General features: G+C 55.8%; 33 protein-coding genes and 7 pseudogenes. 20 read left to right on the top strand and 20 right to left on the bottom strand.

Annotation, left to right across the window (positions count from 1 at the left end; all coding sequences use genetic code 11):
* Positions 1-867 (bottom strand): ATP-binding cassette domain-containing protein (locus P3C52_RS17795; RefSeq protein WP_275556259.1); only part of this gene is annotated, 867 nt, incomplete at its 3' end.
* Positions 867-1,757: a putrescine export ABC transporter permease SapC gene (sapC, locus tag P3C52_RS17790; RefSeq protein WP_275556258.1), complete on the bottom strand. Its 891-nt coding sequence runs from the start codon at positions 1,755-1,757 to the stop codon at positions 867-869. The genes sapC and P3C52_RS17795, both read right to left, overlap by 1 nt.
* A 524-nt stretch (positions 1,758-2,281) precedes the next feature.
* Here sapC and P3C52_RS17785 point away from each other — a divergent pair.
* On the top strand, positions 2,282-2,638 hold the full coding sequence (locus P3C52_RS17785) for an MmcQ/YjbR family DNA-binding protein (RefSeq protein WP_275556257.1): 357 nt from the start codon (positions 2,282-2,284) through the stop codon (positions 2,636-2,638).
* A gap of 205 nt (positions 2,639-2,843) precedes the next feature.
* On the opposite strand, the gene P3C52_RS17780 is transcribed toward P3C52_RS17785, so the two are convergent.
* The 4 genes from P3C52_RS17780 to sapA form a co-directional block, all read right to left on the bottom strand.
* Positions 2,844-3,494 carry an epoxyqueuosine reductase QueH gene (locus P3C52_RS17780; RefSeq protein ID WP_275556256.1) on the bottom strand — a complete coding sequence of 217 codons (651 nt, stop codon included), beginning with the start codon at positions 3,492-3,494 and terminating at the stop codon, positions 2,844-2,846.
* 136 nt (positions 3,495-3,630) lie between these two features.
* Positions 3,631-3,993, bottom strand: a complete 363-nt coding sequence (locus P3C52_RS17775; protein ID WP_275556261.1) for a hypothetical protein — start codon at positions 3,991-3,993, stop codon at positions 3,631-3,633.
* Positions 3,994-4,286: 293 nt separating this feature from the next.
* Entirely contained in the window at positions 4,287-5,252 is a 966-nt protein-coding gene (gene sapB, locus P3C52_RS17770; protein WP_275556255.1) for a putrescine export ABC transporter permease SapB, read from the bottom strand.
* Complete coding sequence (gene sapA, locus P3C52_RS17765; RefSeq protein WP_275556254.1) at positions 5,249-6,877, bottom strand: ABC transporter substrate-binding protein SapA; 1,629 nt, start codon at positions 6,875-6,877, stop codon at positions 5,249-5,251. Before sapA ends, sapB begins: the two co-directional genes overlap by 4 nt.
* 416 nt (positions 6,878-7,293) lie before the next feature.
* Between sapA and uraH the strand changes: the two are divergent.
* Both uraH and P3C52_RS17755 read left to right on the top strand, forming a co-directional pair.
* Positions 7,294-7,703 (top strand): annotated as a pseudogene (gene uraH / locus P3C52_RS17760) (hydroxyisourate hydrolase).
* A 328-nt stretch (positions 7,704-8,031) separates the two neighbouring features.
* The gene (locus P3C52_RS17755; protein WP_275556253.1) at positions 8,032-9,108 is read left to right on the top strand and encodes an acyltransferase; all 1,077 of its coding nucleotides are present in this window, start codon (positions 8,032-8,034) and stop codon (positions 9,106-9,108) included.
* Positions 9,109-9,123: 15 nt separating this feature from the next.
* Here P3C52_RS17755 and pspF read toward each other — a convergent pair whose 3' ends face one another.
* On the bottom strand, positions 9,124-10,209 hold the full coding sequence (pspF, locus tag P3C52_RS17750; RefSeq protein ID WP_275556252.1) for a phage shock protein operon transcriptional activator: 1,086 nt from the start codon (positions 10,207-10,209) through the stop codon (positions 9,124-9,126).
* A 163-nt stretch (positions 10,210-10,372) separates the two neighbouring features.
* On the opposite strand from pspF, the gene pspA reads away from it, so the two are divergent.
* The 7 genes and pseudogenes from pspA to tyrR all read left to right on the top strand — a co-directional run bounded on the left by pspA (position 10,373) and on the right by tyrR (position 16,410).
* Complete coding sequence (gene pspA / locus P3C52_RS17745; protein WP_275556251.1) at positions 10,373-11,038, top strand: phage shock protein PspA; 666 nt, start codon at positions 10,373-10,375, stop codon at positions 11,036-11,038.
* Positions 11,039-11,121: 83 nt separating this feature from the next.
* Positions 11,122-11,346, top strand: a complete 225-nt coding sequence (gene pspB, locus P3C52_RS17740; protein WP_275556250.1) for an envelope stress response membrane protein PspB — start codon at positions 11,122-11,124, stop codon at positions 11,344-11,346.
* Positions 11,343-11,705: an envelope stress response membrane protein PspC gene (gene pspC / locus P3C52_RS17735; protein WP_275556249.1), complete on the top strand. Its 363-nt coding sequence runs from the start codon at positions 11,343-11,345 to the stop codon at positions 11,703-11,705. The genes pspB and pspC overlap by 4 nt, the downstream gene beginning before the upstream one ends.
* A 58-nt stretch (positions 11,706-11,763) precedes the next feature.
* Positions 11,764-11,979, top strand: coding sequence for a phage shock protein PspD (pspD, locus tag P3C52_RS17730; protein WP_275556248.1), 216 nt, complete (start codon positions 11,764-11,766; stop codon positions 11,977-11,979).
* A 140-nt stretch (positions 11,980-12,119) separates the two neighbouring features.
* Positions 12,120-13,516: pseudogene (locus P3C52_RS17725) on the top strand (YcjX family protein).
* A pseudogene (locus P3C52_RS17720) lies at positions 13,513-14,567 on the top strand (TIGR01620 family protein). The pseudogenes P3C52_RS17725 and P3C52_RS17720 overlap by 4 nt, the downstream one beginning before the upstream one ends.
* 277 nt (positions 14,568-14,844) lie before the next feature.
* A complete protein-coding gene (tyrR, locus tag P3C52_RS17715; RefSeq protein WP_275556247.1) occupies positions 14,845-16,410 on the top strand; it encodes a transcriptional regulator TyrR in 1,566 nt (521 codons plus the stop codon).
* Positions 16,411-16,654: 244 nt separating this feature from the next.
* Here the strand turns inward: tyrR and tpx are convergent, their stop codons facing one another.
* Positions 16,655-17,158 (bottom strand): thiol peroxidase, encoded by a 504-nt coding sequence (tpx, locus tag P3C52_RS17710; RefSeq protein WP_275556246.1) that lies wholly within the window; start codon positions 17,156-17,158, stop codon positions 16,655-16,657.
* A gap of 175 nt (positions 17,159-17,333) precedes the next feature.
* On the opposite strand from tpx, the gene ycjG reads away from it, so the two are divergent.
* Complete coding sequence (gene ycjG, locus P3C52_RS17705; RefSeq protein ID WP_275556245.1) at positions 17,334-18,311, top strand: L-Ala-D/L-Glu epimerase; 978 nt, start codon at positions 17,334-17,336, stop codon at positions 18,309-18,311.
* A 22-nt stretch (positions 18,312-18,333) separates the two neighbouring features.
* Here ycjG and mpaA read toward each other — a convergent pair whose 3' ends face one another.
* Positions 18,334-19,044 carry a murein tripeptide amidase MpaA gene (gene mpaA / locus P3C52_RS17700; RefSeq protein WP_275556260.1) on the bottom strand — a complete coding sequence of 237 codons (711 nt, stop codon included), beginning with the start codon at positions 19,042-19,044 and terminating at the stop codon, positions 18,334-18,336.
* A gap of 160 nt (positions 19,045-19,204) precedes the next feature.
* On the opposite strand from mpaA, the gene P3C52_RS17695 reads away from it, so the two are divergent.
* From P3C52_RS17695 to P3C52_RS17685, 3 genes are all read left to right on the top strand, one after another.
* Positions 19,205-20,815 carry an ABC transporter substrate-binding protein gene (locus P3C52_RS17695; RefSeq protein WP_343252031.1) on the top strand — a complete coding sequence of 537 codons (1,611 nt, stop codon included), beginning with the start codon at positions 19,205-19,207 and terminating at the stop codon, positions 20,813-20,815.
* A 212-nt stretch (positions 20,816-21,027) separates the two neighbouring features.
* Positions 21,028-22,011 carry a zinc transporter ZntB gene (gene zntB, locus P3C52_RS17690; protein WP_275556243.1) on the top strand — a complete coding sequence of 328 codons (984 nt, stop codon included), beginning with the start codon at positions 21,028-21,030 and terminating at the stop codon, positions 22,009-22,011.
* Between the two features lie 271 nt (positions 22,012-22,282).
* Positions 22,283-22,438: a hypothetical protein gene (locus P3C52_RS17685; RefSeq protein WP_275556242.1), complete on the top strand. Its 156-nt coding sequence runs from the start codon at positions 22,283-22,285 to the stop codon at positions 22,436-22,438.
* 42 nt (positions 22,439-22,480) lie between these two features.
* Here the strand turns inward: P3C52_RS17685 and ttcA are convergent, their stop codons facing one another.
* From ttcA to P3C52_RS17670, 3 genes and pseudogenes are all read right to left on the bottom strand, one after another.
* Complete coding sequence (gene ttcA, locus P3C52_RS17680) at positions 22,481-23,413, bottom strand: tRNA 2-thiocytidine(32) synthetase TtcA (RefSeq protein WP_275556241.1); 933 nt, start codon at positions 23,411-23,413, stop codon at positions 22,481-22,483.
* A 168-nt stretch (positions 23,414-23,581) separates the two neighbouring features.
* Positions 23,582-23,683 (bottom strand): annotated as a pseudogene (locus P3C52_RS17675) (hypothetical protein); the annotation flags it as partial.
* A gap of 199 nt (positions 23,684-23,882) precedes the next feature.
* Positions 23,883-24,299, bottom strand: coding sequence for a DUF2000 domain-containing protein (locus P3C52_RS17670; RefSeq protein WP_275556240.1), 417 nt, complete (start codon positions 24,297-24,299; stop codon positions 23,883-23,885).
* Between the two features lie 287 nt (positions 24,300-24,586).
* On the opposite strand from P3C52_RS17670, the gene P3C52_RS17665 reads away from it, so the two are divergent.
* A complete protein-coding gene (locus P3C52_RS17665) occupies positions 24,587-24,859 on the top strand; it encodes a DUF333 domain-containing protein (RefSeq protein WP_275556239.1) in 273 nt (90 codons plus the stop codon).
* Positions 24,860-24,889: 30 nt separating this feature from the next.
* Here the strand turns inward: P3C52_RS17665 and P3C52_RS17660 are convergent, their stop codons facing one another.
* Positions 24,890-25,888: a 2-hydroxyacid dehydrogenase gene (locus P3C52_RS17660; RefSeq protein WP_275556238.1), complete on the bottom strand. Its 999-nt coding sequence runs from the start codon at positions 25,886-25,888 to the stop codon at positions 24,890-24,892.
* Between the two features lie 173 nt (positions 25,889-26,061).
* On the opposite strand from P3C52_RS17660, the pseudogene P3C52_RS17655 reads away from it, so the two are divergent.
* The 3 genes and pseudogenes from P3C52_RS17655 to P3C52_RS17645 all read left to right on the top strand — a co-directional run bounded on the left by P3C52_RS17655 (position 26,062) and on the right by P3C52_RS17645 (position 29,193).
* Positions 26,062-28,686, top strand: a pseudogene (locus tag P3C52_RS17655) (YdbH family protein).
* Positions 28,676-28,861, top strand: coding sequence for a YnbE family lipoprotein (locus P3C52_RS17650; RefSeq protein ID WP_275556237.1), 186 nt, complete (start codon positions 28,676-28,678; stop codon positions 28,859-28,861). Before P3C52_RS17655 ends, P3C52_RS17650 begins: the two are co-directional and overlap by 11 nt.
* An 11-nt stretch (positions 28,862-28,872) precedes the next feature.
* Entirely contained in the window at positions 28,873-29,193 is a 321-nt protein-coding gene (locus P3C52_RS17645; protein WP_275556236.1) for a YdbL family protein, read from the top strand.
* Between the two features lie 37 nt (positions 29,194-29,230).
* Here the strand turns inward: P3C52_RS17645 and azoR are convergent, their stop codons facing one another.
* Positions 29,231-29,830 carry an FMN-dependent NADH-azoreductase gene (azoR, locus tag P3C52_RS17640; protein WP_275556235.1) on the bottom strand — a complete coding sequence of 200 codons (600 nt, stop codon included), beginning with the start codon at positions 29,828-29,830 and terminating at the stop codon, positions 29,231-29,233.
* 253 nt (positions 29,831-30,083) lie between these two features.
* On the opposite strand from azoR, the pseudogene hrpA reads away from it, so the two are divergent.
* Positions 30,084-33,982: pseudogene (hrpA, locus tag P3C52_RS17635) on the top strand (ATP-dependent RNA helicase HrpA).
* Positions 33,983-33,997: 15 nt separating this feature from the next.
* Here hrpA and P3C52_RS17630 read toward each other — a convergent pair.
* The 5 genes and pseudogenes from P3C52_RS17630 to rstA all read right to left on the bottom strand — a co-directional run bounded on the left by P3C52_RS17630 (position 33,998) and on the right by rstA (position 39,049).
* Entirely contained in the window at positions 33,998-34,810 is an 813-nt protein-coding gene (locus P3C52_RS17630) for a serine protease (RefSeq protein ID WP_275556234.1), read from the bottom strand.
* Positions 34,811-35,088: 278 nt separating this feature from the next.
* Positions 35,089-35,364 (bottom strand): annotated as a pseudogene (asr, locus tag P3C52_RS17625) (acid resistance repetitive basic protein Asr); the annotation flags it as partial.
* A 155-nt stretch (positions 35,365-35,519) separates the two neighbouring features.
* The gene (locus P3C52_RS17620; protein WP_275556233.1) at positions 35,520-37,004 is read right to left on the bottom strand and encodes a carboxypeptidase M32; all 1,485 of its coding nucleotides are present in this window, start codon (positions 37,002-37,004) and stop codon (positions 35,520-35,522) included.
* Between the two features lie 18 nt (positions 37,005-37,022).
* Complete coding sequence (rstB, locus tag P3C52_RS17615) at positions 37,023-38,327, bottom strand: two-component system sensor histidine kinase RstB (protein ID WP_275556232.1); 1,305 nt, start codon at positions 38,325-38,327, stop codon at positions 37,023-37,025.
* Positions 38,324-39,049 carry a two-component system response regulator RstA gene (gene rstA, locus P3C52_RS17610; protein WP_275556231.1) on the bottom strand — a complete coding sequence of 242 codons (726 nt, stop codon included), beginning with the start codon at positions 39,047-39,049 and terminating at the stop codon, positions 38,324-38,326. Before rstA ends, rstB begins: the two co-directional genes overlap by 4 nt.
* Before the next feature lie 177 nt (positions 39,050-39,226).
* Between rstA and P3C52_RS17605 the strand changes: the two genes are divergently transcribed.
* Positions 39,227-39,640 (top strand): hypothetical protein, encoded by a 414-nt coding sequence (locus P3C52_RS17605; RefSeq protein ID WP_275556230.1) that lies wholly within the window; start codon positions 39,227-39,229, stop codon positions 39,638-39,640.
* Position 39,641: 1 nt separating this feature from the next.
* On the opposite strand, the gene P3C52_RS17600 is transcribed toward P3C52_RS17605, so the two are convergent.
* Positions 39,642-40,768 (bottom strand): basic amino acid/polyamine antiporter (locus P3C52_RS17600; RefSeq protein ID WP_275556229.1); only part of this gene is annotated, 1,127 nt, incomplete at its 5' end.

The raw sequence follows: 40,768 nt of genomic DNA, 5'->3' as shown, positions 1-40,768 counted from the left end.
AGGAAGATGTTCCAGCGACGGAATCGCGCCTGGTAAGGTATTCAGGCGGCTTTTATGCGGCAGCGCGCTGCCAAAGTCCGGCATGGCGCGGATCAGCGCCTGAGTATAAGGATGATGCGGCGTAGCAATCAGATCCTGGCTGGCGGCGGTTTCTACCGTCTGGCCGCAGTACAGCACGTTAATACGGTTAGCCCACTGGCTCATGGTGCGCAGGTCATGGCTGATCAGCAGAATCGTGGTGTTGTTATTCTGGTTAAGGCGGCTCAGTAGACGGAAGATTTGCGCCTGAGTGGTTGGCTCCATCGCGTTGGTCGGCTCGTCCGCGATCAGCAGGCGCGGTTGATTGGCCAGCGCAATGGCAATCATCACTTTCTGGCATTCCCCTTCGGTCAGCTCATAGGGATAGCTGCGCATAATATCTTTATGATCTTTAATGCCGACGCGGTGCAGCAGCTCAATGGCGCGTGCGTGCCGCCAGCGAAAACGCTGATACCAGCGGCCTTTCCAGGTCCAGCCGGGGATTGCCTGCATCAGCTGACGGCCAATCCTTTCCGACGGATCCAGACAGGATTGCGGCTCCTGAAAAATCATGGAAACGTTATGGCCGACAATGCGGCGGCGTTCACGCGGCGAGAGGCACAGCAGGTCAATATCATTAAAGCGCATGCGATCGGCGCTGACGCGCCAGTTATCTTTGGTTACGCCGCAGATGGCTTTAGCGATCGGGCTCTTACCTGAGCCTGATTCGCCGACCAGCCCGCGGATTTCGCCTTCGTTCAGCGTCAGGTTAACCCGATCCACCGCTTTCACCGGCCCGTCGGCGGTCATAAACTCAATGGTCAGGTTACGAATATCAAGTAACGGCATTATTCCACTCCCGCCACGATGGCGCGGCGAACCCCGTCGCCCAACAGATTAATAATTAATACGCTCAGCATAATCGCGGCGCCGGGCAGCATCACCGCCCATGGCGCAACATAGATCAGTTCCAGCGCGTCGCCCAGCATCGCGCCCCACTCAGGCGAGGGCAGCTGCGCGCCAAGATCGAGAAAGCCGAGCGCGGCAATATCAAGAATCGCCATGGAAAGCGCGCGGGTGAATTCACTCACCAGCAGCGGCAGAATGTTCGGCAGAACGGCATGCCAGAGGATCGCTTTATTGCTGGCGCCGTCGAGCCGCGCCGCCACAATATAATCTTTTTCCAGTTCATCGTGGACGGCGGTATAAATCGCCCTGACCAGGCGTGGCAACAACGCCAGCCACACCGCCAGCAGAGCATGTTCCAGCCGCGGGCCGAGAAAGGCCACCACTACAATCGCCAGCAGCAGCGACGGAATCGACAACAGCGTATCGAGAATATGGTTCATCACCGCCGAGCGCAGCCCGTGCGTAATGCCAGCTAACACGCCCAGCACCACCGCGCACAATGCCGCCGCCAGGGTTACCAGCAGCGCGGAGCCTACGGTTGGCGTGGCGCCGCTGAGCAAACGGCTCAGCACATCGCGGCCTAAATCATCGGTGCCGAGAAAAAAGGAGACGTCGCCGTAGCGAGACCAGGAGGGCGGCAGCAGCTGATAGCCGAGAAACTGCTGATCAAGACCGTAAGGCGCCAGCCAGCTGCCGAACAGGCAGAGAAACAGCAGGGCGATAAAACCGTAAAAGCCCACCATCGCGCTGGTATCATGGTAAAACAGCCGCCAGGTATGGCGGAACGGGCTGGGAAGACGCTTTTCGGCATAGATATTATCGGCGGGCATAGATCCCCACTTTGCATGGTTTTTGCATGCTCTGATTTTCTTTAATTTTTGACTTCATATCAATAACATAAGTCGATTTTGCAGTTTTAAATGCCTACGGCTGCCGGGCTGGCATAGCCCTGTTTTAGGGCTTTTGTGACCGTCGCACTGTAATGTGACCGGAAGTGTACACGTGCTGACAGATATAAGCTTAGAAAGACTCGCGAAAAACGCTGAGACAAAGTCGAAGTCATTTCTGATTCTCTCAGGTTGAACGTCAGGCTATCGGTTTCCGGGGCGTTCTGTTCTTTTATCGCTACACCGATGGCAGGGAAAACCTGTACAGCTTAGCATAGGTGGCTTCCCCCCTGTACCCTTGTCTCAGGCGAGAACGGCGGCGGGCTTAGCCACTGGCAATGGGTTTCGCGAAAGGGCTGGGTTAACTGAAAAGAGAATCGGCTGACCATACAGCCTGTGGCAATGACGCCCGTACTTATAAAAAAGGCCTGGAGATTAGCGATCATTTCATACCATCAGGGAAAATAATGAAAAGAGACACCTTATTTAAATATGTGCTTGAAAACTACAGCGCTGAGCCGGAGTACCTTTGGCGCAAATTTCCGAACTATGCTGTTCTTCGCCATCATAACGGCCGCAAATGGTTTGCGCTGGTTATGAATGTTGCTGGTTCAAAGCTGGGGCTCAGTAGTGAAAATGAGTTAGACGTACTGGTCATCAAGGTAAGACCGGAATATATCGGCTCCCTGCGCAAAAAAGAGGGCATTCTTCCCGCCTACCATATGAATAAAGAACACTGGATAAGCATACCGCTCTCAGGCCCGCTCCCGGACGCAGAGATTTATGAATTGCTTGCTGACAGTCATGTGCTTACCTCGCGCTGAGTAATCCCAAAGCTGACGCATCTGTTTACCGGTAGCGGCATAAAATACCTATTCGTGCCGGTATTAAACCCTGCCTGATAACAGGTTTTATCACTTTGACAGAAAAGATAAGCTGCCTGGTGACTGTATTGCATTGCATTGCAGTTCGTTCGGGTTATGAAACAGACGGCTTATTGTTGCTCTGATTGACAGGTATCCATTGTCTTTAATCTTGTAACGAATCAACCGGGAAGGGCTGAATAATTTCACGTCCCGTGGCTTTCCTGTGACGATTGGTGTCACGTAAAGAGTATGCGCAACCGCAATATTCCTGGCGGTAAAAGCCTTCCGCTTTGGTGATTTCAGCTGTCCTCGTCGAGCCGCCATTCTTTCTCCAGTTATGATCCCAGTAAGTAACACCCGCTATTTTTTCAACAGCGCGCAGGCCGCATTCATTAACCTGCTGGAGATTTTTCCATCTGGATATGCCAAGTGTGCTGGTTATAACCTGGTAGCCATGTGCAGCAGCATATCTGGCCGTTTGCGCCAGACGAATGTCAAAACATACGGTACAGCGCTTTCCCCGCTCGGGTTCAAATTCCAGCCCCCGGGTGCGCTGAAACCACATCTTTGGATCATAGTCATCGTCTATAAAGGTTATCCCCAGCTTCGTCGCATACTTTTGACTCTCATTTTTACGAGCCAGATATTCCGCTACTGGATGTATGTTCGGATTGTAGTAATAGATAGTGAAATCAATTTCAGACTGCATCAGCGCTTCTATTACGGCACTGGAGCAAGGTGCGCAACAGGTATGAAGCAGGAGTTTTTTCGAACCATTAGGTAGTTTTAGAGACGGTGTTACGGACTTATTCATCGGTATCTTTATAAACGTACAAAGGGGGATAATATCCCACTGGATAGTGACTAACAGGCGAGCCGATCAAAACATACGAAAAGGCATGCTTTAACGGCCAGGTTATTTCGCTTTCGATATAACTGAGCCGTAAGGCTTATTCGTGATAGTAAGGAATATCAACAGGAAAAAGATTTGTCATGCTCAGAAGCCTACATTGAACGAGGCGCCGCTGTTCTGCATACCAGTAGGAAAAAACGCCCGAAGCCTGGTTGTAAATCATCTGATCCAGATTGGCAAATTCAATCATTAGCAGTGGGCCTTTACGGGAATGACCACCGCCCGTTTCGAATTGATCCTTATCCCATGATTCTTGCGTATGTTCGTAGCGATGCAGGATCACTTCTATTTGTCCACGCTGTGGGCAAAACAGCTTAATATCACTGTTATCAAGTGAAAAAGCGAAGGACGGTTTGGCCAGGAATAACAGGAGAGCAAAAATTAAACCGTGTTTCATTATCTGGATGCCTAAATTTCCTCTTACTATTGATGACTTTATGACTACGCCGATGATATATCTTTGCGCATAATCATTCTGTCAGTTTGATTGTTGTCGATATATACAGCCAAAAAAAACGAACGTGGTGATATGAAATGCTTCGATGGTTACAGCGTTACAAAGATACGCCGGACATGGCCTGTTGACGTGTTACCGCTCCTCGCCAGCTAAATCGAAGCGGTTTAGGGTTCGCTATAAGCGGAAATCGGATTAAAGATGAGCAAAAGTTCGACATCGTCAAAGCGCCAGCCCTGCTACCGCAGGGCATACCATTCCTTATGTTTCAGCGGGGTGGTCATGGCGCCCAAAATATCGGATAGCACGTTGACAATAATCACCAGACTGCCCACCACCATAACGCCGGCGGAAATCGCCGCATAATCCTGCTGGCGAATAGCGTTAATCAGCCAGCGTCCGAGGCCAGGCCAGCTAAATACGATTTCGGTAATCATTGCCAGCGTCAGCATGGTGGCAAACTGCAGGCCGAGGCGCGGGATCACCGGCGGCAGCGCGTTATGCAGGACGTGGCGGCGGATTACGGTGAAACGCGACAGGCCGCGCGTGGCGGCCGCTTTGATATAGTTCGCATCGATCACTTCGCTGGTGCTGTTGCGCAGCAGGCGTATCACTTCAGTGGTAGGCGCGATCGCCAGCGTGGTGACCGGCAGCACCATATGCAGCGCCACATTGATCAGCATCTCTTTGCGCCACGGCGAATCGCTAATAAAGGCGTCAATCAGCGCGAAGCCGGTGACTGATTTCATCTGATACAGCAGATCGATACGCCCGCTTACCGGCAGCCAGCCGAGATTCAGCGAGAAAAAGAGCGTTAGCAGCAGCGCCAGCCAGAACACCGGCATCGAAAAGCCGAGCAGGGAAAAGGCGCTGATTGCGCGATCCTGCCACTTGTTGCGCATCACGCCAGCGATAATACCCAGCGGGATCCCCACCAGCAGCGCCAGACTAAAGGCGAGAATACACAGCTCCAGCGTGGCGGGAAAAACCTCGCGCAGCTGTAGATTGATCGACTGGCCGTTAATGCTGGAAACGCCGAAATCGAGCTGCAAAACGCCGGTAAACCAGAACCACCAGGCATCGAGCAGGGAAGCGCCCTGCAGCGGCGCGTGCGGCGTAAAATAGCTCAGGCTGAAGGCCACCAGCGTCAGCATAAACAGCGTGACCAGCAGCAATACCAGTCGGCGCAACGTATAGATAATCACGGTTTCGACTCCTCGCCGTTATCACGATGAACGCCTGCGAAAGAGGCATTGCCAAACGGACTTAACACCAGGCCTTGTATATTGTGTCGATAAGCCTGCAGGCGCAGCGAAGAGGCGAGCGGCAATACCGGTAGCTCCTGCGCCAGAATCTGCTGGGCCCGATCGTAGTGTTCAATACGCGCCGCCAGCTGTTGCGACAACAACGCCTGATGCAGCGCGTTATCAAAATCAGTATTGCACCAGTGCGCGTAGTTAGTCTGGGAATTAATCGCCGCGCAGCTCAGCAGCGGCCGGAAAAAACTGTCTGGATCGTTACTGTCAGTGGCCCAGCCGGTCAGCGTCAGATCATGATTCATCTGCATCAGACGCGCTTCCTGGAAACGGCCTTCCACCGCTTTAATCGACACGCGCACGCCGACCTGCGCCAGATCGGCCTGAAGCAGCTCGGCGGTCTTCAGCGGGCTGGGATTCCAGGACTGCGAGGCAGAAGGCACCCACAGCGTCAGTTCCAGATTCTCCAGCCCCAGCGCTTTCAGCATTGCCCGCGCCTTATCAGGATTATATTCGGTGACGCTCGCATCGCTATCGTAAGCCCAGGAGGCGCGCGGCAGCACTGACGCCGCCGTTTCCGCCGTACCGTAATAAATTGATTCCATCAGGCGCTCATTATTAATCGCCAACGCCAGCGCCTGACGCACCTCTACGCGATCGAGCGGCGGCTTGCGCGTATTAAACGCCAGGTACGCAATATTCATTCCCGGGCGCAGCGTCAGCCGCAAACGGGGATCGTCACGCAGAATCGTCAGCTGGCTGGCGGCCGGATAGGCGAGAACGTCGCATTCGCCGGTTAGCAATTTCGACAGTCGGCCGGTGCCGCCCACGCCCATATCAATCACCACCTGCGGCATGCGCGGCAAGCCTTTCCAGTAATGCGGGTGACGCTCCAGGCGGACATATTGTCCGGCGCGATATTCATTCAGCATAAACGGCCCGGTGCCGACCGGCTGGCGATCCAACTCTTCCTGACGATCGCGTGCTTCCAGCTGCTGTGCATACTCCGCGGAGAGAATCGGCGCGTAGTGCGTCGCCAGATGCCATAAAAAGGAGGCGTCCGGGTTTTTCAGGCGGATCTCTACCGTGTCGTCATTGATTTTTTTGACGCTTTTTACCGCGTCGGCATATTGCAGGCTGTCGAAATAGGGATAGTCACCGCCGTTGATGTTATGCCAGGGATGATGGCGATCGAAAATACGGGCAAAGCTGAACACCACATCGTCCGCATTCATGCTGCGTCCCGGCGTAAACCAGGCGGTTTTCTGGAAGGCAACGCGGTGGCGCAGATGAAAACGGTAAGTCGCGCCGTTATCCAGCGTTTCCCAGCGTTCGGCCAGCTCTGGGATCAGGCGATAGGTATAGGGATCGACATCAAGCAAGCGGTCATAAAGCTGCGCCGAAAGGGTATCAACCACCAGGCCGCTGCTGGCCAGCTGAGGATTAAAGGTATTCATAACGCCGCTAACGCAGTAGACGAAACCGCTGTTACGAATATCTTCAGGCGTCGCGGCGTGACCGGCTGCGCTGATCAACAGAAGTCCTGACAACAGCCTGGATAAGAGTTTCAACATAGGAAGTTAATATTCAATGGGTGACAGGGCAGAGTGTATCGCACTCTGCAGGTTGTCCCAAAGTTTGGCGGGACGGCCGCTGTTTTTTCCACCATTTAACCTGTGTTGCGCGCGAATAGGCTCAGCTTTTATATGGAAATGAGAAAAATTCTCAACAAAGAGCTTTACAAAGTATATTGAGAATGATTACTATTCTCCTGCGCTTCAACGGTGGCTCTACCGAAGAAGGCACGACATTGCTCACATTGCTTCCAGTATTACTTGCCCGCCGATGCGGGCTTTTTGCCTGCGATTCTGGCAGCCAGTTACCCTTCACTATTTAATCTTCTGGGAAATTTCAGATCTGAAGCGCTTTTCGCGATCTTTAATTCAGTCGCGCTTAGTCTGTACGGGATGACAACACTAAGGAGCGTCGTATGAAAATAAAAGCTGTTTTACTGCTGGCTGGGCTGGGCATGATGACAAACGCGCTGGCGGAAGCACCGCGCAACCCGATAAGCGTTCATGTGCTTAACACGCAACCGGTAAACCCTCGGCGGGCGTAAAAGTCGATCTGGAGCAGCAGCAGGGCGGTAAATGGGTACGGCTGGCGAGTAAAACCACCGATACCGATGGGCGTATCGGCGCCTTCTGGCCCGATGGCAAAGCGTTTACCGCTGGAGAATATCGTGTGACTTTCCATACCGGTGACTATTTTCACGGTCAGCAAAAGGAGACCTTTTTCCCGGACGTGCCGGTGAACTTCCAGGTCGCCAATACTCAGGAGCATTACCATATTCCGCTGCTGCTGAGCCAGTATGGATTTTCCACCTACCGCGGCAGCTGATTCGCACAGAGTAAAATGACTTCTGATAGCGGTATAAGAATACCGCTATTAAAACAGATTCTCTTTTTCTTCCATGTCCGCTTAATAATCCCACTAATACACTTTACCCGTCGATTAAGGTTATTCTGAAAATAGCCTTCTCTGCTTTATTCACCCGCTGTGAAACAATATGCGAAGAATTTTATTTGATGATGGTCAAAGACGCTCATCTTTTTTGGCGTATTTTTGTTGGCCGGGAAAGCCTCTCTGCACCCGTGCGGTGTAAGCAATAAAAATAATGTTAACAAGGACGCCAGATAAATTGGGTGTTACTAATCAGTAAAGGTGGATGGCTATTATTTTTGGTCATCTGTCAATTGAAAGGATAAATATGGTTATTTCAATACAATTATTACGCGCCATAGCAGCATTGATGGTGGTTTTACATCATATTGCGATTAAGGGTGCGCAGTATCATACCGGCGCGTTGAGCGATTATCATATTGGTTACTTTGGGGTAGATCTGTTTTTTATTATTTCTGGCTATATTATGTGCCACTCGGTAACCAACAGGCCTATGAACTTCCGCCAGTTTATGCAGCATCGCATTAAAAGAATTATTCCGTTGTACTGGGCGGTTACCGCCGCTGCAATGATTATTTATCTGCTGGCGCCCTCAATGGTCAATTCCTCCGGCGGCGAGACAAGCATCTTCTCGTCCTGGACGCTGATTCCGCTGGGTAATAAGCTACTGGTGAATAATGGCTGGACGCTAAGTTATGAGTTCCTTTTTTATATTATCTTTGCCGGCTGGTTAATTTCTGCATCAGTAAACCGGCAAATTATTCTTTCTTCCGTTACGCTGAAGTTACTGGTGGCTGTAGGCATTATTTTTCAACCACAACATCCTACGCTGAAATTTATAACCAACGAAATAGTTATCGAATTTATTTTAGGGATGTTAGCTTTTAAAATAATACAAACGAAAACATTATCCATAAAAATTTGCCTGTTGCTCCTTTCGCTCGGGTTAGTTCTTTTAATATTGCAAAATCAGTTGGGGATTATTGAGGACGTTACCGGCAGAACCATTAGTGCAGGCATTCCTGTGTTTTTGGTCTTTTTAGCCGTGGTCGGGATGGAGCCGGTAATAAATAAAACCGCTTTTCCTGGAAAAAAGGCCGCCCTTTTAGTAGGGGACGCATCCTATTCTATTTATCTGACGCATCCTTTTATCCTTTCGCCAGCCGCACTGGTATTGCATAAACTTCATCTGACGCATTACAACGCGCTATTTGTTCTGCTGATGTTTGCCGGAGCGGTTATTACCGGAATTGTATCATGGCGCCTGATCGAACAGCCGATCAATGCCTACTTCAAACGGGGAAAAATACCCCCGGCGATGTTGAAGCAGAGCCTTGGCTAACGCCACTGTAGCTGTTCACCCGGCCTGGCGCGGCGTTATGTCATGCTTTTTCACCATGGCGCGCCACTGGTGATAGGTTACGCCTAACAGCTCCGCCGCCCGGCGCTGATTATATTTTGCCTGATGCAGGCTCTTTTCCATCAGCGCTTTTTCCTGCAGCTGCTGCCACTGCCTGAGATCGAAAGGCAGGGAAGGGAGACCGTCGGCAAGCGGCTGGGGGGAAAGTGGCCCAGAAGAAAGCGCGTCCGCAGGCTCCTGGCCAGCAAGCGGGCTTGCGGAGGATGCGCTCGCAATCTGTGGTTCGGGCTGCGGCGTAGCGTCCGCCTGACGCGGCGCAAAAGGGTTAATAATAATTTCATCCAGCTCTTCATCGGTGGACGCGTGACGATAAACCGAGCGTTCCACCACATTCTTCAACTCACGAATATTTCCCGGCCAGCCGTAGCCGAGCAGCGTTTGCTGCGCGTCATGGGAAAAGCCGGGAAAGAGCGGTAGCCCCAACTCACGGCACATCTGAATGGCAAAATGATCGGCTAACAACAGAATGTCGCTGCGGCGTTCGCGTAGCGGCGGCAGCTGCACCACATCAAACGCCAGCCGATCCAGCAGGTCGGCGCGAAAGCGGCCCTGTTGCGCCAGCAGCGGCAGATCGGCATGCGTTGCGCAAACCAGCCGCACATTAACCTGCAATGACTGATTGCCGCCAACGCGCTCCAGCTGTCCATACTCAATAACGCGCAACAGTTTCTCCTGAACCAGCATCGGCGCTGTCGCCAGTTCATCCAGAAACAGCGTGCCGCCGTCGGCGCGTTCAAAACGTCCCAGGTGACGCTGACGCGCGCCGGTAAACGCGCCCGCCTCATGACCAAACAGCTCGGAGTCGAGCAGGTTTTCATTTAGCGCGGCGCAGTTTAAAGAAATAAATGGCCCCTGCCAGCGGTCGGAAAGATAGTGCAGGCGGCTGGCGATCAGCTCTTTACCGGTGCCGCGTTCGCCAATCACCAGTACAGGTTTATTTAACGGCGCCAGGCGCGATACCTGTTCCAGCACCTCCAGAAAATTGTTCGCTTCGCCCAGCAGGTTTTCGTTCGCTTCACTCATGGTTAAATTGACCATTATTTAGTTTATTTGGCTAATATAGAAGGGCTTCTTTAAAAGTCAAAATAAAAAATATAATAAAATCAATTAAATAAAAGTTGGCACGGAACTTGATATATATCCTGTGCAAAGCGTCATTAAGCGCTAAAAACTGGAGGAGTTAATTATGGGTATTTTTTCTCGTTTCGCCGACATCGTAAACGCCAACATCAACACGCTGCTGGATAAAGCTGAAGATCCACAAAAAATGGTGCGCCTGATGATTCAGGAGATGGAGGATACGCTGGTTGAAGTGCGTTCCACTTCGGCACGCGGCCTGGCAGAACGTAAACAGCTGCTGCGTCGTATCGAACAGGCGCAAACTCAGCAGAATGAGTGGCAGGAAAAAGCTGAACTGGCCCTGCGTAAAGATAAAGACGATCTGGCCCGTTCCGCGCTGATTGAAAAACAGAAACTGACCGATCTGATTGCTACGCTTCAGCAGGAAGTTACGCAGATCGATGAGACGCTGGCGCGGATGAAAGGCGAAATCGCCGAGCTGGAGAAAAAGCTGGGTGAAACGCGCGCGCGTCAGCAGGCGCTTACGCTGCGTCATCAGGCGGCGTCTTCATCACGCGATGTGCGTCGTCAGCTGGACAGCGGCAAAATTGACGATGCTATGGCGCGCTTTGAATCTTTCGAACGTCGTATCGACCATATGGAAGCAGAAGCAGAAAGCCATCGCTTCGGTAAAAGCAAAACGCTGGATCAGCAGTTTGCCGAACTGAAAGCAGATGATGAAATCGGCGAGCAGCTGGCGGCGTTGAAAGCAAAAATGAACCGCAGCGAATAACAGGATAGCCCGCCCTGTTACATGCAGGGCGCTGATCCTTTTAAGCCGTTTTGCCCGAAGGGCGATAACATCAAGGAGAGAGAATGAGCGCACTATTTCTTGCCATACCCCTGACCATTTTCGTGCTGTTTGTCGCGCCGGTCTGGCTATGGCTGCACTACAGCAACCGTCAGAATGGCGCCAGCCTGTCCTCAGGCGATATGCAGCGCCTGCAACAGCTGACGCAGGATGCGCGTCGGATGCGTGAACGTATTCAGACGCTGGAAGAGATCCTTGATGCGGAACACCCGGAATGGAGGCAGCCATGAGTAAAAGCCGTTTTAGCGGAAAGAAGCTGTGGCGTATTCCACAGCAGGGTAAGGTCAAAGGCGTCTGCGCCGGGATCGCCCACTATCTGGAGATCCCGGTGACGCTGGTTCGCGTCATCGTCGTCCTGTCGATGCTGTTTGGCCTGTTTATGTTTACGCTGGTGGCGTACATCATCCTCAGCTATGCGCTGGAGCCGATGCCGCTGCACGCCAGTGAAGAAGCGGCTCCGCTGCGGGCAGATGAGCTGCTCGACGCGCTAAGCGATGAAATGGCGCAAAATGAAAACAAGCTGCGTCAGCTTGAGCTTTACGTCACGTCGGAAACCTTTAGCGTACGCAGCCGTTTTCGTCAGCTTTAATGCCGGGCTGCGTCGGCGCTCAGCCCGACCAGCCGGTAATCCATCACTAAGGGGACGTATGTCGAATTTTCGTCAGCGCGCCACGCGCGCCACGCCGGTGCTGAAACGCGCAGGCAAACAGTTACTGATTCATGGTCTGATGCTGGCGCCCGTCGGCATCAGCGGCTGGGCGGTAAAAGCGGTCGCCCGCCGTCCGTTACGCCTGCTCATCGCTTTTGCGCTGGAGCCGCTGCTGAAAAAGGCTGCTAACCGTCTCGCTTCCCGTCTGCGCTAAGCAGCGCCAGCGCGCCGTCGTTATTTACGCGGGCGCGCCTCCCGTTATCCGTTCTTTTCCTTAATGCAGTACACTGGATCACTCTGCCGGGAGCCCTGATAATCTCCCGGCTTATTCTTGATGCCGCAGGGACGAGCCTGATGAAACGAATTCAAAGCGAACTGACAGCACTGATGAACCGCAGCGTGGATCGTCATTTACGGCTGGCGGTGACCGGCCTGAGCCGCAGCGGAAAAACCGCTTTTATTACCTCATTAGTTAATCAACTGCTTAATATTCACGGTGGAGCGCGGCTGCCGCTCTTCTCGGTGGCGCGCGAAGATCGTCTGCTGGGCGTGAAACGCGTACCGCAGCGCGATATGGGCATTCAGCGCTTTACCTACGATGAAGGGCTGGCGCAGCTGTACGGCGATCCGCCCGCCTGGCCGACGCCGACGCGCGGCGTCAGCGAAATGCAGCTGGCGCTGCGCTTTCGCTCGCAGGATTCCCTGCTGCGCCATTTCAAACAGACGGCGACGCTCTATCTGGAGATTGTCGATTATCCGGGCGAATGGCTGCTCGATTTGCCGATGCTGGCACAGGATTATCTCAGCTGGTCACGCCAGATGAACGGCCTGCTACAGGGCGATCGGGCGGAGTGGGCGGCTGAATGGCGGCAGCTCTGCGCGACGCTCGATCCGTTGGCGCCAGCTGATGAAAACCGGCTGGCCGCGATAGCCGATGCCTGGACGCGCTATCTGCTGCGCTGCAAACAGGAAGGATTGCATTTCATTCAGCCGGGGCGCTTTGTGCTGCCGGGCGATATGGCTGGCGCGCCGGCGCTGCAGTTTTTCCCGTGGCCGCAGCTGAAAGAGGGCGATGAAGCCCGGCTGGCGCAGGCCGATAAGGGCAGCAATATCGCCATGCTGCGCGCCCGCTACGATTACTACTGTCAGCACGTCGTCAAAGGTTTTTATAAAAATCACTTCCTGCGCTTCGATCGCCAGATCGTGCTGGTGGATTGCCTGCAACCGCTGAACAGCGGGCCGCAGGCGTTTAACGATATGCGCCTGGCGCTGACGCAGCTGATGCAAAGTTTCCATTACGGGCAGCGCACGCTGTTCCGCCGCCTGTTTTCCCCGGTGATTGATAAGCTACTGTTCGCTGCCACCAAAGCAGACCATATTACTGCCGATCAGCATGCCAACCTGGTGTCGCTGCTGCAGCAACTGGTACAGGATGCGTGGCAAAACGCCGCCTTTGAGGGCATTAATATGGATTGCCCGGGCTGGCTTCGGTGCAGGCGACGCAAAGCGGCCCGGTGGATCATCAGGGCCAACAGATCCCGGCGCTGCGCGGTCATCGTCTCAGCGACAGCGCGCCGTTAACCGTCTTTCCGGGCGAGGTGCCGTCGCGCCTGCCGGGCAGCGCTTTCTGGCAACAGCAGGGATTTCATTTTGAACAGTTCCGGCCGCAGCGGCTGGACGTGGATCGACCGCTGCCGCATATCCGCATGGATGCCGCGCTGGAATTTTTACTGGGAGATAAACTGCGATGAACCAACCGCCATTAAAACCGCGCATCGATTTTGCGCAACCGCTATCCAGCGAAAAGCCGGATGCGCTGAAACCGGCGCAGCATTTCACCGAGGCGGAGCTGCATTTTACTGCACAGCAGGAGGACGATGCGCTGATCATCGAGCCTGCCGATGAACGCCTGTTGAGGCCGCGCTCGCTAAGCGCAGCATCTGGCGTCGCATGGTAATGGCCGGGATCGGTCTGTTTGCCGCCAGCGCGGTGGCGCAGGGCGTGCAGTGGATGGTCGATGCCTGGCAGCATCAGGCCTGGTTTTCCCTCGGCGCCGGCGCCGCTGGATTGCTTATCGTTCTGGCGGGCGCCGGTGCGCTGGTAACGGAGTGGCGTCATCTTTATCAGCTGCGTCAGCGGGCGGAAGAACGCGAAACAGGTCGCGAGCTGTTAAACAGTCACGGTATGGGACGCGGACGGGAATTTTGTGAAAAACTGGCGCAGCAGGCCGGACTCGATCAGGGGCATCCGGCACTACAGCGCTGGCAGGCGTCGCTGCATGAAACCCATAACGATCGGGAAGTGGTGGCGCTCTATGCACAGCTGGTGCAGCCGGTACTCGATCGGCAGGCGCGCGCCGAGATTGGCCGTAACGCCGCCGAAGCGACGCTAATGATCGCCGTCAGCCCGCTGGCGCTGGTTGATATGGCCTTTATCGCCTGGCGCAACCTGCGCATGATTAACCGCATCGCAGCGGTATATGGCATTCAGCTCGGCTATTTCAGCCGGCTGCGTCTGTTTCGCCTGGTATTACTGAATATCGCCTTTGCCGGTGCTTCTGAACTGGTGCGTGAAGTCGGCATGGACTGGTTGTCGCAGGATTTGGCCGCCCGGCTTTCCGCGCGTGCAGCGCAGGGCATCGGCGCAGGACTGCTGACGGCGCGGCTGGGCATCAAGGCGATGGAGCTGTGCCGTCCGCTGCCCTGGCTTGACGATCGTCCGCAGCTGGGCGATTTTCGGCGTGAGCTGATTAATCAGTTAAAAACCACGCTGCAGTCACGCACAGCAAAAACCGACAAATAGAAAGCCTGTTAATAAATCTGACCGCCGCTGAACGCTCAGCGGCATAAAAGCGGAAAAATAAGCGGCTTTTCCCACCACCATTCTGGCAGACGTCACTAATTTGTTATAAACCTCTAAAAAATGGCGGAAGCGCATGATTATCGCTAACACTTTCGCTACACTCCGTGACGTTGTAGCCGGTCTCTGTCAACTTATCCTGACAGAGCGCTTCTGGCTTACTGCAAGTTGACGTATTATTTCATCACTCGCTGTTACCAAACTCCATAAGGCCTACCCAATGCGTTTGGAAGTCTTTTGTCAGGACCGAATTGGTCTCGCCCGTGAACTGCTCGATCTGTTAGTGGAACGCAGCATCGATTTACGGGGCATCGAAATTGCGCCGATTGGCCGCATTTACCTCAGTTTTTCCGCTATCGCTTTTGAGCAGTTCAGCCAGCTGATGGCGGAAATTCGCCGCATTCCGGGTGTTACCGATGTGCGCACCATTTCCTATATGCCGTCGGAGCGTGAACATCGCGCACTGAGCGCGTTGCTGACCGCTATGCCGGAACCGGTATTTTCCATTGATATGAAAGGCAAGGTCGAGCTGGCTAACCCGGCGGCGCAGAGCCTGTTCGGTCTGGATGAGCATAAAATTCGCAATAGCACCGTGGCGACGCTGGTCACAGGCTTTAACTTCAGCCGCTGGCTGGAGAGCGAGCGTATCGAAGCGCAGACGCAACGCGTCGTCATCCAGGGGCGAGACTTCCTGCTGGAGGCGCGCCCGGTTTATACCGCTGAAGAAGAGGGTGCCACGCTGCCGGTGGGCGCCATGGTAATGCTGAAATCAACCGCGCGCATGGGGCGGCAGCTGCAAAATCTGGCGGTCAATGATGACAGCGAGTTTCAGCACATTGTGGCGGTCAGCCCCAAAATGCGTCAGGTCATCGAACAGGCGCGCAAGCTGGCGATGCTCGACGCGCCGCTGCTGATTGTGGGCGATACCGGCACCGGCAAAGATATGCTGGCGCGCGCCTGCCATTTACGCAGTGCGCGCGGGAAAAAGCCATTCCTGGCGCTGAACTGCGCCTCGCTGCCGGATGATGTGGCGGAAAGCGAGTTGTTCGGCCATGCGCCGGGTGCCTATCCCAACGCGCTGGAAGGGAAAAAAGGCTTTTTTGAGCAGGCTAATGGCGGCTCGGTGTTGCTGGATGAGATTGGCGAGATGTCGCCGCGCATGCAGACCAAACTGCTACGTTTTCTTAACGACGGCACCTTCCGGCGCGTCGGCGAAGAGCATGAGGTTCACGTTGATGTGCGGGTGATCTGCGCCACGCAGCGCAATCTGACCGAGCTGGTGCAGCGCGGTGAATTCCGCGAAGATCTCTTTTATCGACTCAATGTCCTGACATTAAACCTGCCGCCGTTGCGCGATCGCCCGCAGGATATTCTGCCGCTGACCGAACTGTTTGTGGCGCGCTTTGCCGATGAGCAGGGCGTGCCGCAACCGCGACTGTCGCCGCAGCTGAACGCATTTCTGACACGCTATAACTGGCCGGGCAACGTGCGTCAGCTGAAAAACGCACTTTATCGCGCGCTGGCGCAGCTGGAAGGTTATGAACTGCGTCCGCAGGACATTATGTTGCCGGAGTTTACCGAACAGCTGGCGCTGGATGAGCAGGCGATGGAAGGCTCGCTGGATGAGATTACCAGCCGCTTTGAGCGTTCGGTGCTGACGCGTCTCTATCTCTCCTATCCCAGCACGCGCAAGCTGGCGAAAAGGCTGGGCGTTTCCCACACCGCTATTGCCAATAAGCTGCGTGAGTATGGGCTGAGCCAGAAAAAGGGCGAGCCGGAAAGCTAAACGCGGCATGCTCATGCCGATCACGGGCGCCTTTTGGCGCCCGTTGATTATGTCGGTTTTTATTCGACCTCATCGACAGCCACATTTCCCCTTGTTTACTTTGAAAAACGCCGGATGCGAGCGTGCAGAACAAGAATGGAAAATAATCAAAGCGACGTGCAGCGCTAATTGAAATAAAGCGGGAACATATAACCGAAGGGATAAGTAAATTTCGCCCCCGGGCGGGGGCGAAAAACGCGCGTTATTATTTCAACGCCGCCAGCGCCGCATCGTAATCCGGCTCAGTGGTAATTTCATTAACCAGCTGGCTGTAAACAACCGTATCGTTCTCATCCAGCACCACGACCGCGCGCGCCGTCAGGCCCTGCAGCGGACCGTCAGCAATCGCTACGCCGTAATCATCTTTAAAGTTGCCGCCGCGCAGCGTGGAAAGGGTCACCACGTTGGTCAGCCCGTCGGAGCCGCAGAAGCGCGACTGGGCAAACGGCAGATCGGCAGAAATACACAGCACGACGGCATTTTCCATTTCGCCTGCCAGCTGATTAAATTTACGCACGGATGCAGCGCAAACGCCAGTATCAATGCTGGGGAAAATGTTCAGCACTTTACGTTTGCCAGCGTATTCAGAAAGGGAGACGTCAGCCAGGTTTTTTGCTACCAGCGTAAAGGCCTTCGCTTTTTCTCCAGCCTGCGGCAGCTGACCTGCTACGCTAACCGGATTGCCCTGAAAATGTACGGTCTGAGACATAATCTATCCTTTTACTTTTGTTTAACAAGGTTAACAGTGTAAAGGAACCCGCAAAGGTGAGACAGTGAAATTATAGCGTAGACAACGCACCCCTGGGCACGCCACTGCGCCGTCGGTTTATCACCGCTGCGGCAATCAAGCCCACTGACAATCTTCCTGAGAATGAGAGAAAAAGATGAGGACGGTTAAAGTTTATCCCGAAGCATGGCCGCTTAATAAGCCCTTTGTGATTTCGCACGGCAGCCGAGAGCAGGCTGGCGTGGTGGTGGTTGAACTGGAAGAAAACGGCGTTAAGGGCGTGGGCGAATGCACCCCTTATCCGCGCTATGGCGAGAGCGAGGCGTCGGTGCTGGCACAAATCAGCCTGCTGCTGCCGCAGCTGGAACTGGGCATGACGCGCGAAGCGCTACAGGATGCGCTGCCCGCGGGCGCAGCGCGCAATGCGATTGACTCAGCGCTGTGGGATCTCGCCTGCCGTCAGCAACAGCGCACGCTCTGCCAGCAGTTAAATGTCACACTGCCCGACAAAGTGAAAATGGCGCAAACCGTGACGATTGATACGCCGGAATCAATGGCCAGTAGCGCGCTGGCGCTGTGGGAGAATGGCGCCGGGCTGTTAAAAATTAAGCTGGACGATCATCTGATTACCGAACGCCTGATGACAATCCGCAGCGCGGTGCCGGAAGCCCGCCTGATCGTTGACGCCAATGAATCCTGGCGTAGCGAAGGGCTGGCGGCGCGCTGTCAGCTACTGGCCGACCTCGGTGTGGAAATGCTGGAACAGCCGTTACCGGCCAGCGATGATGAAGCGCTGGCAAACTTTATCCATCCGCTACCGATTTGTGCGGATGAAAGCTGCCATACTCGCGGCAACCTGACGGCGCTGCGTCAGCGTTATGAAATGATCAATATCAAGCTGGATAAAACCGGCGGTCTGACCGAAGCGCTGGCGCTGGCCAGCGCGGCGGAAGAGGCGGGATTCACTCTGATGCTGGGATGCATGCTCTGCACATCGCGCGCGATCAGCGCCGCGCTGCCGCTGGTGCCGCGCGCGCGCCTGATCGATCTTGACGGCCCCACCTGGCTGGCGGTGGATGTGGAGCCCGCTCTGCGCTTCGGCAGCGGAGAAATTGACCTGACGGCGGTCAATTAAAGCAACGCGCCGACAGAAATATTCATTGCGCCTGCCAGCTCAGCAGCCCGGTTAAGGCGGGCAGATAGCGCTCTTTCGCCTCATCGGCAGAAATGGGCGGCAGCTCGACGGTAATGCAGGGCAGCGCGAGGTCGGCGCACCAGCTACCGAACGAACCGGGCGTACTGTAGCCGACGCTGGAGACCAGCGGCAGGCCCATTTGCGCCGCCAGCCAGCTACCGAGTGGGCTGGACTGTGGATCTTCAATACAGGCCAGCGGTTCATGCAGCGAAACCACCCAGGCGGGCCGCAGCGTATGGATCAGCTGGCACAGCGCGGCGGTTTCGGGCTCCGAAGCGGCCTTTGTGCCGGTTGAGAGCCGCACGTCCCGCTGTCCGGCGGCGCTGTTCCAGCGATAAACCGTTTCCCCTTTCTGCCAGTTGGCGGCGGGAAAGTTGCGATTCAGATCCACGCCGTTGGCATTAGCGCGCAAACCAAGCTGGCAGCCGTCGGGATTGACCGCCAGCACCACATGATGCCGCTGATGTTGCGGCAACAGCGTGCGCAGCGCGCAGGAGAGCGTAACGATCGCTGCCGTTTCATCGCCATGCGTCCCCGCCAGAATCAATCCACTGTCGCCATCGCCCTGCGCCGCCGGAAACCAGAGCAGCGGCGCGCCCAGCGCCGATCGGCCATAGCGCCGCATTTCCGCCGTGAGCGCCCCGCGCCGTGGCCGTGGCTGTTGCATTGTCATCATTCGCTCCTGTGAAAAAGGTCGCAGAACCGGCGGTGCGGCAACCGGCAATAAGCAAAATAGCTGGTTCGGGATCAATTATTTGCGCTAGAGTGCCGGTTAGCATACGCCACCAATACGCATTGCCGGACCGGCAGCTTTAAGGGTAGGACAAGATGAAATCATTTCGCATGACGCTGGGCGCGTTTTTAATCGCAACGCTTTTTCCTCCGCACAGGCGGCGCAGGTGCCGCCCGGCACGGCGCTGGCGGAGCAGCAGGAAATTGTGCGTCATATTAAAGATGAGCCGGCCTCGCTCGATCCGGTTAAAGCGGTCGGGCTGCCGGAAATTCAGGTGATTCGCGATCTGTTCGAAGGGCTGACCAACCAGGATGCGCAGGGCAACATCGTGCCGGGCGTGGCGCAAAGCTGGCAGAGCAGCGATAACCAAAGCTGGATATTTACGCTGCGTCAGGATGCGCGCTGGTCAAATGGTGAGCCGGTGACGGCGCAGGATTTTGTCTATAGCTGGCAGCGGCTGGTCGATCCTAAAAACGGTTCAACCTTTGCCTGGTTCGCCGGGCTGGCGGCGATTCAGAACGCCGGGGCGATTACCCAGGGCAAAATGGCACCGGAAAAGCTGGGCGTGACCGCGCTGGACAAGTGGCATCTGAAAGTCACGCTCGATCGGCCTGTGGCCTTCTTCCCCAGCCTGACGGCCAACTTCAGCCTCTTCCCGGTGCCACAACAGGTTATTGAGAAGTGGGGCAATGAGTGGACGAAGCCCGGCAATCTGGTGGGCAACGGCGCTTACCAGCTCCAGTCGCGCGTGGTTAACGAAAAAATTGTGCTGGTACGCAATCGCCACTACTGGGATGACGCCCATTCGGTGCTGAGTCAGGTCACTTTCGTGCCGATTAATGAGGAATCCAGCGCCACCAAACGCTATCGTGCCGGTGATATTGATATTACCGAGTCCTTCCCGAAAAACCTGTACGGCATGCTGAAGAAGAGCATTCCGAATGAGGTTTATACGCCCGATCAGTTAGGCACTTACTATTACGCTTTTAATACGCAGCGCGGGCCGACCGCCGATGCGCGCGTGCGTCGGGCGCTCTCCTGGAGCATCGATCGACGGATTATCGCAGAGAAAGTGCTGGGCACCGGCGAAAAGCCCGCCTGGCATTTTACACCGGATGTAGTGGCTGGCTTTACGGCGAAGCCCTCTATTCTGCAACAGCATTCGCAGGCGGAACTGAATACCCAGGCGAAAGCATTACTGGCGGCGGCAGGCTATGGCCCGACCCGACCGCTAAAGCTGTCGCTGCTGTATAACACCTCTGAAAATCATCAAAAAATCGCCATCGCTATCGCCTCAATGTGGAAGAAAAACCTGGGCGCCGAAGTGAAACTGCAAAATCAGGAGTGGAAAACCTATATCGACAGCCGCAACAGCGGCAATTTTGATGTGATTCGCGCTTCATGGATTGGCGATTATAACGAGCCCTCTACCTTCTTAAGCCTGTTGACCTCCAGCCACAGCGGTAATATCGCTAAGTTTACATCGGCGGATTATGATGCGGTGCTGGCCAAGGCGAGCCGTGAAAACAGCGCGCAGGCACGTAACGATGACTATAACCGCGCCGAGCAGATTATTGACGAGCAGGCGCCCATCGCGCCGATTTATCAATATACCAACGGGCGGTTAATCAAGCCCTGGGTAAAAGGCTATCCGATTAACAACCCAGAAGATGTTGCCTACAGCCGTCAGCTCTATATCCTGAAGCACTGATCCTTTCGCCAGCGCTGCTGGCACCTGCAACCCTGGGCTTTCGCTCGGGGGGCATTCACGCCTTCTTCAAAATGTCCTGTCGCTGTGAGCGTGCGGCAGGGCGATCCGTTGGCTGTTCGCCCTGGCCATAAATCCGCTGGCCTGAGAGATTGATTCTGCCTGGCGGCAGGCTAGACTGTAGCGTTTGCATTCCGTTGATTATGAGGCATGACGTGAACGTCATTGAAGGAAAAGCGCTACAGGTTTCGGACGCGATTATCGCCTGTCAGCTTGACGGGCAGGGCGGTCTGATTCCCATTGAGGATAAAGATGTCATTCACTGTGAGCGCCCCTGCTGGCTTCACCTGAACTATACCCATCGGGGCAGCGCCGAATGGCTGGCCTCGACGCCGCTAATTCCGGATGCGGTACGCGATGCGCTGGCTGGCGACAGTATGCGCCCACGCGTCAGCCGTCTGGGCGACGGTTTTATGATTACGCTGCGCAGCGTGAACCCCAACAGTGACTCGCGCCCGGAACAGCTGGTGGCGATTCGGGTTTTTATCAACGATAAGCTGATCGTGTCTACCCGTCGCCGTAAGGTGAACGCCATTGATGAAGTGCTGACCGAACTGCAAAACGGCAATGGTCCGGTAGACGGCGGCAGCTGGCTGGTGGAGCTGTGTGATGTGCTGACCGATCACACCAGTGAATTTATTGAAGACCTGCAGGATAAAATTATCGAGCTGGAAGATGCGCTGATGGATCAGCGTATTCCGGCGCGCGGCGAGCTGGCACTGCTGCGCAAACAGCTGATTGTGATGAAGCGCTATATGACGCCGCAGCGCGATGTCTATGCGCGGCTGGCAAGTGAAAAGCTGGGCTGGATGGACGATGACGAACGTCGACGTATGCAGGAGATTGCCGATCGCCTTGGACGCGGCCTTGACGATCTCTCCGCCAGCATCGCCCGCACCGCAGTGTTGGCCGATGAAATTGCCTCGATCATGCAGGAGGCGATGAACCGACGCACCTATACCATGTCGCTGCTGGCGATGATTTTCCTGCCGACCACCTTCCTTACCGGGCTGTTCGGCGTTAACCTGGGCGGCATTCCCGGTGCTGAAAGTCACTATGGCTTTGCGATTTTTTGCCTGATGTTAGTGCTGTTGGTCGTGGGCGTTGCGCTCTGGTTGCACAAGCGTAAGTGGCTCTAGGGATTGCGCGGGCAATAGTAGAAATGCGGAAAAAAGCTGATCGACGTCAATAAACGTCGGGCAGGGCTGGGGCAAACTTTCTCTCGCAGGTGAATGCAACGTCAAGCGATGGGCGTTGCGCTCCATATTGTCTTACTTCCTTTTTTGAATTACTGCATAGCACAATTGATTCGTACGACGCCGGTTTAACAACCGGCTTTTTTTTTGCCGCTTCGCCATCAACCAATTATTTCTCCTAAGCTTAGCTAACAAGCTAACTGAGGAGGAAAATATGTTGACTACGTCGATATCCAACCAGATTTCTGCTTCCGACCCGATTCCTACCGATCCGGTTCCCGTCCCGGAACCTATTCCACAGCCGCAGCCTGTTCCCGATCCGATGCCGGATCCTGAGCCTATCCTCGATCCGCCGCCGCATATGAAATAGCCCACTGGCTTCCATACCGGCCAGGTATGGAAGCCCGGAAACTTACCTGAGTTCGACAATATCGAGACGCTGGCTCGCGGTCTCCTCATCTTCTTCCGGCTGCCAGCCCACCGGCTGGAGCGGCAGGGATTCACGATCGAAGGCGAGATCGCCGCCATCCACCACTTCGCTGCCGTGCTTAATCGCTTTAAAATCAAACAGAGAGGTATCAGCCAGATGCGACGGCACTACGTTTTGCATCGCGCTGAACATGGTTTCAATTCTGCCCGGGTAACGCTTATCCCAGTCGCGCAGCATCTCCGCAATCACCTGACGTTGCAGATTAGGCTGCGAGCCGCACAGGTTGCACGGAATAATCGGATACTGGCGCGCAATCGCAAAGCGCTCAATATCCTTTTCACGGCAGTAGGCCAGTGGACGAATAACGATATGTTTACCATCGTCGCTCATCAGCTTCGGCGGCATGCCCTTCATTTTTCCGCCGTAGAACATATTCAAAAACAGCGTTTGCAGGATGTCGTCGCGGTGATGGCCCAGCGCAATTTTGGTGCAGCCGAGTTCGCTGGCGGTACGATAGAGAATGCCACGACGCAGACGCGAACAGAGCGAGCAGGTGGTTTTCCCTTCCGGGATTTTATCTTTAACGATACCGTAGGTGTTTTCTTCTACGATTTTATATTCGACGCCGATCGAGTCGAGATATTGCGGCAGTACATGCTCCGGGAAGCCGGGCTGTTTTTGATCGAGATTGACTGCCACCAGCGAGAAGTTAATCGGCGCGCTCTGCTGAAGGTTACGCAGGATCTCCAGCAGGGTATAACTGTCTTTGCCGCCGGACAGGCAAACCATGATCCGATCGCCTTCTTCGATCATATTAAAATCGGCGATAGCCTCGCCCACATTGCGGCGCAAGCGCTTTTGCAGCTTGTTGATATTGTATTGCTCTTTTTTATTAACTGTTTGATTATCTTGCATTTTCTAGTGTCTCAGGAACCAAAAGGGCATTTAAAGGCAACGCTTTACCGCGCCGGTTTGACGTTCAGCGTATCCTTCTGTGCGCCGGCAGATCTTCCATTTAAATAAATCGATGCTGTACAGCCTTTACGCGTTCTTCTGTCCCATCCGGTTGACGATGAAGTATCAATTGGCGCCGACAGATAACCGCCAATATGCGAAAGTATGGCGCGTATGGTACGGATTACGCCGCCGAATTCCAGCAGGTTTTACCGCAGCCTTCTCTCTGCTCTGCCGACCGGGAATGAATAACGGGTTTTATGAGCATCTTTTGGCTGGCGGGCAATAAAAGCAATATGCCGTTTTCGCCCTGGCAACGTTAATGGTCTTGATGCACAGGGCGTGTTCAGGGCGCGCATCGGCAGGTTTTTATCATGTATACATCAATCAGCCCGTTAAAGGGATACGGGCTGCGGTAGTGGATGGCAATTTATTTGAAGACAGAAAATTTCTTCGTAACAGGCGCCATTTTCTCCGTATCGCCATAAATAGCGATGGCAATAAACTCCAGCGCTTCAAATGCAGCCTCTTTGGTTGCCTGAATTTGTTGCTCTGTCGATTGCCCCAGCATAGTGGTCGTAAAAAAGTTGTAGAGCAGCCCGGTTTCACGACATTTCAGAACAGCATTGCTTAACTGATTACTGTTTTTGGCCTGCAGGATCACTACCGGATAATGACTCAGATAAGCACTTAATCCGCTCGTTTCATTTGGATAGTCGTGGAAGACCTTTTCCTCAGCTTTTTGCATGATTCCTGCGGCTAAATGGCCCGTGGCATTCATCAGCAATGCGGGATCCATTGTCCGGTTAACGATGATGTAGAGCTTTTTCTGATTATCTTCAAACATCCAAAATCTTCCTCACTATCTGGCTACTTTTCCGGGAAAAGCATAAAGGATTGCTGCCCGGATTATGTTGTGCAGGATCAGGGCAGAAAAGATGTGGCTTTACCGCTGCGTATTGATCACCGGTTAACAGAGGGTTTTCAGTAAATTCTTTAAGCGAAACGAGAGGATTCCTGGTGACTTTTGCTGAATAAAATTACGTAAAAAGATGTTTCACAGCTCGACGCATGGTTAAACGTCGCTTATGCTGGCGAAGCCTTCATTTAAACTATTCCCGGAGCCCGACACACATGAAAGCAGCCACCTTTCTGCTTGCCGGCGCTGCGCTGCTGCTTAGCGCGTGCAGCAACAGCGACAACGAACCGCCGCAACAGGCGACCGCCGCCCACGTTCCACCTAAAGTATCTATGTCCTCGCTGGCGGAGAGTAACTGTGCCAGCGCGGGCGGCACCCTGGCATTTTCACGTCAGCTGGACGGTAGCAGTACGGGAATGTGTCAGTTAGCGAACGGTCGTCGCTGTAGCGAAAGCGCGCTGGAAAGCGGTAGCTGCGCGCGCTTTTAACATGTCGGCGCGCATAGCGCGCGCCGGACGTTATGACTGGCTGCTGACCTCATTTGGGCAGGCTTCGCCTTTAGCCAGCTGCTGCAGGTTGGAAAGGGTGGTTTCAGAAATCGCGGTGAGCGCTTCCGCAGTCAGAAATGCCTGATGGCCAGTAAACAGCACGTTGTGACAGGCAGAGAGGCGGCGGAAAACATCATCCTGAATCACGTCGTTGGATTTATCTTCAAAGAACAGATCGCGCTCATTTTCATAAACGTCCATCCCCAACGAACCAATTTTCTGCTGTTTCAGCGCGTCAATCGCTGCCTGCGAATCCACCAGGCCGCCACGGCTGGTGTTGATAATCATCACGCCATCTTTCATCTGGCTGAAGGCGGCGGCATCCAGTAAATGGTGGTTCTCCGGCGTCAGCGGACAGTGCAGCGTAATGACATCGGACTCGCGGAACAGGGTTTTGATATCGACATATTCCGCGCCCAGATCCAGCGCCTGCGGGTTTGGATAAGGATCAAAAGCCAGCAGACGCATGCCAAATCCTTTCAGAATCCGTAGCGTGGCGATACCGATTTTACCGGTCCCGATCACGCCGGCAGTACGGCCATGCATATTAAAGCCGATCAGACCTTCCAGCGAGAAGTTAGCATCGCGGGTTCGTTGATAGGCGCGGTGGATGCGACGGTTAAGCGTCATCATGATGCCTACCGCATGCTCCGCCACCGCTTCCGGCGAATAGGCGGGAACGCGTACCACCTTTATGCCCAGCTCTTTCGCCGCTGCTAAATCGACGTTATTAAAACCAGCGCAGCGTAGCGCGATAATTTTGACACCCTGGGTGCTAAGGATTTCCAGCACCGGGCGGCTGGCATCATCATTCACGAAAATACAGACGGCTTCGCAGTTGACGGCGTTAATGGCGGTACGTTCGGTGAGCAGAAAATCAAAGTACTCAATCTCGAATCCAAAACGCTGATTCACGTTATCGAGATATTTTTTGTCGTACTGTTTGGTGCTGTAGACCGCAAGTTTCATTGTCGTCTCCTTAATATTGTCTCCTTCTTATTCTAGACTGGCTGCCATCGGGCGTAACCATTAATCTGCCGCCTGCGTGCGTTGGCAGAAAAGCGCAGCGAAACCTTCACCCACCATGATGAACATGACATCATAGCCGCCGGGATTTTTTACAGAACAGGACCGTTATGGCAATGCGTCGGCGCTTATCTTTTGCTCTGGCCACGCTGCTGGCGCTGGTTCTGCTGGTGCTGGCGCTGCTGCTTAGCGTAACGCACTGGCTGCCGCGTCTGGCAGGGATCTGGCTGCCTGTCGGGACACGAATTGCGCTGGATGCGCCGCCGCGCTGGCGGCAGGGCGCGCTGCATTTTCCGACGCTGCGCTATCTGGCCGACGAATGTCAGCTGGCGGCGGTTCAGGATCGCTGTAGGCTATCAGCATCAGCGCTGGCAGGCCGAAGCCCAGCGACTCACGCTGGATACCGCCTGTCTGAGCCATCTGCCTGACGACGACGGCGCCGACCGCGCGCCGCGTTCACTGGCGCAGTGGCAGGCGCTGCTGCCAGTCGCTGACGTCAACATAAAACAGCTGCTCGTCAATCCTTATCAAAGCTGGGCCGGCGCGTTAAGTCTGCGTCTTGATGCGCGCAGCCAGCAGCTTAACTATCAGGGTGATAACCTGCGGCTTCAGGCTGAATTGCAGGGACAGCGCCTTACGCTGCGTCAGCTCCAGCTGCAGGCGCCCACTTTAGCGAGCCCGTTAGCCTGCACGGCACGCTGATGCTGGCAGAATTTGCTAACGGCGTGCCGGAGACGGGGCAGCTTGACGGCAATTTTACCCTGGCACAGGCGCCGCATCCGTTGCGCGTTGCGCTCAGCTGGCAACAGCAGCAGGGCAAGCTGCTGCTGCAAACAACAGAGAACACGGAACCGCTGCTGGAGCTGCCCTGGCAGGTCACGCCGCAGCAGATTCGTATTGAAGCAGGTCGCTGGCGCTGGCCCTGGGCGGCGCAGCCGCTGGCGGGCGGCGTCTCGCTGACGTTTGCTGACTGGCAGCAGGGGCTGGAGGCGACGGAAATCAGCGGGCGGTTGAATATGTTGACGCAGGGACGGGGCGGTAAAGGCAACGTGGTGCTGTCGCTGGGGCCGGGACGCCTGTCGCTGACTAACAGCCAGCTACCGCTGCGCCTTACCGGTGAAAGCAAACTCGCCGCGCTGCAGTTTTACGCTTCCTTACCCGCCATGCTGCAAGGTTCGTTGCTGAATCCGCAGCTGCATATGGCGCCGGGCGCGCTGCTGCGTATGCGTGGTCGCCTGCTCTCCACGCTGGAAGTGGATGAGGCGCGCTGGCCGCTGGCTGGCGTCACCCTTTCCTCATCCGGCATCAATGGGCGTCTGCAGGCGATCCTGAGCGCGCATGAGGCGACGAAAGGGCGTTTCACGCTGCATCTTGACGGCCGCGCACAAAATTTCTGGCCTGATAGCGGGCACTGGGCGTGGCGCTACTGGGGCAACGGCTATCTGGCGCCGCTGGCTGCCAAATGGGACGTGCGCGGCACCGGCAACTGGCAGGAGAGCGCCATCACGCTGGATACCCTTTCTACCGGCTTTGATCGGCTGCATTACGGTATTACCACCGTTAATCAGCCACGGCTGCGGCTGGAGCAGCCGCTGGTTTGGCAGCGTGCCGTCAATCAAAGCGCAATAAGCGGCACGTTAAGGCTGGATGCGGCACAAACGCAGTTCAGCAGCGGCGGCTATTTACCTGCTTCAGTCTTGCTGCTGGCGATAAAAGGCCGCGATCCGGCGAATTTCCTGTTTAACGGCAGCCTACAGGCGCAGGAGATTGGCCCGGTGCGTGTCAATGGCCGCTGGGATGGCGAACGGCTGCGCGGGCAGGCCTGGTGGCCGCAGCAGTCGCTGCGCGTGTTCCAGCCGCTGCTCAATCCCGATCTGAAGATGAAAATCACCGACGGCACATTGCGGGCACAAGTAGCGTTTTCCGCAGATGATAAACAGGGCTTTATCGCTGGCGGACATTGGGTAGTGCAAAACGGCGCGCTGTGGATGCCGGACAACAGCGTCGAAGGCATCGATTTTTCACTGCCGTTCCGCCTGCAGCAGAGCCGCTGGTATTTGGGGCCGCACCAGCCGGTTTCGCTACGCATTAAGACCTTGCGCAACCAGTTTGTGATTAACGACGTCACGGCGGATTTGCAGGGCAGCTGGCCCTGGCAGGAGAGTGCGCCGCTGACCCTCAGCAATGTCAGTCTGGCGCTGCTGGGCGGCAGCCTGAGTATGCCGCAGCTGCGCATGCCGCAGCATCAGCCGGCGATCATTCGCCTGCACGATATCAGCCTGAGCGAGCTGATTACCGCCCTGAAGCCGAAACAGATCGCCATGTCCGGGCGCATTAACGGCGAGCTGCCGCTGTGGCTGGATAATTCGCCCTGGCTGGTGAAAGATGGCTGGATAGCCAACAGTGGCAGCCTGACGCTGCGGCTGGATAAAGAGATGGCGGACGCCATTACCCGTAATAATGTTGCCGCCGGTGCCGCGCTTGACTGGCTGCGCTATATGGAAATCTCTCGTAGCTGGGCCACGCTTAACCTTAATGCTATCGGCGATCTGACGATGCAGGCCGAGGTAAATGGCACCAGCCGTTTCAGCAACCGCGATCAGCACGTCAATCTTAACTACAGCCATCAGGAGAACCTGTTCCAGCTGTGGCGTAGCCTGCGTTTTGGCGATAATTTGCAATCCTGGGTAGAGCAGAAAGCGGCTCTGCCGTCACAGAAGGACCCGAAAAATGATAATTAACCGGATGCTGCCGCTGGCCTGCGTTATTGGGCTGGCAGGTTGCGTACCGCGGATTGAGATCGCAGCGCCAAAAGAGCCGATCACCATCAATATGAATGTGAAGATCGAGCATGAAATCCATATTAAGGCGGATAAAGATGTAGAAGCGCTGCTGAAAAATCAGGATCTGTTCTGAGTGGAGGCACAATGAAAGGCTGGGCCAGACTCTGCTTACTGGTTGCGCTGTTCTCGCCGCTGGCGCAGGCGCTTACGCTTGATGAGGCGCGTCAGCAGGGGCGCGTCGGCGAAACCCTGAGCGGCTACGTGGCGGTGCGTCAGCAGGATGCCGAAACGCAGGCGTTGGCAACGCGCATTAATCAGGGACGGGAAGCGCATTATCGCCAGATTGCGCAGCGCAATAACCTCACCACCGATGAGGTAGCGCGTATTGCCGGGGAAAAACTGGTGACGCGGGCCTCTGCGGGAGAGTATGTGCAGGGCATTAACGGCAAGTGGATCAGGAAATAACCACGCTGGCCGCCAGAGCGGCAGCCAGCGCGATAAATCAGGCGGTCGCCAGTTGCTGAAGCGCTTCTTTCGCTTCGGTGGTCGCTTTGGTCGCCACTTCAGGACCGTAGGCGATCCCTTCAGCAAAGACGAATTTCACGTCGGTAATGCCGATGAAACCCAGGAACAGCTGAACATACGGCGCCAGCAGATCGGTTGGCGTATCTTTATGAATGCCGCCACGGCTGGAGATCACCACTGCATGTTTGCCTTTAACCAGACCTTCCGGGCCCGCTTCGGTATAGCGGAACGTCACGCCAGCACGGGCGATCAGGTCAAAGTAGTTTTTCAGCTGGGTAGGGATGTTGAAATTGTACATCGGCGCCGCAATAACAATCACGTCGTGAGCGTTCAGCTCCGCGATTAACTCATCGGAAAGGGCCAGCGCTTCCTGCTGACGCGGCGTCAGAGCGGCATCGGAAGGACGCAGTGCGCCAACCAGTTCGCCGTCCAGTACCGGAATCGGGTTTGCCGCCAGGTCGCGTACCGTTACCTGGTCGTCATTCGCCTGCGCCTGTTCAGCATAAAAATCAGCCAGCTGCCCTGACTGAGAATAACCGGCAAGAATACTGGATTTTAAAACTAATACTTTGCTCATGTTTTTTTCCTGTCTGTGAATGCGGAAGTCTGTTCGCTCAATGGCTTACACTGTAGGGAGTTTGCTGCGGCAGTGAAAGCGCAATATTTCGAGACCAATGTTCGAAATTCTTGAACAAGCGTAGAGGCAGTCATCAACGTCGGGCGCCCTGTGCTAACATACGCCGCAAGAAATGAATGCGACGTCGGCCTGAACCGACCACGCGGCGGCCATAACAGCAAACAGAAGCGGCCGCGTTAATAAGGTAATTACTATGTCTGTTGAATCAAACACATCGCCGTTGGCTGCCCTCTGGGCGCGCCTCGATAACCTGACGCTGCGCGATCGTCAGCGGCTTCAGCGTCGCCTGCACGGTGCGAAGAAAGTTAAAAACCCAGCGGCGCTGCAGGGCATCGCCGCAGAACTGGCGCAGGATTTTGCCGTGGCGGAACAGCGCCTGCAGCAGCGCCAGGCGGCGACACCTGTCGTGCGTTTCCCGGAAAACCTGCCGGTGAGCCAGAAACAGCAGGAAATCGCCGACGCCATTCGTGATAACCAGGTGGTGATCGTCGCGGGCGAAACCGGCTCCGGGAAAACCACCCAGCTGCCGAAAATTTGCCTGACGCTGGGACGCGGCGTAAAAGGGCTGATCGGTCATACCCAGCCGCGTCGTCTGGCGGCGCGCACTGTCGCCAACCGCATTGCCGACGAGCTGGAGACCTCGCTCGGCGGCTGTGTGGGCTATAAGGTTCGCTTTAACGATCAGGTCAGCGACAACACGCAAATCAAGCTGATGACCGACGGGATTCTGCTGGCGGAAATTCAGCAGGATCGGCTGCTGATGCAGTACGACACCATCATTATCGATGAGGCGCACGAGCGCAGCCTGAACATCGATTTCCTGCTTGGCTATCTGCGCGAGTTGCTGCCGCGCCGTCCCGATTTAAAAGTGATCATCACCTCGGCGACCATCGATCCGCAGCGTTTCTCGCGCCACTTTAATAACGCGCCGGTGGTAGAAGTCTCTGGCCGCACCTATCCGGTGGAAGTGCGCTATCGCCCGGTGGTGAACGATGTCGATGACAGCGATCGCGATCAGCTGCAGGCGATTTTTGATGCGGTGGACGAGCTGGGCCAGGAGAGCAGCGGCGATATTCTGATCTTTATGAGCGGTGAGCGGGAAATCCGCGATACCGCCGACGCGCTGAGCAAGCGCGATTTGCCGCATACGGAGATTCTGCCGCTCTATGCGCGCCTGTCGAACGCCGAACAGAATCGGGTTTTCCAGGCGCACAGCGGACGGCGCATTGTGCTGGCGACCAACGTTGCGGAAACCTCGCTGACGGTGCCTGGCATCAAATATGTTATCGATCCCGGTACGGCGCGCATCAGCCGCTACAGTTATCGCACCAAAGTGCAGCGTCTGCCGATTGAGCCCGTTTCGCAGGCGTCGGCCAACCAGCGTAAAGGCGCTGCGGCCGCGTCTCTGAAGGCATCTGTATTCGTCTCTATTCCGAGGAGGATTTTTTAAGCCGCCCGGAATTTACCGATCCGGAAATTCTGCGGACCAACCTGGCGTCGGTTATTTTGCAGATGACCGCGCTGGGGCTGGGCGATATCAGCGCATTTCCCTTCGTGGAGGCGCCGGACAAACGCAATATTCAGGATGGCGTGCGCCTGCTGGAAGAGCTGGGTGCGATTACCGAAGAAGAGGGGCGCTACCGCCTGACGCCGTCGGGCCGTCAGCTGGCGCAGCTGCCGGTGGATCCGCGTCTGGCGCGCATGGTGCTGGAAGCGCAAAAATATGGCTGCGTGCGCGAAGTGATGATTATCGTCGCCGCGCTCTCTATTCAGGATCCGCGCGAGCGGCCGGTGGAGAAACAGCAGGCCGCCGATGAGAAACATCGCCGTTTCGCCGACAAAGAGTCCGATTTTATCGCCTTCGTTAATCTGTGGAACTATCTGCAGGAGCAGCAGAAGGCGCTCTCCGGCAACGCTTTCCGTCGCCAGTGCAAGACCGATTATCTGAACTACCTGCGAGTGCGCGAATGGCAGGATATTTATACCCAACTGCGTCAGGTAGTGCGTGAACTGGGCATGCCGGTGAACAGCGAACCGGCGCCGTATCGCGAAATCCATACCGCGCTGCTAACCGGCTTACTGTCGCATATCGGCCTGAAGGATGCAGAAAAACAGGAATACAGCGGCGCCCGCAACGCCCGTTTCTCTATCTTCCCCGGTTCGGCGCTGTTTAAAAAGCCGCCGAAGTGGACCATGGTGGCGGAGCTGGTGGAAACCAGCCGGCTCTGGGGCCGCATCGCTGCGCGCATCGATCCTGAATGGATCGAGCCGATTGCGCAACACCTGCTGAAACGCAGCTACAGCGAGCCGCACTGGGAAAAAGCGCAGGGCGCGGTGATGGCGATGGAGAAGGTGACGCTTTATGGCCTGCCGATTGTTGCCGCGCGCAAGGTGAACTACAGCAAAATCGATCCGCAATTGTCGCGCGAACTGTTTATACGTCATGCGCTGGTAGAAGGCGACTGGCAAACGCGTCACGCCTTCTTTAAGGCCAACCAGAAATTGCGTAGCGAAGTGGAAGACCTGGAACATAAATCGCGCCGCCGCGACATTCTGGTGGATGATGAAACGCTGTTTGCCTTCTACAACAGTCGCGTCGGACACGAGGTAGTTTCTGCACGCCATTTCGATAGCTGGTGGAAAAAGGTCAGCCAGCAGACACCCGATCTGCTCAGCTTCGATAAAGAGATGCTGATTAAAGAGGGCGCGGATAAGGTCAGCAAGCTCGACTATCCGAACTTCTGGCACCAGGGCAATCTGAAGCTGCGTCTGAGCTATCAGTTCGAGCCGGGCGCGGATGCCGACGGCGTGACGGTACATATCCCGCTGCCGCTGTTAAATCAGGTGGAGGAAGCTGGCTTTGAGTGGCAAATTCCCGGCCTGCGGCGCGAGCTGATCGTGGCGCTGATTAAGTCGCTGCCGAAACCGGTGCGCCGCAACTTTGTGCCAGCGCCCAACTACGCCGAGGCATTCCTGGGACGCGTTACCAGCACTGACGTGCCGTTGCTGGATGCGCTGGAGCGGGAGTTCCGCCGGATGACCGGCGTCACTATCGACCGTGAAGCCTGGCAGTGGGATCAGGTGCCCGATCACCTGAAAATCACCTTTCGCGTGCTGGATGAACATAACCGCAAGCTGCAGGAGGGCAAGGATTTGGCGGCCCTGAAAGCGGCGCTGAAAGGCAAGGTGCAGGAAACGCTGTCGAAGGTGGCCGATGACGGGCTGGAGCAGAGCGGCCTGCATATCTGGAGTTTCGGCGATCTGCCGACCCAGTTCGAGCAGAAACGCGGCAACTACAGCGTGAAAGCCTGGCCCGCGCTGGTGGACGAGAAAGAGAGCGTGGCGATCCGTCTGTTCGACAGCGAGCATGAGCAGCAGAAAATGATGTGGCGCGGCCAGCGCCGCCTGCTGCTGCTTAACATTCCGTCGCCGATAAAATATCTGCATGAAAAGCTGCCGAACAAAGCCAAGCTGGGCCTTTACTTCAATCCCTACGGCAAGGTGCTGGAGCTGATCGATGACTGCATTACCTGCGGCATCGATAAGCTGATGGCAGAAAACGGCGGGCCCGCCTGGAAAGAGGACGATTATCAACAGCTGCATGAGAAAGTGCGCGCCGGGCTGAACGATACGGTGGTGGAGATTGCGAAGCTGGTCGAGCAGATTCTGACGACGGTCTTTAATATCAACAAACGGCTAAAAGGGCGCGTGGATATGACCATGGCGCTGGGGCTGTCCGATATTAAAGCGCAGATGAGCGGGCTGGTTTATCGCGGTTTCGTTACGCAAAACGGCTGGAAACGGCTGCCCGATACGCTGCGTTATTTACAGGCGATTGAGCGGCGGCTGGAGAAGCTGCCGGTCGATCCGCACAGCGACCGGGCGCGTATGCTGAAAGTGGAGCAGGTACAGCAGGCCTGGCAGAGCTGGCTCAATAAACTGCCGCCTGCGCGGCGCGATGATGAGGACGTGCAGGAGATCCGCTGGATGATTGAGGAGCTGCGCGTCAGCTACTTCGCTCAGCAGCTTGGCACGCCATATCCTGTTTCCGACAAGCGTATTTTGCAGGCGATGGAGCAAATTGCCGCCTGATCAGGACTGGCCGCCTTATTCGGCGGCCAGTTCTTCCAGATCGTCACGAAAAGCGGTCACCGCAATCGCCCGGTTATCGGCGCGCCAGCGATCTGCGGCGGCGGGCGCCGCGCTTTGTACCGCAATCAGCTGCCAGCCGTTGTCGGTTTGCAACAGTAACGGCGAGCCGCTGTCGCCGGGCAGCGTATCGCACTGATGCGACAGCACGGAACGCTGCGCCCAGCCGGTCACCAGGCAATCGCGATGAGACCAAAGCCCGTCCAGATGATCTTCCGGGTAACCCGCCTGTGTCACTTTGCGTCCAGCCGCTTTCAGCGCGGCGGTTAAGTCGCTGCGCGAGCCGCTAAACAGCGGTATCGGCGCAATGCCTGACGGCGGATTACGCAGCACAATCAGACCGTAATCGTAAGGTGCCGCCGCCGCCGGAACGATCCAGCCATCACCGTCCGCCTTAAGCTTTTTACCCAGGCTAGCATCGACGCGTCCTTCAATATCATGAATTTCGTAGCGCCAGTGGCCGTTATTGTCCGCGATAAAACGCAGCGCAACCGGCTTATCCAGACGGCCCGGCGGCGTCACCAGACAGTGTCCGGCCGTGAGAGCCAGATGCGTTGAGATCAGCGTTGCGCTGCATAAATTGCCGCTTTCGGTTTCCAGCTGGCCGATCGCTTCCCAGGGCACGCTGGCGGCGCGATCGACAGGTTTCCGATCGTCATGGCCAAAGAACAGCGTTTTTAACTCTTCAGGTCCGGGGCCGTCATCATCATCTGCATGTGAAAAAAAGGGAAAACAGAGTAAACCCACTACTAACACAGCCGTTATGCGCATATCTCTCTCAGAAAAGGGGAGAATTATAAGAATTTAAGGGTGAACACGCGTCATGCGTAACTATAGTCGGTGAGCAGCAAAAAAGGGAGTTTAATCCAGAATATCAGTACGCTACGGACATCAAACGTAAAAACAGGCCGCAATGGCGCCGCAGAGGATCATGATGACGAGAATAATTTCGAAACGATAGCGACGTACCATTTCTGCTACTCCAGGAAAAAACACCCGGCGAACCGGGTGTTTGTTAGCGATGAGTGAGGAGCGCGCTCCTGCGATTATTTTGCTACCGGCTTAGCGGCTTTTTTGTGATGTTTTTTCGCAGCCTGCGCTTTCTGGGCTACTGGCTTAACCGCTTTTTTGTGGTGCTTTTTCGCGGCCTGCGCTTTCTGCGCTGCGGCTTTTTTATGTTTGTGATGAACTACTTTGTGACCGGTTTTCGCCGGAGCAGCAGTGGTCGCGGTTGCAGCAGCTGGCGCGGCGGCGTTATCCGCTGCGAAAGCCACGGAAGAGAGACCCATAGCAGCGGCTACAACCAGAGCAAATAATTTTTTCATTGCAAAACCCTCTATTTCTTCATCTATTAGCCCACTGCGGGGCCGGTGAAGAGACTATAGGGAAATGCGCGCGGGCTTTCCGTGAGTGATTGGTATCGGCGTGTAACCGAATGTACATAACAAGGGCCCGCCGGAAAGCGAGCCCTCATTGGCGGTTAGCCCAGATAACGCTGTTCGAGGTGGCGACGGAAATGTTGCGGGTTGAGATCTTCGCCGCTCGCCTGTGCGATCAGTTGCGCCGTCGGGAAACGGCTGCCGTGCTGCCAGATATTCTGTGACAGCCAGTCGAAGATCGGCTGGAGTTGCCCCTCCGCAATCTGACTCTCCAGTTGCGGCAGCGCGCGCTTTAGCGCCTGGAAAAGCTGTGCGGCATACATAGCCCCCAGCGTGTAGGTCGGGAAGTAGCCGAACGCGCCATCGGTCCAGTGAATATCCTGCATACAACCGTCACGATAGTTGCCCTGCGTATCCAGACCGAGGTAACGCTGCATTTTCTCATGCCACAGCGCCGGAATATCCTCGACTTCAATTTCGCCCGCGATCAGCGCTTGTTCAATTTCATAGCGCAGGATCACGTGCAGTGGATAGCTGACTTCATCGGCATCCACGCGAATAAAGCCGCGTTTCACGCGCTGGTTCAGGCGCACAAAATTGGTCGGCGTCAGCGCAGGTTGATCGCCCATCTGGGCGACGACCAGCGGCAAAATATGCTGCAGGAACGGCGCGCTGCGCGCCAGCTGCATTTCAAAGAACAGGCTTTGCGACTCATGGATGGCAGTAGAACGCGCCAGCGCTACCGGCTGCCCCGGCCAGCTTTTCGGCAGGTTCTGCTCATAGCGCGCATGGCCGGTCTCATGGATCACGCCCATCATCGCGCTGACAAACTCGTTTTCGTTATAGCGCGTGGTAATGCGCACATCTTCCGGCACGCCGCCGCAGAACGGGTGCGCGCTGACGTCGAGGCGTCCGGCATTAAAATCGAAGCCGAGCAGTTTCATCAGCTGTAATCCCAGCTGGCGCTGCGCCTCCACCGGGAAAGGGCCGACCGGCGCATCAACCGGCTCGGCGGCCTGTTTTTCCACCACGCGCGCCAGCAAATCTGGCAGCCACTGCTTCAGATCGCCGAAGGTGGTATCGAGCTGTGCGCTGGTCATGCCCGGCTCATAGAGATCGAGCAGCGCGTCATAGCGCGAACAGCCCGCGGCCTGCGCACGGATCTCCGCCTCTTCGCGGCTGAGGCGCACCACTTCTTTTAAATTAACGGCAAAACCCTGCCAGTCATTGGCCGGACGCTGCTGGCGCCAGGCGTGTTCACAACGCGAACCGGCGATCGATTTAGCTTCCACCAGCGAGGCGGGCAGCAGCGCTGCTTGCTGCCAGGCGCGTCGCATTTCCAGCAGGTTAGCCTGTTCCACATCATTCAGGGATTCCTGCTGCGCGGCGTCCAGCCAGCTTTTCATTCGGCTGTCGGTCAGGATTTGATGCTGCAATACGCTCAGTTCCGCCAGCGCTTCGCCGCGCGCCTGGCTGCCAGCGGGCGGCATCATGGTTTGCATATCCCAGCCCGCTATGGCGGAAAGGTGCCCAAAGCGCGACAGGCGCTGAAAGGTTTGCGTCAGTTGTTGATAAGCAGATGTCACGCAGATCTCCTTGCTACGTTAGGGGCGGATTGCCGTCTCCCGCAAGGGTAAATCAACCGGCCAGCAAAAGCGAACGCTGGCGCCGCCCAGCGGGCTGCTGTCGATGACCACATGGCCGCCCAGCGCCAGCGCCACCGACTGAACAATCGCCAGGCCGAGGCCGCAGCCGCCGGTAGCGCGATCGCGACTGGGATCGAGACGCACAAAAGGTTCCAGAACGCGCAGCCGCTCCTCTGCCGGAATGCCGGGGCCATCATCTTCCACCTGCAGGCAGGCGAGGCCGCCATCAAACCACAGGCCAACGCGCAGCCGACGTTGCGCATAGCGCAGCGCATTGTTAACCAGGTTGTCCAGCACACGTTCCATCAGTCGCGTATCGGAGACGCCGAAATTATCGCGCTGCGGCAGATCCAGCGCGATGTCATATTCGGGATGCACCGAGCTAATATCGGCAATGCGTTCGCTAAGCCAGTGAGCGAGATCGACCGGCTGCAAAAACAGTTCGACCTGCGGACGATCGAGGCGGGCGTAGGTGAGCAGTTCCTCAATCAGCGATTCCAGCTGGCCGATGTCGCGATTCAGCGCCGCCGATTCCGCCGCGCTGAGGTTATCGCTCATCTCCAGCCGGTAGCGCAGCCGCACCAGCGGCGTGCGCAGCTCATGAGCAATATTGTCAATCAGCTGTTTTTTGCTGGCGACCAGCGTATTGATGTTGTCCGCCATCTGGTTAAAGGCAACGCCCAGCCGCACCAGACTGGAGGCATTATCAAAATGGATGCGCTCGTCCAGATGCCCTTTGCCGAAGCGCTGCGCCGCCGACTCCAGCTTCAACATATCTTTCCAGTAGGGACGCATCCAGATAAACACCGGCAGCGCCAGCGACATGCCGATAAAGGCCAGCAGCGCGATATCCAGCAGCCGCATTTCATGCAGGAAAAAGAGGTAGGGGATTGGGCCAACCGCCAGCACATAATGGCTGCGCGGAATGTGCTGTAAAAAGGTGTATTCATCATCCAGCGCCACAATCTCGCCGGCACGCAGACGGCGCATGCTGATCGGATCGAGTTGATATTTGCTCATCGGCTCGATATGCAGCTTAAAAGAGAGATTGAGGTCGAGGTTATTGATGGTTTTATTCCAGTCGCGCGGCGGAATTTCCCGTAGCTCGCTGCGCATCAGATAGAGCGAGCTTTTCATCAGATCGTCCATCGACTGCCGTCCGGCGCGCTCGGCGGTAAATTTGTAGACCAGACCGACCAGCATGGTCATTACCAGAAAGCAGACAAACAGCAGCAGATAGAACTGAATGAAAAGTTTTCTCATGGCGCATGGGTATCCCAGGCGTGCGGCGCAAACAGATAGCCTTTGTTACGGATGGTTTTAATCCGGTAAGGCTCGGTGGCGCTGTCGTGCAGCTTTTTCCGCAGGCGGGAGATCGCCACGTCGATACTGCGATCCATGCCGTCATAACTCACGCCGCGCAGGGTTTTCAACAACGCGTCGCGGTTCAGGATCTGGCCGGCATGCGTTGCCAGCTCCCAGAGCAAATCGTAATCGGCGGTGGAAAGCGCAATGATTTCGTTGCCCAGCGTAACCTGTCGATTAAGCGGATCGATGGTCAGCGCGCCAAAGCGCAGCGCTTTTTGACTGCTGACCACCGGCGCAATTTCATCGTGCGTCGCCACGCTGGCCTGGCGTAAATGCAGCCGCAGACGTGCCAGCAAAACCGCTGGCGGCGTGGTTTTCAGAATATAGTCATTGGCGCCCATCTCCAGCGCCAGAATATGGTTCATATCGCTGTCCAGCGAGGTCAGCAATACGATGGGACCGGGCCAACCCGCGCGCAGATCGCGGCAGAGCGTCATGCCATCCTTGCCCGGCAGCATAATATCAAGCATTACCAGATCGGGCTGTTCACGGGCAATAACCTCTTCCGCCCGATCCCCCCGGGGTTCAACAATCACCTCCAGTCCGTGGCGGCTAAGCCAGGCGGCGATCAGCCCGCCGACCTCTGGATCGTCTTCGACAAAAACTATTTTATTCATGATGCGGAATTCAGGCTGCACATTACCGCAGCATAACCTTTTCAGATAATAACGACCATCAACGACGGTTAAATGCTGCAAGATGTATAGTACAAGAGTGTCAAACTATGCCATTATATCTGCAGGGTTGTTAACGCAGGTTGTAACCCTTTTTTTCTGGCCAGGAGGAGAGTGAGGGTGTCAGATAAACAGCTGGCGTCAGCGGTCATAAATGATCGTATCTGCTTCAATTATACCGATTTTCTTGCTGCATCCTGTAAAAAGCGCTGGAGCTTTGTCGATGCGATTTATGGCGTAATGCCTATCTTTGGTATGGTGACGCGCAATCCGGCGGATTCGCAGCGGCCCCCTTCAGAGCGGCTGAAAGAATTAGCGCTACAAATCATTTCTACCCAGGTAAGCGATGAAATTAATATTGCCCGACTGATTACGTTAGCCGAGCAGCAGCACATCGCGCAGTTTGATATTTTATTGCCGTATCCGCTTTCCAGCGAACAGCTTGATGCGATTCATCGTGAATATCGCAAGCCGCTGTCGCTGTCGCAACAGGAAGAGCGGCTGACCATTCAGTTCCCAACCGCTCCACACTAAGTTACTTCATCAGCATCCAGCTTGCCGGGAAGGCACCAATCACCAGCAGGGCGATGGCGGTGCGCTCGACAAGGCTCAGCGCGCTAAACGCCCGACCGCCACGGCGGGCGAACAGAAACAGCAGCATCCCCGGCGCATACAACACGACCGACAGCAGCAGATGCAGCGGACCCGACGCGTAGAGCAGCCACAGGCCATAGGCGCAGGCGCCCAGCGCCACCGCCGTCATTTTCGCATCGCCTTTTCCCCAGACCAGCTTCAGCAGGTAGGCGCCCACCAGGAAATAGGGCACCAGCACCATTTCCGAGGCGATAGTCAGCAACGTATTGTAATCAGAGTTGGTCAGCCAGATCACAATCAGGCACACCTGCACGCTGCCGTTCGTCAGCCACAGCGAGGCGGAAGGCGCATTATGGCGATTTTGCCGGCTCAGGCTACGGGGAAAAGCGCCCTGTTGCGCGGCGATAAAGGGTACTTCGGCCGCCATAATCGTCCAGCTCAGATAGGCACCGCAGACCGAGACCACCAGGCCGACAGCGATAATCGCGTTGCCCCAGGAGCCGATCAGCTGCGTCATCAGGCCCGCCATTGACGGATTGCGCATCTCCGCCAGCTCAGCGCGCGGCACAATCCCCAGCGACAGCAGCGTCACCAGCAGATAAACCGTCAGCGCCGCCAGCACCGCCAGCAGCGTGGCTTTACCGACGTCACGCTTATTGCGTGCGCGCGCCGAAACCACCACCGCGCCTTCAACACCGATAAACACCCACAGCGTAATCAGCATGGTTTGTTTCACCTGCTCCCAGACCGGTTTGCCCAGCGCGACGCCGGTAAAGTCGAAGCGGAAGCGGTCAAAATTAAAGGCAATAATCGCCAGCACCACAAACAGGCCGAGCGGCACCAGTTTGCCTAACGTGGCGAGCATATTAATGCTGGCAGCAGTCTGTACGCCGCGTAGCACCAGCCAGTGAACCAGCCACAGCAACAGCGAAGCGCCAAGCATCGCCTGCCAGGTATTGCCGTCGCCGAACACGACGTGGCCCGGCGAGTCAGTAAAAAAGCTCAGCGCCGAGAAAACGATCACCAGATAGGAAACGTTGGCAATAACGGCGCACAGCCAGTAGCCCC

Origin of the sequence: Mixta sp. Marseille-Q2659 (assembly GCF_940807255.1) — a bacterium.
Taxonomy (GTDB): Bacteria; Pseudomonadota; Gammaproteobacteria; order Enterobacterales; family Enterobacteriaceae; genus Mixta.
The sequence above is the reverse complement of the archived record's forward strand: the minus strand, read 5'-3'. Positions and strand labels throughout refer to the sequence as shown.

Excerpts from the sequence above, each read along its gene's own strand:
- P3C52_RS17650 (WP_275556237.1), top strand. The coding sequence starts at position 28,676 with ATGATAATTAACCGGATGCTGCCGCTGGCCTGCGTTATTGGGCTGGCA.
- P3C52_RS17685 (WP_275556242.1), top strand. The coding sequence starts at position 22,283 with ATGTTGACTACGTCGATATCCAACCAGATTTCTGCTTCCGACCCGATT.
- sapA (WP_275556254.1), bottom strand. The coding sequence starts at position 6,877 with ATGTTGAAACTCTTATCCAGGCTGTTGTCAGGACTTCTGTTGATCAGC.
- P3C52_RS17665 (WP_275556239.1), top strand. The coding sequence starts at position 24,587 with ATGAAAGCAGCCACCTTTCTGCTTGCCGGCGCTGCGCTGCTGCTTAGC.
- rstA (WP_275556231.1), bottom strand. The coding sequence starts at position 39,049 with ATGAATAAAATAGTTTTTGTCGAAGACGATCCAGAGGTCGGCGGGCTG.
- pspD (WP_275556248.1), top strand. The coding sequence starts at position 11,764 with ATGTCGAATTTTCGTCAGCGCGCCACGCGCGCCACGCCGGTGCTGAAA.
- pspC (WP_275556249.1), top strand. The coding sequence starts at position 11,343 with ATGAGTAAAAGCCGTTTTAGCGGAAAGAAGCTGTGGCGTATTCCACAG.
- P3C52_RS17785 (WP_275556257.1), top strand. The coding sequence starts at position 2,282 with ATGAAAAGAGACACCTTATTTAAATATGTGCTTGAAAACTACAGCGCT.
- tyrR (WP_275556247.1), top strand. The coding sequence starts at position 14,845 with ATGCGTTTGGAAGTCTTTTGTCAGGACCGAATTGGTCTCGCCCGTGAA.
- sapC (WP_275556258.1), bottom strand. The coding sequence starts at position 1,757 with ATGCCCGCCGATAATATCTATGCCGAAAAGCGTCTTCCCAGCCCGTTC.
- rstB (WP_275556232.1), bottom strand. The coding sequence starts at position 38,327 with ATGAGAAAACTTTTCATTCAGTTCTATCTGCTGCTGTTTGTCTGCTTT.
- P3C52_RS17660 (WP_275556238.1), bottom strand. The coding sequence starts at position 25,888 with ATGAAACTTGCGGTCTACAGCACCAAACAGTACGACAAAAAATATCTC.
- P3C52_RS17670 (WP_275556240.1), bottom strand. The coding sequence starts at position 24,299 with ATGTTTGAAGATAATCAGAAAAAGCTCTACATCATCGTTAACCGGACA.
- ycjG (WP_275556245.1), top strand. The coding sequence starts at position 17,334 with ATGAGGACGGTTAAAGTTTATCCCGAAGCATGGCCGCTTAATAAGCCC.
- P3C52_RS17645 (WP_275556236.1), top strand. The coding sequence starts at position 28,873 with ATGAAAGGCTGGGCCAGACTCTGCTTACTGGTTGCGCTGTTCTCGCCG.
- P3C52_RS17780 (WP_275556256.1), bottom strand. The coding sequence starts at position 3,494 with ATGAATAAGTCCGTAACACCGTCTCTAAAACTACCTAATGGTTCGAAA.
- tpx (WP_275556246.1), bottom strand. The coding sequence starts at position 17,158 with ATGTCTCAGACCGTACATTTTCAGGGCAATCCGGTTAGCGTAGCAGGT.
- azoR (WP_275556235.1), bottom strand. The coding sequence starts at position 29,830 with ATGAGCAAAGTATTAGTTTTAAAATCCAGTATTCTTGCCGGTTATTCT.
- P3C52_RS17630 (WP_275556234.1), bottom strand. The coding sequence starts at position 34,810 with ATGCGCATAACGGCTGTGTTAGTAGTGGGTTTACTCTGTTTTCCCTTT.
- pspF (WP_275556252.1), bottom strand. The coding sequence starts at position 10,209 with ATGAGTGAAGCGAACGAAAACCTGCTGGGCGAAGCGAACAATTTTCTG.
- mpaA (WP_275556260.1), bottom strand. The coding sequence starts at position 19,044 with ATGACAATGCAACAGCCACGGCCACGGCGCGGGGCGCTCACGGCGGAA.
- pspA (WP_275556251.1), top strand. The coding sequence starts at position 10,373 with ATGGGTATTTTTTCTCGTTTCGCCGACATCGTAAACGCCAACATCAAC.
- P3C52_RS17755 (WP_275556253.1), top strand. The coding sequence starts at position 8,032 with ATGGCTATTATTTTTGGTCATCTGTCAATTGAAAGGATAAATATGGTT.
- ttcA (WP_275556241.1), bottom strand. The coding sequence starts at position 23,413 with ATGCAAGATAATCAAACAGTTAATAAAAAAGAGCAATACAATATCAAC.
- pspB (WP_275556250.1), top strand. The coding sequence starts at position 11,122 with ATGAGCGCACTATTTCTTGCCATACCCCTGACCATTTTCGTGCTGTTT.